A 57,671-nucleotide genomic window follows, 5' to 3' on the forward strand; every position below is an offset into this window, starting at 1 on the left:
ACGACCACCCGAGTTCCGTGCTTGTCTGACTTTCTTTTATTATCTTTGCGAGTTACTTTTGATGGATAAAATTATGCAAGAAGGAGCTGAGTGGACCAACAACGATCCGGTAGAGGAAGCCGGACAAATAGATATATTGGGCGCCCGGGTACACAACCTGAAAAACATAGATTTAAGCATACCGCGACACCGCCTCGTAGTGATTACAGGCCTGAGCGGCAGCGGCAAATCGTCCCTGGCCTTTGACACCATCTATGCCGAGGGACAACGGCGTTACATTGAGACCTTCTCGGCCTACGCCCGGCAATTTCTGGGCGGCATGGAGCGCCCCGATGTCGACAAAATCACCGGCCTGAGTCCCGTCATCTCCATCGAGCAAAAAACCACCGGCAAAAACCCCCGCTCCACCGTAGGCACCATCACAGAGATTTACGACTTTTTGCGCCTCCTCTACGCCCGTGCCGGAGAAGCCTTTTCCTACCTCTCAGGCGAAAAAATGGTCAAGTACACCGACAGTCAAATCATCGATCTGATACTGGACCAATTTGAAGGCAAAAACGTGTACGTACTGGCCCCCATGATTAAGGGACGAAAAGGGCATTACAAAGAACTGTTTGAGCAAATTCGTCGCAAGGGCTTCATTCATGTACGGGTAGACGGACAGGTGCAGGAAATCCGCCACAACATGAAAGTGGACCGCTACAAAAACCACTTTATAGAGGTGGTTGTAGATAAGCTTCGGGTGGAAAGCAAGGACCGGAAACGACTGGAGGAATCGATAAAAGTTGCCATGAAACAGGGGCACAACACCATTATGTTGCTCGAAAAGGACCAGGAAGAACCCCGCTTTTTCAGTCGCCTGTTGATGTGTCCCCAAACCGGCCTTTCGTACAACGAACCGGCCCCCCACTCCTTCTCCTTCAACTCTCCCCAAGGCGCCTGTCCCAAGTGTAAGGGACTGGGAACAGTGGACGTGGCCGATATGGACAAAATCATCCCCGACCGCAAACTGAGTATCTACCGGGGCGGCATTGCCCCCCTGGGCAAATACCGCAATACACTGATTTTCTGGCAACTGGAAGCACTGGCCGAACGCTACGGCTTTACCCTGAAAACCAGCATAGAAAATCTTCCGGAGGAGGCCCTGGAGGCCATCCTCCATGGTACCAGCGAACCACTGACACTCAAAAACACCCCCCTGGGCAGCAACTCCAACTATTTTCTGAGTTTTGGCGGGGTCATCAAATACATTCTTGACCAACAGCAAAACGATACAGGGGCCAAGGCCAAACGCTGGGCCGGCCAATACATCACCGGAAAAACCTGTCCCGATTGTCAGGGCCAGCGCTTAAACAAAGAAGCGCTGCACTTTAAAATTGCCGGTAAAAACATTGCCGAGCTCTCGGCCATGGATCTGAGCGAACTGAGGCAGTGGTTTGAGGGCCTGGAAGAGCGCCTGAGCGAACGCCAAAAGGTCATTGCCACCGAAATTCTGAAAGAAATACGTTCGCGCCTGGGCTTTATGGTAGATGTGGGCCTCGATTACCTGGCACTGGACCGCGGCGCGATGACCCTCTCAGGTGGAGAGAGCCAGCGCATCCGTCTGGCCACCCAAATCGGTTCTCAGTTGGTAAATGTGCTGTACATACTCGACGAGCCTTCTATCGGACTTCACCAACGCGACAACCACCGCCTCATCGACTCTCTGAAACAACTGCGCGATACGGGCAACTCCGTTTTGGTGGTAGAACACGACCGCGATATGATGATGGCTGCCGACCACCTGATTGACATGGGCCCCCATGCCGGTCGCCATGGCGGCAAGGTCGTGAATCAGGGTACCCCCCTGCAGGTACTCAACGGACAGTCGCTGACGGCCGATTACCTGACCGGACGCAAAAGCATTCCTATGTCCGAAAAACGACGCGAAGGCAGCGGAAAGCAACTCAAATTACTGGGTGCTTCGGGCAACAACCTCAAAAACATTGACGTAGCCTTTCCCCTGGGCAAATTCATTTGCGTGACCGGCGTATCGGGCAGCGGCAAGTCCACCCTCATCAACGAAACCCTCTACCCCATTCTTAACCAACATGTTTACAAGGGGGTAAAGGAGCCGCTGGCCTATAAAAAAATAAAGGGCCTGGAACTGGTCGACAAGGTGGTGGATGTGGATCAGTCGCCCCTGGGACGTACGCCCCGCTCCAATCCGGCTACCTACACCAAAATATTCGACGAAATCCGCAAACTATATGCAGAACTGCCCGAATCCAAGATTCGGGCCTATACACCCGGACGCTTCAGCTTTAACGTGGCGGGAGGTCGCTGTGAGACCTGCAAAGGGGGCGGTGCCCAGGTTATAGAAATGAACTTTTTGCCCGATGTGATGGTCGAGTGTCCCGATTGTGGCGGGAAGCGTTACAACCGGGAAACCCTGGAGGTGCGCTTTAAGGGGAAAAACATCAGCGATGTGCTCAACATGACCATCAATCAGGCGGTGGAGTTCTTCGAAAACATCCCCAAACTGCAGCACAAAATCAAGATGTTGCAGTTGGTGGGACTCGGCTACATCAAATTGGGGCAGTCGTCCACAACCCTCTCGGGGGGCGAGTCGCAGCGGGTAAAACTGTCCTCCGAACTGGCCAAGAAAGACACCGGCAAAACCATCTACATTCTGGATGAGCCCACTACGGGTCTGCATTTTGAAGACATCCGGGTCTTGCTGGAGGTGCTCAATAAGTTGGTGGACCGGGGCAACACGGTGATTGTGATTGAGCACAACCTGGATGTCATTAAAGCGGCCGATCACCTCATCGATATTGGTCCCGAAGGGGGCCGCAAAGGGGGCCAGCTGGTTGCTACCGGTACACCGGAAGAAATCCTTAAAGTAAAAAACAGTTACACCGGTCAGTTCCTGATGATGGAGCCGGAGTTTAAGCGGGATTAAGCTTTGGAGGCCACAGCACCAAGCTGTCCGTTAAAGCCAAAAATCAGCTCGGGACTGCCCTTGGGGTAGCGCCGTTTGAGGTAGCGGAAGCCCAGGCGCCCGGCCAGGGCAATGGAGGCCTTGTTTTGGGGGTGACTGACAATGCGCAGACGTGCCTGCTCATCGCTGGTTAAAGTGGAAAGCAGTGCCTGCATCGAGCGCAGGGCATAGCCTTTCCCCTGAAAGTCGGGATGAAAATGGTAACCCAGATAAATGTAGCAGCGCTTCCTGTCGATGGTCAGCACCCCAATCATGCGTCCACAGCTTTTGGACACTACGGCCAATTCCAGGTAGGGACTCTCAGCGCTGTAGGCCGCTATCCTTTCCATATCTATCCGCAACTCGGCCCTGGTCAGCGGCGCAAAATCGTCGTAGCGCGCCACCTCGGGGTGACTGTAAAGCCAAAAGTAATCTTCGGCATCGGCGGCCTCCATACTGCGGAGTACAAAATCGGGAAAGTCGATGAGCATAGCATGATCTTATTGTCGCAAAAGTAAGCGAATATTGCCATGCTGATCCATCCCGACAAAAATAATTATGGCAACATCCATCCCCCGTCTTTATCGCTCCGTCCTCCCCAGTTTGTGTTAATATAAGTTTCTTTGCCTCAGTTGCTAACCAAATTTATGCTTATGCTGTTTCACTACCTGTCCATTGTGCGCCCCAAAAAAAGGGGCAATCTTCTTAATATGGTCCTTTTCTTCAGCCTTTTCATGGTTGGAGTAACGGCACTAGAAGCGCAGGGACCCGTGCACGATCCTTCTGCCATCATCAAAGGTGAGGATGACCGCTACTATGTATTTGCAACCGGAGACGGGGTCTACGCCCTTTCGTCATCGAATCCGCAGTTCAGCGACTTCAGAGAGGAACCCTCCCCACTGAACCCCTCACAATATCCTGCCTGGATCGATCAGTATGTCACTGATTTTGGCGGCAACTTCTGGGCCCCCGGAGTCATATACATGAATGGCTATTACTACCTCTACTACTCGGCCTCTTCTTTTGGCAGCTCACGCTCAGCCATTGGCGTAACACGAACACCCACTCTGGCCAATCCGCAGTGGGAGGACCAAGGGCTGGTTGTCAGCTCCAATGGCAGTATTAGCGACATTAACGCCATCGACCCGGCACTCTTTCGCGACGATGACGATCGCATCTGGATGTCCTACGGCTCCTTTTTTGGGGGAATAGCCGTGGTGGAAATCGACCCCGAAACCGGCAAAACTGTGGGTACGCTCACCAAGATTGCAGGAGGCAACCATCAGGACTATGAAGCCCCCTATATCCTGAAACACGATGGCTATTACTACCTGTTTATTAATCGTGGCAAGTGTTGTCAATTGCTCGAAAGCACCTACTATGTGGAGGTCTCCCGTTCGACCAATATTACCGGTCCCTATACCGGAACCCGTCAGTTTTTAAGTTCACAACAGGGACATGTGGTGGGCCCGGGTCACATTGGATATCGTGAAAACACTCTTACTTATCACTATTACGACGGGTTCAGCAACGGTTATCCGCGTATGCTGACCACCACCCTTTCGTTTGAGAACGGTTGGCCCCTAGCCGGTCCCAATGGTGTGGAACTGGCACAAATCAACGGCACCTATGCCTTGGTGTTTCAGCACAGTCAAAAAGCCATTACCATTGAAAACACCCCGGCAGAAAATGGTTCCAACCTGGCGCAACACCCATTTACCGGGCAGAACACCCAATACTTCGAGATCACCCACCTGGGCAACAACTGGCACAGTATCCGTCCCCAGATGAATCCGGAGCAATCCTTCGATGTGTTTGAAATCTCTGTAGAGAACGGCGCCAACATAAACCTTTGGGAATATTGGGGCGGCAACGGACAGCAGTTTGCCTTAGAACAAGGACCCAATGGGTATTACCTCATTAACCGCAACAGCAATCGCTGTGTGGAAGTAGGCAACGCTTCTCAGGCAGATGGGGCCAATGTTATTCAATGGGGCTGCTTTGAAAACGGAGGGCACCAATTACTGGCGCTGGTTGAACCAACTCCAAGCTCACTCGAAAACAATACACTTGGAGACCTACAACTGCACCCCAACCCCTCCAATGGTTACTTCACACTCAGCGGACACCAAGCCGGAAGCACACTCACCATAAGCAACCTTCAAGGCCAAATACAGGGCGTTTTTCAATTGAATAAAACCCCACAAACCTTAGCCCCCGACCTGGAGCCCGGCCTATATTTGGCACAAATTAGCAGGGGTGCCGAAAACCACACCCTAAAACTGATCATTCAATAAGAGAAGCACAATAACCAAAAGCAATCAGCTGATCATGGCCCAATTGATTTTGGCACGCGCCAGCTTTTTAAGCTGGCGCACCAGCAGCTGATTCTGCTCCTGCTCCAACAAGGGGTCCTGCTCCAGCACTTTCAGCGCAATGTCCCGACCCAGCTGCAAAATCTGCTGATCGCGACCCAGATGAGCAATTTTCAGCTCAAAGGGGAGGCCCGACTGCTGGGTCCCTTCCAAGTCACCGGGGCCGCGCATTTTCATGTCGGCTTCGGCAATCTCGAAACCGTCGTTGGTACGAACCATAATCTCCATACGTTTACGACTCTCCTCGGCCAACTTATAACTGGTCATAAGTATGCAATAGCTTTGCTCGGCTCCCCGTCCCACTCTGCCCCGCAACTGGTGCAACTGGGAGAGCCCAAAACGCTCGGCACTTTCTATAATCATCACCGAGGCATTGGGCACATTAACGCCAACCTCTATCACAGTAGTAGCCACCATAATCTGGGCCTCGCCAGAGGCAAAGACCTGCATGGCGGCATCTTTCTCTGCCGGCTTCATGCGTCCGTGTACCATCACCACCTTGCAATCGGGAAAGGCCTTCTGCATGTATTCGTAGCCCTCCGACAAATTTTTAAAATCCATCTTTTCCGACTCGTCGATGAGGGGATACACCACATAAACCTGTCGTCCACGGGCAATCTCCTGATGCAAAAAACGATTCAACTCGTTGCGCCGGTTGTGGTACTGATGTTGGGTTTGTATGGGTTTACGACCAGGAGGCAGCTCATCAATTACCGAGACCTCCAAATCACCATACACCGTCATAGCCAAGGTTCGGGGAATGGGGGTGGCCGTCATCACCAAAACGTGTGGGGGCTGCTGGTTCTTACGCCAAAGCCGCGCCCGCTGCTCCACCCCAAAGCGGTGTTGCTCGTCGATCACCACCAAACCCAAATGGCCGAAAACCACCGTATCTTCAATCAGGGCGTGCGTCCCAATCAGAATTTGTATGCTGCCCGAACGCAAGGCTGCATCAATTTCCTCGCGCTGCTTCTTGCGGGTAGAGCCAGTAAGTAAGGCCACATTGATCCCCAAAGGAGCCACCTGGGCTGCGATGGTGGCATAGTGTTGCTGAGCCAGAATTTCAGTGGGTGCCATCAGGCAGGCCTGAAACTTATTGTCAAGGGCAATCAACATAACCATCAGCGCCACCAGCGTTTTCCCACTGCCCACGTCGCCCTGCAACAAACGATTCATTTGTCGCCCGCTGCCCATATCCTGACGCATCTCCCGGATGACTCTCTTTTGGGCCTCGGTCAATTCAAAAGTCAGATGGTTTTTATAAAAGGTATTGAGGTAAGCACCAACCTGAGTAAATACATGGCCCCGAATCGTTTTCGAACGCTGGTTCTTCAGGCGCAGGATGTTCAGCTGAATGTAAAACAACTCCTCCAGCTTAAGGCGAAAACGAGCCTTCTCCAGATCCTGGGTTGAGGCTGGAAAATGAATGGTGCGCAAGGCCTCGTTCAAATACATCAGGCGGTGTTGCTGCAGCAAATAAGCCGGCAGCGTCTCCGGTATCATTCCTTTGTAGGTCTGGAACAGACTAAACACCAGCTTCTGCAGGGCCTTGGAGCTGAGAAAACTACTTTTCATCCTTTCCGTAGTGTTGTACTGAGGCTGCAAGCCGGCCTGCAATCGGGCCTTATTCTCTTCGAAACGCTCCAATTCGGGATGTACAATGTTTATGCCCCCGTTAAAGACAGAGGGCTTGCCAAAAACGAGGTAGGTCACCCCTGCTGCCAGACTGCCCCTAACAAATTTGAGGCCCTTGAACCAAACCAATTCTACCTGGCCCGTCCCATCTGTAAAAGCAGCAGTCATCCTCTTGCTGCGGCCTTCACCAACTGTGCGCAAAGAAAGCACCTGTCCCTTCAGCTGAATGTGTTGCATATCTGCGCTGACTTCGGAGATGCTGTAGATGCGGCTGCGGTCGACATAGCGATAGGGAAAATGATAAAGCAAGTCTTCGTAAGAAACCATACGCAGCTCCTGCTTGAGCACCTCTGCCTTCTTGGGCCCTACCCCCGGCAGGTACATGATATTTAAAGTAGCAAGTTCGGACATGATTCGAAGTCCAAAAATAGGAGAAAGGATTGAAGGATACAAGCACTGCCGCTGCACTACAGCGGCAGCTCTGCTTTTTTGTTATCTTTGCCTTAGGATACTAAATTCGGTACTGTGAACTGGCATCTGGCAAAACGAACACTCAACTACTCCCTCAAGTCCAACCATTTTAAAGGTTTCGGCATACAGTCGCCCTTTATTTTTGATTTGGTGAGTCACCTTTTCCGCGAAAAGCAGGTTTATTACGACTTTGAGCGCATCGAAGCATGGCGTCAGGCCCAACTTCGAAGTAAGCAAGTCATGGAAAAAACCGACCTGGGCGCCGGCTCCAAAGTCACCCGACAACAAAATACAACAGTGGGCAAGCTGGTTAAAGACGGCGCCCTGCCAAAGAAATACGGAGAATTGTTGTATCGACTGGCGGTTCGCTTTGAAGCACGAAATGTATTGGAATTGGGCACCTCCACAGGCATCAGCACCCTTTACCTGGCCTTACCGTACAAAAAAGGAAAAACAATAAGTCTGGAAGGCTGCCCCGAGAGCGCCAGGGTAGCCCGTGCTGCCTTTGCCCACTTTGGCGCCGAACACATTCAGGTACTCGAAGGACCCTTTGCCAGCCAATTACCGCGTGCGCTGGAACTTATGCCCCGGCCCGACCTGGTGTTTTTCGACGGCGATCACCGGGAAGAGGCGACCCTAAGTTATTTTGAAGCATGCTTGCCCCGGGCACACAACAACACCCTTTTTGTGTTCGACGACATTCACTGGTCGCCCGGCATGGAACGGGCCTGGGAGAAAATTTGTGCCCACCCAAAAGTCACCGTTTCCCTGGATCTTTTGCGTCTGGGCCTGGTCTTTTTCAGGCGCGAAAACAAAAAAGAACACTTCACGGTACGCTTTTAGCATTAAACCAAAAGCACCTCTGGCTGTCCAAAAAACATTAATAAAACCAAGCGGTAGTCCCCGGTAAAAACACAACAAAGCATGGATAACGTCATTGAAATTGAGCGGATAGAAAAGAATTATGAGGTAGGCACGCAAGTGGTACGGGCTCTCAGGGGGGTAAGCACCACCATTGAACGGGGTGATTACGTGGCCATTATGGGCCCTTCGGGTTCGGGAAAATCTACCCTGATGAACATTATCGGGGCCCTCGACACGCCCTCGGCCGGCACCTATATTCTGAACGGGACCGACGTGAGTCACCTGACCGACGACCGACTGGCGGAGATTCGAAACATGGAAATTGGCTTTGTGTTTCAGACTTTCAATCTTTTACATCAATACTCTGCCCTGGAGAATGTGATTCTGCCCCTGGTATATGCCGGCGTGCCCAAGCACGAACGCATCGAACGCGGCAAGCAGGCGCTCGAGCGGGTGGGACTGGCCGAGAGGATGCTGCATAAACCCAATGAGCTTTCGGGGGGACAGCGTCAGCGCGTGGCGGTAGCCAGGGCCCTCATCAACAATCCGGCCATCATTTTGGCCGACGAACCCACCGGTAACCTCGACACAAAGACCTCCATCGACATTATGCGGCTTTTTGCCGACATACACGCGGGAGGCAACACCATTATATTGGTTACCCACGAAGAAGATATTGCCTTACACGCACACCGGATACTGCGCCTGCGAGATGGCGAAATTGAACGGGACGAACGCAACCAGGACGTAAGCAAAATATAAAAACGACCGGGGGCAAACACTTTTGCCCCCGGTTTGTTAATGAACTTTATACCAAACACTATTTTACGCACTATGAATAAAAGCCTGGTCTATACCAAAACGGGCGATAAGGGAACTACGGGACTCATTGGTGGCACCCGGGTGCCTAAGGACCATTACCGACTGGAAGCCTACGGCACCGTAGACGAACTGAACACCCACCTGGGGATGATTCGCTCCTACCCCATTGATGAGCGCAGTGCACAGACGCTCATTCGCATTCAAAACCAACTCTTCACCATAGGCTCGTACCTGGCCACCGATGCCGAAGTTTCGGATTTGCGGCAAAGGTTAAAAACCGAAGAAAGCGAAATTGAAATTATGGAAAGGGAGATGGACGAACTGGAGGCCGCCCTTCCGCCCCTGCGAAATTTTGTTCTCCCGGGTGGCCATCCGGCTGTAGCACAATGCCACATTTCCCGCACCATTTGCCGGAGAGCCGAGCGCCGAATTGTAGCCATGCAGGCCGAGGTGGAGGTGGACCAATGGGTGGTGCGCTACATCAATCGCCTGTCGGATTACTGCTTTGTATTATCGCGCCATTTGGCGGCTTATTTTGGCATTGAAGAAATTCCATGGAAGCCCGACTTGCAGGATTGATTTTTTTTTATAATTTCGCCGAAAGAACACAAGGAGTATTCACAAATTTTAAGGGTTAAACTAATATTACTATGTACTGGACTCTTGAATTGGCTGCAAAATTAGAAGATGCCCCCTGGCCTGCATCAAAAGAAGAATTAATTGACTTTGCCATTCGCTCCGGAGCCCCTCTGGAAGTAATCGAAAACCTTCAGGAAATTGAAGATGAAGGGGAGATTTATGAAAGCATTGAAGACATCTGGCCGGATTACCCGAGCAAAGACGACTTCTTTTTTAATGAAGACGAATACTAGCGGATGTTGAAAGAGATAAAAAAGGAACTGCAGTCGGACTGCAGTTCCTTTTTTTTATGCGATCACTTACTTAGCGATCAAAATGAAAATCGCTGTAGTTGACTTGTTGTATCGCCTCAGGCTCATGCTCTTCCCGAATAAAAATATCCGCCATTTTTTTGGGACGATATTCTTCCAACCAACGAAAACCCTCCAATCGTTGCGCTTCATCAGACAGCAAATACGGAGGATTCAATCGTCCCGCCGGTTCCTTCCTGAGAATAATTCCGGTCACCTGCTGCTCCTCCAGTAAGATGCTTAAGTTACTCGACTCGGCCTTATTCACCCCAATCACCGCACCGTCCTCCTTAGGATAGTAAATGGTCTGGCCATTTCCTTCCACATCAATTCGGTACAGTTTATTGTCTTTAATGTGCCCGGTCATCGAACGCCCTTTAATCTGGTTAAAAGACGTACTGTCTTCGGGTCCCACCACAAAAGCATTGCTGAGTAACTCAGCCTTGTACAGGGCATTATTCCGGGTATGCAATCGAATGGTTCCGGCCGTCATCTGGTTCTGGTTGGCCCACAATATGGGATCCTTGTAAAAGGTATTAATGGAATCGCGCAAGTCGTACACCATGGAATCACAGCGCCCCTGGAAGTCGGTTCTGAAAAACTTCACATTGTGGTATGCCCTTACGAGTTTGTACTCCGTGCTGTCGATCGGGTCGGCTCGAAGCGTATCGGCATGCAAAAACAAGGTGTCGTTCTGCTGCACCTGCATCAACACAGCACGACGTGTGGCCAGTGCCCGCTGACTCAGCTCGTTGTAGTAACCGTAATCTCCGGTAATAATCAGGTGATTGGCCGAATCCTGCAAGTGCATGGAGGAAAAAACTTCCCCAAAACCATTGTTTCGGTTATAATAAATGGTGTCTCCTTTAAGCAGCTGCGTCTCCCCCTTGATGGAACTGTTTCGCTCCAACTGTGCCACATCGTTTTGCGTGTCGTAAAAACCGGCCTCCGAGTAAATAACGTTTCGCTCGCTGATGATGGTGGTGGGACCAACAATTTTGATGATTTCGGGGATAGTGTAATACAACAAGGTATCCGAATACATCTTGTAATCGGGGTTGGTTACCACCACCTCCTTACGAAAATGCGCCTCCTCTGTTCTGGGGTAGTAGTAGCCCCAATCGCTGACCAGTTCGTTATTGTCGCTGGTAATGGTACCTCCATCGTAATAATACGCCACATCACTTCTGCGGTCATAATCCAGAAACTCCGTTGTCAGAACGACATTCTTGTTGACCAGACGCACATTTTCACGAACCATCGCTTTGTCCTCATTCCCCCGGTAATACAAAACATCTCCATACAAATGAATGCTGTCGTTTTGTATCACATGCACCGATCCGTAGGCATGCACCATATTGGAATCGCGGTAAAAGAAGGCACTGTCGCAATGCATCAGGGTTTGATGATGACGAAAACGCACATTACCAAAAAGCGCTTGTACATTCTTCCCAAAGCGGGCCGCTCCTTCCATGTAATCGGCATGTTCGATGTGCACGGTAGTTCTTCCCTCTTCTCGCTGTTGGGCAGGCAATACGCCCATCCACAACACCACAGCCAACACCCCCAAAAATCGCATACCCACTTTCATTGTCGCGCTCTTTTACTTACGCCAGCCATCGTACTCAAAACTGCAATTGATCCAATTGGGACTGATGGAAATATAAGTATCCCGCTGCTTGCCCACAATCCATTTTTCAAAAGTCTCCTCCCGCTTTTGGTTTTCGAGGATCAACTGCAGCAACTGATAATCGTCTCGTAAATTGGCCCTGTGCGCCTCGGTCTTCGACTTGAGACGTACTACAGAAAAATAATCCTTACCCAGGCGCTCATCCTTCATCATAAAGGCATCCGAAACCTCACCCACCTCCATACTCTCGATCTGACGATTGATGGCGGGTTGTATCTGCGGAATTTCAAATTTGGTGCTCTGATCGTAAGGATTGATCATTAAGCCCCCGTTGATGCGGGTATCTTTATCGGCCGAAAACCGAAGGGCGGCTTCCTCAAAGGACATCTCTTCCTCACGCACCAACCCGGCAATAGAGTCGGCACGCTGCCTTGCCGCTTCCACCGCTTCAGCAGAAGCCTTGGGACGCATCAAAATATGGCGAACATTTACACGGTCGCCCTGACGCTCGACCAGCTGAATAATGTGGAAGCCAAACTCCGATTCCACAATTTTTGAAACCCGACCCGGTTCCTGCATATTAAAGGCCACCTGAGCAAACTCGGGCACCAATTCGGCGCGTGACATAAAACCCAACTCACCGCCCCGTGCGGCTGAGCCCGGATCCTCCGAGTAAAGCACAGCCAGTGTGGCGAAATCTCGTCCTTCGGCCACCTGCCGCTGAAACTCTCTTAAACGCCCTTTAACCCGCTCCGTCTCGTCCACCTCAATGCGGGGAAAAACGGTTATTTGCTGAATTTCAAACTGAGGGTTGACCATGGGCAGACTGTCTTCGGGGGTACGCCGGTAAAAAGCCCGGATTTCGGCGGGCGTAACTTTTACCCCATCGGTAATCTGTCCTTGCATCTGCTGAGTAAGCATTTGGTTACGAACAATGGTACGCTGCTCCATTTTGATTTGGTGCAGGGGTTTGTTCAGCCACTCTTCCAACTTCTCCCTGGAGCCGGCACGATTGATGAACTCGTTGATTTGTCGGTCAACCTGAGAAATAACCATATTTTCACTCACCTCAATACTGTCGAGCTTGGCCTGTTCCAACAACAAATTCTGCAACAACAGTTGTTCAAAAATATGGCATTTGAGATCACCCTGAAAATTGGCCCCCTGCATCATAGCCTGCTGAAACTGAAACTCTACATCAGAACGCAGAATAGGGTTATCGCCCACTACGGCAATCACCTCATCGATGACACTGCCTTCCTGGGCCCAGACTGCCGGAAATCCCATTACCAGTCCCACCAACAGACCGCCCAAACGCTTATTAAATGCAAACATATACTTAATTTAAGGTACTTTTAACGACTAATAGAAATTCACAATTCGTTCACGCAGCCCCTCTTCATACAAATCCTTGCCCAGGGTCTCGATAAATTCAATGCGCTTTTTATTGAGCAATATGGCCCGGATTCTCTCTTCTACAAAAGCAACCGGAGCTGCACTACCCGGAAGCTGAAAATCATGAATGGCCAAATAATAATTGTAATCCTCATCACTGGTCTCGTAGTGTTTGGTCCACCGTAAAAACTGCAGCTCATTGGTCATGGGTTGCGGCAGCATCGAATTGATGCGCCTGAAAGGCACCCAAGTTTCAATAAACTGCTCGTAAGTACGGGCATGCTGAAAACAATAAGCCTCCAAATGAATGAGATCCTCGGATGCGGCAGAACGGTACCAGCGTTGTAAAAAGCTCTGTTCGGGTGCATCTTTCCGCACCTTAATAAACACCCCCTGTATAATACTTTCCTGCAAATTAAAATTGTCTTTCATTTGCGCATAGTACTCTTCTATTTCACGGCTTGTAACCAAGGGAGAGTGCTTCTGTTCCAGCATTTTTTGCTGATACAAATGCACCAAAAGAGAGGTGCGGTATTCATCCAGCAGCTTTTCCACATCTTTTTCCTGGGGACTCAGGTTCATTTCAGCCTGACGCAACATAAGTTGATTCCTGATCCAACGACTGATGTAGTCTTCGGCAATGGCCATGCTGTCCTGTGGCGACAACTGCTCGGGTACGGCAGCCCGCAATTCCTCCTTGGTCAGCACTTCACTGCCCACCGAAACGAGCGGCTCCTGCTCAGGCGTGCCATCTCCCGGCTTACATCCGGGCCAGAACAATACCACCAGCCATAACAAACTCCTCCAACTACTTATTGTCTTTATTGGCATTATTTTCAACTTTTAAAACAGGCTTTGAACCAACAGATTATTTCTTCAACATCGGATAAGAGAATTGAGGTTGATGACGCTCACGCAAGTCCTTAACCCATTTTTCCTCCAGATGCTGCTGATAAGCATTCATTACCTGACCGGCCACCTCCTCATAGGCGGGAACCTCAGCTTTCTCAATACTCCCTTCCCAATACAAAACACTACCCATGTCGCGAAGCCCGCTTTCAACAGGCAGCAGTTCGGCATCCAGAGGAAGCCCGGCATCGTCTACAAAGGCAAACTGCCCGCTTTCGCAATGGTAATCCTTCGGACTACGGGCACTTTCTTTCAATATTTGTACCACTTTTGTTGTACCTGGCTCCTTTCTAAGTTTTTTTTCAACCCGACGCTGCAAAGAACGATTATTTATGGCACAAACCGCCCCGGTCATTTTAGGGGCAGGCGTAAATTCAGCCAGATGTTCGCTGTAATAGGTCCTCAAGGCCAGACTATCACTGGCCCCTTCGTTCCAGATTTCCTGAGAACTGATTTCAAAAATCAACAAACCATCGAAATACTCATTCACCAAATACCGGTAATCCGAATTGTGCTCTGCCAGCTGTTTCTTCTCGGTTTCCAATACCAGCTCGCGCGACAAGTCCTCCAACAGTCCGTCCACCGCAACCTTTCCGGCGCGGGGTGAAAATGCTTCATCCAGTCGCGCCCGCTCCTTAAAAGCAGCCAAAGCAAGCTCCTCCCCCTTGTATCGCACCAACACCTGCTCCTCTGATCCCAGTGCGGCCAAAAACGAAGCTTTATCGGAACGACCCTCAAGGGCCGCATAAATCTGGGCAACAACTGTTTCCTGGGGCCTAAACTCGGCACTCTTAAGGCATTTGTCTATAAAGGCATGCCGCCCCGCATTATTACGGCCATCACGACCCAGCATATTCATTATGTAAGCATACTCTTCCTCCAGGGTACCCACTGGCAACAGCTCCAATCTTTTTATAATGTGCCAACCGAAATCGGTTCTTACCGGTGCCGAAAACGCTGCATCTTCCTCCAAGGCAAAAGCCGCCTCTGCAAATTCAGGAATCATCTCTCCCCAGCCAAAAGCCGGCATCTCACCATCTTGTCCCACACTGTTGCGGTCGTCAGAATGCGCTCGTACCAACTCGTTAAAAGCAGCCCCCTCCTGAAGTCTGCGGTACAAATCGTTAATCTCCGTCTCCAGCTGAGAATCACTGGCTGTGGGTCCGGGCTCAGAAAACATTTTCATAAGGTGGGCCACGCGCACTTTCCCAGGATTAGGGCGACGGTTGTGTACTTTGAGGATATGGTAACCAAAACGGGTACGAAACACCGGGGATATGGAATCAACGGGGGTAGCAAACGCAGCCTCCTCGAAAGGGTAAATCATTCTAAATGCAGTAAAATAACCCAAATACCCTTTATTCTGTTGGGCAGAAGGATCCTCGGAATGACGTGCTGCCAGTTCGTTAAAGTCGCTACCCGAAAGCGCCTGACTGCGAAGCGCGTTGATGCGTTGCCACGCCGCCAGGGTATCTTCAGGGCTTGCATCCTGAGGCACTTGCAGCAAAAGGTGGCTGGCTTCTACCAGCCCCTGCATATTGTTGTGCGCCTGAGCAACTACCTGATCAAGCGCAGCCGAATCCACCAGAAAGGAAGCCTGCAACTCCCGTGCATAGCGCTCAAATTCTCTTTTAAATGAAGGCAGCGTATCTAAGCCCTGCTGCCTGGCCTCCACTACTTTTAATTTGTAATTAATGAATCGCTCTGCAAATTCTTCAGCACTTTCAGAAAACCCGGACAGATGCCTGTTCTTATTGAAAACGTGCCAAAACTCACCCGCTTCAAACGTCTCCTCTCCAATGCGCAAAATCGGTTCTGACTCTCCTGCCTGTGCCAAAAAGCCAAAACAGCTGATAAAAAAAACAAAAGCAAGTCGTTTCATAATCATAATTGGAAGTACTGGTTGAACAAGAATCGGGTCCACTTACCCCATGGACCCAAAAGACTGCGAAAATTAGTTAAAATTTAAGAGTTGTTCCAATAAACTGTCAATAAAAAAGGGAAAACCGACCATCGCAGTTCTCCCTTCTGTAAGTTATTACTCCTATATTTAACGAGAATAGTTGGGCGCTTCACTCGTAATGGTTACATCGTGGGGATGCGACTCGGTCACCCCGGCTGAAGAAACGCGGGTGAAACGGGCATTGTGTAACTTATCAATACTGTTGGCACCACAATACCCCATTCCGGCCCGAAGTCCGCCAATCATCTGATAAATAACTTCATAAAGTGTGCCTTTATAAGGAACTCTTGCAGCAATCCCCTCAGGAACCAATTTCTTAATATCGTCTTCCACATCCTGGAAATATCGGTCTTTTGAGCCCTTCTGCATGGCTTCAATGGAGCCCATTCCGCGGTAGGACTTAAATTTTCGTCCGTTAAAAATGATGGTTTCGCCTGGCGACTCTTCCACACCGGCCAGCAGCGAACCGGCCATTACCGAATGCCCTCCGGCAGCAAGAGCTTTAACTATGTCGCCACTGTAGCGCAATCCTCCGTCGGCAATAATGGGTACGCCAGATCCCTTAAGCGCCTTGCTCACATCGTAAATGGCCGAGAGCTGGGGTACGCCCACTCCGGCAATCACACGGGTAGTACAAATGGAACCGGGACCAATGCCCACTTTTACACCGTCTGCGCCGGCCTTTACCAAATCCAAAGCGGCCTCAGCAGTGGCAATATTCCCTACCACCACTTCAAGGGTAGGGTAGCGACGTTTGGTCTCCTTCAGCGTTTCAATAACGCCCGTAGAGTGCCCATGTGCTGTATCAATAACAATGGCATCCACATTGGCTTTCACCAGCGCATCAATGCGTTCAAAAGTATTAAAGGTTACCCCCACACCGGCAGCTACCCGTAAACGACCTTTCTCATCCTTACAGGCAAAAGGTTTGTCCTTGGCTTTGGTGATATCCTTGTATGTAACCAGGCCTATGAGTTTATTGTCCTTATCCACCACGGGCAACTTCTCAATCTTATGCTGTTGCAAAATGGCTGCGGCCTTTTCGAGGTCCGTAGTCTGGTTGGTGGTAATTAAATTATCACGGGTCATCACTTCATCCACTGAGCGCTTCATATTGACCTCAAAGCGCAGATCCCGATTGGTAACGATACCTACCAGGTACCCTTTACTGTCCACTACCGGAATACCCCCAATTTTATATTCGGCCATAAGATTTAAAGCATCGCCCACAGAACTGCCCTCACGTATGGTTACAGGATTATAAATCATCCCATTCTCTGCACGTTTCACCGTTTCAACCTGACGGGCCTGCTCCTCAACAGTCATGTTTTTGTGAATAACGCCGATGCCGCCTTCGCGGGCAATAGCAATCGCCAGGCGGGCTTCGGTAACCGTATCCATGGCAGCAGACACAATGGGCGTGTTCAGCATAATGTTGCGGGTAAAAGGAGAGGCCAGACTAACATCTCTGGGCAACACTTCCGAGTAGGCCGGAACCAGCAAAACATCATCAAAGGTTAATCCGTCTGATACAATGCGATCTTCAATAAACGACATGGGTGAAGCTTTTTGGAGGTTTGAAATAAATTTGAGCAAAGGTACAAAAAAACCAGGAGTTGCAAGACTACAAGCCGCCCTTAATGCCTTTAATAATGTTAAAAGCAACTAGTGGCAGACAAAAGGGATTTTTTATATATTTGTGCAGCGTAGACTAAAATGTGTGGAAAGATGACGAATACCAGGCTCCTGTATCTCTTAGCGCTTTTATTGTTGATGGGTTGTGGCGCCTCACGTGAGGAGGAGGCCCAAGAGAAGCTTTCTGAAGCTCTTGCCCTAAGAGATGCCGGCAATTTCAACCTGGCCCGAATCAAGCTCGACTCTATACTACTGACCTACAGCGACCTGTCCGAAGAAAGCGCAAAAGCCAGGGATCTGCTGGCCGAAATCAACATCAATGAGCAAGAGCGCAACCTGGCTTTTCTGGACAGCGCTCTGCAGGCCCAGGAGGCCCTGCTGCAGCCCATGCTTAAAAACTTTATCGAATCCGACGAATACGGCAGTGAAACAGTTCTCATTCATCGCAGACAGCGGCCTGAAAACAGTTACAACCGAAGCTTTTTAAGAGCACACCTGAATACAGCGGGCGATTTTTTCATCTCCAGTCGCTACCACGGAACCGAATGGATCAAGCACAATCAAATTCGTGTCTATTACCGCGACCAGTCGGTCAGTTCTTTAGAAGTAGAGGAAGACGGATTCAACAACCGGCGCTTTGAAGATGGCGAGTTTAAATGGGAAATTGTCAATTACAAAGAGGGTAAAGACAATGGCATTGTCGACTTCATTGCCACCAACTACGACCAACCCTTGCGTGTACAATTTCGGGGGAAAAAATACGAGTACATTATTATGGAACGTTTCGACCGCGAAGCCATTCGCGACGCCTATGAAATTTCCTTTCTGTTAAAAGAAATTGCGCATATAAAAGAAGAACAAGCACGGGCCCGGGAAGCCATCAGACAGTTTAAACAATAAACTCACCCCAGCAGCTTTTCGATTCGCGACGAAAAAGCCGGACTTCATCAAAAAACCCCCTTTCCTGTTGTCTTAGGTCGTAACTTTGACCAAAAAGACAGACTATGAAGCACCTTCTATTAAGCATTTTATTGCTGACCTTGATGCTCTTGCCTGTTGGGAACAGCAAGGCCTGTATTCTGTTTACCGAAACAGAAACAGCTCCTTCAGAAGCTTCCCCTGCCGCCTCGCAAGATTCTCTTTCGGCCCTTATTCCAACTACTTTTTCTCCCAACAGGGACGGTGTTAACGATGCCTGGATCATCCCGGGCATCACCGAAGATGCCCAAAACGAAGTATGGATTTACAACCGCTGGGGCATTCTGGTTTTTCATCAGGCCCCTTACGACAACAAATGGACGGGCCGCTCCTCTGAGAGCGGGATGGGTTCAAAAGACCTGCCCGAGGGGACCTACTACTACATTCTGCGTTGGCAAGACCTGCTGCATAAAGGCAGCGTTTATCTGAAGAAATAACCACTCAAGCCCTAAAGCATGATGTCGAATACAACACGATTTTACTATATACTGGGGTTTCTGTCGACGCTCTTTATCCTGCCGGCAAAGGCCCAGCAAGACCCCTTGCTGGGGCACTATATGTACAACACCCTGGCCTTGAATCCTGCCTATGCGGGAACATCTGGTCTCCTGGAAGCCACTTTCAGCTCACGTCATCAATGGCTGGGCTTCGACGATGCCCCCCAGACCCACACGCTTACGGTCCACACCCCCTTCCCCACCAAGTCGTTTGGCCTGGGCGTGTCGGCGGTGCACGACCAGGTGGGACCGGTCAGGCAATCCGGTTTCTGGGTCGATTATGCCTATCATCTGCGTTTGGGTGAAGAGCTCAAACTGGGTATGGGCCTTAAGGCCGGAACCGGGGTGCTGCAAAAAGACTTGACTCGCTACCAACAGGAAGCAGGCTCGGCAGACAAAGCGTACCAGGCTGCGCTCAAGGAGCACTGGACCCCGAATTTTGGCGTCGGACTTTATTTGTGGAGCCCCCGATTTCATGTGGGACTCTCGGTTCCACGACTGCTCGAAAATGAGCTTCAAAACTCGGCCAGTGCCGAACGTTATATGCCGGTCGAAAAGCGGCTATACCTGGTAATGGGAGGCTATGTGTTGCCGCTGAATCAGCAATTGACTTTACTGCCCTCCTTTCTCGTGCGCGGGATGGAAGGAATGCCCGTAGGCTACGAAGCCAATGTGCTGCTGCGCTATGAAGACCGCTTATGGGTGGGGGCACTGTATCGGGCCGAAGAAACGCTGGGGGGACAGCTGCGTGTCCGGATCAGTCCGCAATTGAGTGTAGGCTACATGTACGATCACAGTCTGCACCAAACAGCCTCCTCGTTGGGTGCCTCCCACGAAATTCTTCTGAACTTCAAATTCACCTTTAAAAAAGACCAGGTCTTAAACCCTAGATATTTCTAAAATGCATCCATCTATCTCAAAAAATCGCCGGATCCGCTTCAATCAAAAATGGGGCCACATCCGTCCCTTATTGCTGCTGCTCTTACTGCCGTGCATACAACTGATGGCTCAAACTGATGCATCAAAGCAGAACAGGGAACGCTACACAATATATCCCCTGAGCATTTCCTCGGCCTATTCTGAAATGGGGCCGGCCATAGGGCCCGAAGGTCAGTTGTTGTTCTCGAGCAACAGACCGGTGCGCAGCATCATCCGGCGCTTCAATGCCCGCGACAGACAGGCTTTTTACCAACTCTGGGAAAGTCGGCCCACCGAACTGACCACACTGAGTGCGCCGCAGGCGTTTGCGCCACAGTTGAGCAGTCCCCTAAACAACGGACCGCTGAGTTTTTCGGCCGATGGGCGACAGATGTACCTGACCCGCAACAGCGAAGGGCACAGTGTAGCTGAACTCGACATTGTACTTTTCAGCAGACTGTACGACAAATGGCCACGCGAAGCCAGTTCGCTCCCGCTTAAAATCAGGGGCTACTCCATCATGCATCCGGCCATTGCGCCCGACAATGAACGGCTCTATTTTGCTTCGGATATGCCAGGTGGCTATGGGGGAATGGACTTGTATTACAGCGTAAGACGGGGTGGTTTTTTGTCCCGACCGGTTAATCTGGGCCCGCAAATCAACTCCTCCGGCAACGAGGTGTTTCCCTATGTGGACCCTGAGGGGCGACTCTTTTTTGCTTCAGACGGTCTGCCCGGTGCGGGCGGACTGGATGTTTTTGTCAGCCACATCCTGCAAAACAACTTCAGTCCCCCCTTAAACCTTGGCGCAGGCCTTAATAGTGCGGCCGACGACTTTGGTTTTATTTGGTACCAGAACGAAAAGAGCGGCTACTTTGTATCCAACCGCCCGGGAGGCAAGGGACAGGACGATCTCTATGCCTTTGAAATCCGTCAGGATCTGGGACTTTTTTTGATGGCCGGGAAGGTGCTGAACGCGCAAACCGGGGAACCGATAGGAGAAGTAGACATACAAGTCCTTTTGCCGAATCAAAGCAACTACCAACAAACGATCAGTGCAGAAGACGGCAGTTTCAGTCTTCTGCTTTGGGCCGACGCAAGCTACACCTTTATCTTTAACAAGGAAGGGTTTACGACACTGCGCAAAAGCACCGCTGCAAAGGCTCTTTCACTTCCGGTAGTTCTGCCCCCCTTGGTTACGGAGCAACCAGAGGTTCCCAAAGAAGCGGAGACGCCAAAGGATTCCTTACTGCACCTCAACAACCAATGGTTTTAGCGGACTTCATTTGCCTTGTCTCACGGCCGCAGGCAACATAAAGCGCGCTGTGTAAAAAAAGAGCGTGTTCTGAAATGCTCAGACACGCTCTTATTCGTTGGCTTGCTCTTCATTAAAAAGGCAGGTTGTCGCCGGCATCGGCAGGAGGAATCTCGGTCTCCTCAAATGGAGGAGGCGTTGCAGGTGCGCTGTTGCCACCGGCAGCAGCTTCAATGCGCCAGGCTTCCAGATTGGTGAAATAATTCACGCGTCCGTCCTTTTCCCACTTGCGGCCCTTTAGATTAAAAGAAACTTTAAGCTTATCGCCCAACTGATAAGTATCCAGCAGGGCACACTTATCCTGAATCAACTGAAACTTAACAAAATCATTCCAGTCGGCATTGCGCTCATTAATGACCTCAATAACAAACTCCCGCTTCTGAAAAGAAGCAGAAATCTGCTGAATATCGTCTTTTACTATAAGATTACCTTCAATTTCAAAATTCATGCATTTGGTATTTTTGGGTTACTATTCTGCAGCGTCCGTTACAAGCACTTTTTCGATACGGTCGCCTGCCCGGATTTCGTCAATCACCTCTAAACCTTCGTACACCTTGCCAAAACAAGTGTGTTTGCGATCGAGATGCGCGGTATTGTTTCTGCTGTGACAAATAAAGAACTGGCTGCCCCCGGTATTGCGTCCGGCATGCGCCATACTTAAAACCCCACGGTCGTGGTGCTGGTTGTTGCCATCGAGCTCACAGGGAATCTGGTAACCGGGACCACCGGTCCCTACCTTGGGATTGCCCGGCTCACGAGAATAGGGACAACCACCCTGAATTACAAAATCGGGAATTACCCGATGAAAGGAAAGGCCGTCGTAATAACCCTCTTCGGCCAGTTTTATAAAGTTTGCCACAGTTCCTGGCGCATCTTCATGATAAAAATTAATTTTCATTACTCCCTTGGAAGTATGAATCTCAGCACGCTTCATTCCTTATCTGTTTTAAATTTCTCTTCAATTCGCAGCTAAAATACAACTTCTTTTAAAGCCACGCAAGCCAAAAACAAAGCGGAATATTCCTACCTTTGCTTATCAGCAACCAACACCCAAACACGATGATTAAGGCCCCGGATATATACCAGCTCAAAATTACGCTAAACGACATCACGCCCCCGATTTGGCGGCGTATTCAGGTGCCCGACGACCTGTTTATGCACGATTTACACAAGGTTGTTCAAACGGTAATGGGCTGGGAAAATGCACATTTACACGAATTCCACAAAAGCGGAAGGATCCTGGGCATTACGGAAGAGGATGAAGTGCCTGCTAATTTTTTGGACTACACTTCCATCCGACTGAATGATCTCCTCAAGAAAACCGGTGACCAAATGAGCTACCTCTATGATTTGGGCGACCATTGGACGCACAATCTGGTGCTGGAAAAAATTCTTTTGCCCGACGCACAACGCTATTACCCCTATTGTCTGGAAGGTCGTCGAAATTGTCCCCCAGAGGACTGTGGCGGTCCAGGAGGCTATCAGAATTTATTGAAAGTATATCATATGCCCGGGCATCCCGACCACGATGAGCTGCTCGACTGGTTGGATTTGGAATGGGACCCGGAGGACTTTGACCTGGAACTGACCAACGTTTTGCTTCAGGAAAACGACTTTGGTTGTCTACCTCTTATAACGGAATAAAAAAAGCAGGCCCAAAAGCCTGCTTTTTTTATGTCTTCATCCGGAGTTTTACTCAATACCGAGCAATTCCACCTCAAAGATGAGGGTTTCATTGGGACCAATAGCGTCTCCTGCTCCTTGTGGACCATAGGCCAGGTCCGAAGGCAAATACAAGCGCCACTTGGAGCCTACCGACATCAGCTGCAAGGCCTCGGTCCACCCTTTAATCACCTGACTAACACCAAATACAGCCGGCTCGCCCCGATTCACAGAACTGTCGAAAACAGTACCGTCGATGAGGGTTCCATGGTAATGACAACGAACGCGATCACTGGGTCCGGGTTGTGCTCCATTGCCCTCGGTCAGCACTTCGTACTGCAAACCACTGGGCAAAACAGTCACCTCGGGACGAGTTCCGTTTTCTTCCAAAAAGGCTCGGCCTTTCTCTGCAGCACCTGAACTGTTTTCTGCCGCTTCTTCTTGTTTTACTTTCTGCTGTTTTTCAAACTGGGACTGAAGGAAGGCATTGGCCGAATTGTCGTCAAAAGCCCCTTCCTTACCAGCCAATTGGTTCAGATAAGCAGCCTTAAACACCGCCACATTCAAATCCCCAAACTGATCCTTTCTCCAGGCAACATACTGGGTGTCAATCTCAGCCTGGGCAAAAAGCTTGGCCGCTTCGCTCAAATCAACACCATCAAAGGGCAATTGGTCCATCATGCCGTCCAATTGCTTGGCTTCCATAAATCCCAACGCAGCGCTTACGCTGTCGGTGGCATTGGTCAACTTAACACTGCCCGCACCGGGCAAATTTGAACAAGAAGCCAACAGCGAAAAAACAGCCAAGGCTCCGAAATACAAAACTCTTTTCATAAATTTTTAGTTGTTTGTTTTAGTTACACGGACTATTTAACAATATCCAAAAGTTCCACTTCAAAGATCAGAGTGGCATCGGGACCGATAACCCCTCCGGCTCCCTGAGAACCATAGGCCAAATCAGAAGGAATATACAAACGCCACTTGGCACCCACCTGCATCAGCTGAAGGGCCTCTACCCATCCCTGAATAACGCCGTTTACAGGAAATACGGCCGGCTCACCACGTTGCACCGAACTGTCGAATACAGTCCCATCGGTCAGCATACCATGGTAATGGCACTGAACACGGTCGCTGGCAGCAGGACGCGCACCGGCGCCCTCCTTTATCACCTCGTATTGCAGTCCGCTCTCGAGGGTCACAACGCCCTCCTTTTTGCCGTTCTCCTCGAAAAAAACAGCCGACTCTTTGCGTGAGGCAGCTTGCTTGGCTTCCTGTACTTTCTGAAAATAATCTTGCAAAATTTGATTGGCCTCCTGAACATCCATGGCCGGTATATCTCCCTCAAAAACCACTTTCATTCCCGCTACAAAATCGTCGTAAACCATTTGCTCCATACCTGAAGAATTCAGGTTTTGGGCAATACTCAAACCCAATGCATAACTGATTTTATCCATGCTCTATCGCTTAAAAATTTAAAATTGGCCTAAGTTACAACAAAAAAATCAGCCCACCTTACGTGCACGCAGCATTTGCCTTTTCCCCGGAGGGCCGGCCAAACGTTCCACCTCAAAACCAACTTCCTGCAGACTGCGGCGCACCGAGCCCTTGGCCGAATAGGTCGTTAAGATACCGCCGGGCTTTAAGCAGGCATACAGCACTGCAAAAATTGAAGTTGACCACAACTCCGGCTGTTTGTCGGGCGCAAAGGCATCAAAGTACAACAAATCAAAACGCTGCTCGGTGCTAAAGTCTTCCAAAGCACCCAGTTGCTTGTGCAAAACAAACTCCGCATGCACACCAACATCGGCATTCCATTCCGCATCGTGCATGGCCCTGAACCAGTCCAACACCTCCGGCCCACCCAGCAGCTCGGGATAATTGATTTGCGTACTAAGCGCTTTGGGCACCGGAAATTTTTCGATGGCCCGATAATAAACCCTGGTGCCTTCGGGTTTTTCACAGAGGGTCAGCAAGGCATTGAGTCCGGTACCAAAGCCCACTTCCAAAACAGAAAAATCTCCTTTGGGGGCCAAGGCCTTTAAACCAGCCTCTATAAAAACATGGCGCGACTCCTGAATGGCACCATGAAAAGAGTGATAATGCTCCGCCAGGTCGGCGCGGTACAAAGTACTGCTGCCATCCTCAGACCGACGCAATTCCATGGCGGGGACGTCCTCAAAATTAAATTTTGCTTCCATCTTATATTTTACTGTGAGCTGCTGCTCGAAGGTTTTTTCGCAACACCAGCCAGAACCAAAGGGGCAGTACAGCGCCTTTGAGCAGACTGGTAAAAGAAATGCTTCCCCAAATCCCCAGGAGGCCCCAGGTACTGTAGGCCAACAGTGCCCAGGAAAGGGGGATGCGCAAAGCGGTAAACACAATACCGGTAACCGAAGGGGGAACTGTTTGACCAATGCCGTTAAAAGCCCCGCGGGTAGTTATCTCATAAATCATAAACACCTGCGAAACAGCCAAAATATACAAGTACATTGCCCCCAGTTTCTGCGATTCGGGATCACTAAAGAAAAAAGAAAAGAAACTGCGCCCCCAAAGAAAAAAGGCCAGCGTAACCAGCAATCCCAGCACCGACCCAATGGCCAGGGTGTACAAATAGCCTTTACGTATGCGCTCCCAATTGGCCGCTCCGTAATTCTGTCCGGTAAAACTCCCCAGTGCCGTAGCAAAACCCGTCGAAGTCATCCACGAAATGGCCTCTATTTGTCCCCCCACACTCTGCACCGCTATGGCCACCGCCCCAAAATCGGCCACCAAACGGGCAATAACCATAGCAAAAAAGGCAAAAAGCGCACTTTCGGCAGCCACCGGAGTACCCAACTTAAAAATACGTGCAGATATGGCCGCGTCGAAACGAAAAGCACTCAGGCGCAAGCGCACCATTTCCTGCACCCCCAAAAAACGGTATACAAATACGAGAAAGACAAGCATTTGGGCAAAAAAGGTGGCCCAGGCCGCTCCGACTACACCCAACTCGGGGAAAAACCACCAGCCAAAAATAAGGATCGGATCCAGCACCAGGTTAAGCGCCACGCCCAGGGTCATGTACCAAAAGGGGAGGCGACTGTTGCCCATTCCGTTGTAAATACCTGCAAAAGTTGGGTTGGTAAAGGTGAAGACAAAGCCCAGGGACACAATGCGAAGGTAAGCAGCCCCGTCCTGATTGACCCGCTCCGACGCAATACCGAAGAAATTCATAAGCAGATCGGCGCCAAAAAAGCTCAGCAGAGAATACACAGCACTGATAACCAGTGACCAAAAAAGCGCATGACGGACAAAACGCAGTGCCGTGTCGTTTTGTCGGCTGCCCAGAGATTGAGACACCCCCACTTCGGCACCTACCCGGGTAACCAGCAGCAGCGAGAGTCCAAACCACACATAAAAACCGGCGGCACCAACAGCCGCCACAGCCTCTTCCCCTACCCTTCCCAACCACAGCATATCGGTCAGGTTGTAGGTCATCTGCATAAAAGAGGCCCCAATGGTAGGCAGGGCCAGCCTAAACAAATGACTCAGGATAGGCCCCTGCGTCAAGTCAGTCCCACGATGCTTCATATACCCACAAAAATACTAAAGAAAATCGGAGCACTGCGTCTAAGCCGCTATTTCTTATCGGCAAGGCGATTCACCCTGGGCTGAATCCACCAGAGCCCAATGGGAAAGACCATCAACAAGACAAACTCCATAGAGAAATCCTCAAAATGGGCAGAGCGCTGCAATTCAGCAGTCTTAAGCACCCTGGCAACAAAATACAGACAATAGAATTTACTAACGACAAAGAGTAACTCAAGGGGCACCACAAACAACAGTGCGCCAGTCAGCACATTGGCCATGGAAAACTTACCCATACCCAAAATGGTGGCCCCCCACAACCAAAAAATCAATACCAAAAGAATGATAAAAACCGGAACGGCTACCATCCACCGGAAGGTTTTATTCGAAAAATAGGTCTGAAGGCCCTTTTGACGATACAAGCCTTGCCCGACCGACCAAAGCCAGCCGTACAAAACAACCTGCGACAAAACCACGGCCAGAGGAACGGCAAAAAACAAAGTGGCGCCACTGAAATAATAAGATGGGACCAACAAACCGCCCACCAAAATCAACAAGGGCAAAAACGCAACCAATAAGAACAACTGCCAATTTAAGGCCAACAAAAATCGCTTCATGAACATGGAGTATATATCATCCCGCAAAGCTTATGTAACGAAAAAAGCAGGCTTCGGTTACAATAAGCCAGATAAATATTTTCAAAAAAAGCACGTTAAAAATCGGTCTCTCCATACAAAGTGATTAAAAAAGCCCTATCTTTAACTCACTTATTAATTATTTAAACACCTTAGGATGAACATTTTCGTTGGCAGCTTACCCTTTAGAATGGAAGAAGCTGAATTAAAAGAGCTGTTTGAGGCTTACGGTGAGGTCGCTTCGGCCCGCATCATCACCGACAAATTTTCCGGAAGAAGCCGTGGTTTTGGTTTTGTAGAAATGCCTGACGACGCAGCAGCTCAAAAAGCTATTGAAGAATTGAACAACGCTGAGGTTGACGGACGAACCATCGTAGTTAACCAGTCAGAAGAGCGCAAAGAAGGACGTCGCCCATCCGGTAACAGAAGAGGTGGCGGCGGCTTTGACCGTGGCCCTCGTCGCGAATACTAGAGGATAAGCTGCATCACATATAAAGGGGCCTTCGGGCCCCTTTTGTTTTACCCCGCTTAACAATCCCGCTCCCAGCGACAATCCTCCCCCTCAAACTCAAGCGCAATGGTCGGATGCTGCACGCCAAAACGCCGGGCCACTTCCATGGCCTGCCCGCGAATGGTTTGTTGCTGCTCTTCGCTGGCTCCGGTGCGCACGACCAAATGCACACTCAACACATTGTAAGTCCCGTCGAGCGACCACAAATGCAAATCGTGCAAGTCCCTCACCCCCTCAAGGGCAGTCAATCTGGCTTCCATTTCCGCCCGGTCAATTTCTGCAGGAACGGATTGTAAAAAAACAGAAAGAATTTTACGGATATTGCGTATTACATGAAAGAGAATAAAAAGTGCAATTCCAATCGACATCAGTGGATCGATCCAGTACCACCCGGTATAATGAATAACCAGGCTTCCAATCAGCACCGCCACCCAGCCCAGCACATCTTCCATCAGATGCAGCATTACAGCCCGGTTGTTGAGCGAGGCATTGCCTCCTTGCAGGCGCCAGGCGGCCAAACCATTAAAAATAATGCCCAATACAGCCATCCACAACATCCCAGTGGCCATAACCTCCTGCGGTTCCAGGAGTCGGGGAATGGCCTCCGATAAAATCAAAATGCTTCCGGCAAACAGAATAACACTGGTCAGCAAGGCCCCCAGCGTGGAGAAGCGACGGTAGCCATAGGTATAATTACGGTCGCGCTTTCGTTCGGCCACCTTCTCCAGCCATAGGGCGCTGCCTATGGCGATGGTATCGCCCAGGTCGTGCACCGCATCCGACATAATGGCCATAGAGTTGGTGAGGGCTCCGCCTACAAACTCGATAACAGTAAAGAAAAAATTCAGAAAAAAAGCTACTTTCAGTCGCTTACGTACCGACAAGGCCGATCCGCTTTTGATTTGGTGCGTATGATGATGGTGCATGCTCATAAGGTCTAATAATTATTGACAAATAAAAGCAAAAGGGGCCTATAAAGCAACTACCGGGAAGGCAAAAAACCGCAGATGGACAGCCCCACGGGGGGCTGTCCATCTGCGGTTCCAACCACTTTAAACAAAAAAACTAATTCAGGGCACCTTGCCACTTATCGCTGTCGAGCTTTTGGGCCGACTGCTTCAATACTTCCTGAAAATAATGCGTATTACTGAAACCATTGTCCTGGTACTCCCAGGCAGCAGCAAAGGCATACTCCACCGAAAGGCCCTCTAAGAGCTGAAGTGCAGTCAAATGCGTTTCAATAATGCCCTCACCACTTTTGGGGGCGGCTTTATATTGAACAAAGTGCTGATCAGGAATTATGACTCCCAAGCCCAACACCTCATCCTTATACCCCTGATTGCCATGTGTTCCAAAAATGCGAAAACCTTCAGCATCCACTTCAAATACAGGAAGCTCGTGCATATCAACAATACCGGTATAAAGAAATTCGTCGCCCTGTAAACCTTCTACCCATACCTGGCTGCGGTAAAAATAGTCGCCGGCATAAATGGAGATCCGATGTTTTACATCGTACAAACGATCCCCTGCAGGAACTCCCTCAAAAGTCAGATCGAACACCGCACGAACGGGACCCTCACTAATCAAGTGGTATCCGCCCTTTTCTGCAGGTCCAACCCGGTGCAGCTCATCACCAAAGCCTATAGCCAGAGCACCTGCACCCAGGGAAGCGCCTACCTTAAGCACATCCATCCCCCAATCGTCAAGGGAGTGGTAGTCCTGCCCTTCAATGCCGGCCTTATCCAATACCAGTTCGCTGGTACGCTTACCAAAAACATCCATGCCATTGCGGGCATCATAGTAATTGCGGAAACCCACCACATCGTTTTCCCATGCGGGGCCTTCCATCTGAAAAACAGCTGAAATGGTGGGACTGTCGACCGAATGCAAGCGATCGGCCTCCTTAACTTCCTCATAAGGCGCATCACGACGAGCAAAACGCACATTGGTGCGCTGGGGAAAGTCGAGCTCTGCTGCTTCAACCACCTCAAAAGAAAACTTCAACGTCTCCTCCTGAGCAAAATCGGCCTGAAACACCAATTCGTCCCATTTCTGGTCTCCATTGAGATCGTCAAGCTGAACGGGCAATACCTGTCCCTTGTCACTGGTCACTTTAACCGCCATTTCGGCAGACACTTCGGATTGAACCAGGCGCTCTACCTGGGCCCGATCCAAAACAAAAGCCTTTCCCTTAACAGGCTGAGAATAGGGATTGGTCACTTCAAAAACCGGTCCCGAAGCCGGCGAGCAAGCCGCCAGCAACAGGATCGATACCATACTAAAAACCAAAGTTATCCTTCGCATAAGCATAGCTTTAGGGGTTAATACTAAAGATCGTTTTCACCTTTCACATAGCCAAAATTGGCCAGAATACCACCATCTACATAAAGCACGTGACCATTAACGAAATCACTGGCTTTTGAGGCCAAAAACAAAGCCGCATTACCTACATCTTCCGGTTCACCCCAGCGCCCGGCAGGGGTACGGGTCATAACCAAATCGTTAAAGGGGTGGCCGTTTTCGCGAATGGGGGCCGTTTGCGATGTGGCAATGTAACCGGGACCAATACCATTAATCTGCAGGTTGTACTTGGCCCATTCGCAAGTCATGTTGGCCGTAAGCAACTTCAGTCCACCCTTGGCAGCAGCATAGGCCGAAACAGAGTTGCGTCCGTAAACACTCATCATCGAACACATATTGATGATTTTTCCGGAACGCTGCGCAATCATTTTAGGCGCCACACGCTTGGCCACAATCAGGGGAGCAACCAGATCCACATCAATAACCTGACGAAAATCATCCATGGGCATATCTAAAATAGGAATGCGCTTAATGATACCGGCGTTGTTAACCAGAATATCCACAGTCCCTACTTCTTTTTCAATTTGACTGATGCCACGATCCACATCCGCTTCGTTGGTGACATTGAACACCAGGGTATAAACATCAATGCCGTCTTTAGCGTACTCCGCCTTACAGGCATCCAAACGATCCTGAGCCAAATCATTGACACAAATTTTAGCACCGGCCTTACCCAGAACCTTACCAATGGCCATACCAATTCCGTGTGTTCCACCGGTAATCAAAGCCACTTTTCCTTTCAAATCAAACAATTCTGTAATCATTGCTGTATGTTATTTAGTTAATATATAATTACTTAACGAAGCTCTCCGGGTTGACGAACATCCATATCACCATAATCGAGGTTTTCACCAGCCATTCCCCAGATAAAGGTGTAGTTGGAAGTTCCGGCACCACTGTGAATACTCCAGGTGGGAGAAATCACGGCCTGCTCATTCTTCATCCAGATGTGACGGGTTTCTTCAGGCTGCCCCATAAAGTGGCACACCACCTGGTCCTCAGGCACCTCAAAGTAAAAATAAGCTTCCATTCGACGATTGTGCGTATGTGCGGGCATGGTATTCCACACACTTCCGGGCTTCAATTCAGTCATACCCATTTGCAACTGACAAGTCTCTACCACAGAATTCACCATCAACTTATTAATCTGACGGTGATTGGCGGTTTCAAGACTGCCCAGCACCACCACTTCGGCATCCTTCAAAGTGACTTTTTTATTCGGAAATTTATGATGCGCAGGAGCAGAGTTGATGTACAAGCGTGCAGGTTTAGATGGGTCTACAGAGCTCATTACGACCTCCTTATTACCTTTACCCAGGTACAAAGCCTCTTTAAAACCCAGCTCATAGCTTTCTCCATCGGCAGTAATCTTTGCGGGTCCCCCCACGTTGATGAAACCGATTTCCCTGCGATCAAGATAATGGTCGGCCTTCAACTCCTCAAAAGTTTCGAGCTTCAATGCTTCCTTGGTAGGCACGGCTCCGCCAACAATCAAACGATCGTAAAGCGAATAAACCATTTTCACTTCCCCTGCCTGAAACAGGTCTTCAATCAGAAACTCTTTTCTGAGTCGCTGAGTATCGTAATTTTTAACATCGGCCGGATGGGCCGCATACCTTAATTCCCAATTCATAACTAACTATTTTATAGGATTAAACTTTAAAACAAATTTCCTTTTGATTGCAAGCTGCTTTTAACTACTCAAAATAACGCTTCAAGGCTCTTTTGTCAAGGTCAAAGACCCGAACCGGCTGAGGCGCCAGTTCAACTTCACGTTCACCGCCCTCGCCCTGCCCCACACGCTGTATAAAAAGACTCAGGATCCCTTTTTTACGCCAAAGTTCGGTGTCGTACGAAGGTTCCCACTGGTCCACCACCAGATCCTCCGCTACCCTTGTCGTCCACTGCATACCCGTTCCCGTCTCGGCGCTGGCTAAAACCACCGCATTGCCTACCTCCTCATCACGATAAATCAAATAAAAGCGGGTAGATCCCCCCAAATCTTCGGACAGAAGCTGGGGACGGCTGACAGGAATGCGCCGGGTGCCGCCACCACCAAGGTAAAAAGGGGTGCTGCGCTTCGAGGCACGACTGAGTTGCCAACCCTCCGCTGTTCGATAAACCACATTAAACTGCGGCACCGAGTCTCCACGCGCAGTCCAATACGAAGCTATGGCCGGATTACCCGAGGCGTCGGTCGTCATAGCTGTTTGATTAATGAGACTGCTCTTTTGTGGAATTTCAACAATTACAGTGGGCTGATCATAAGTAATTGGCAGACTGAGGGGCGCGCCATCGGAATTACGCCACGTATAGCCGCCATCGGGCGAATAAGCATAACACAGATTGTGGTTGGTTTCAACATCCCAGGTGGTACGCCATACCCACGACAAATGAACACCTCCTTCGTTGTCCACCGCCATTTGCCAATAAGCATTTCGTTGACCTTCCCCACTCACCAGATTATCGTGTACCCTTACCCAACTGCCTTCGTTTTGTCGGTAACGATTCAGCACAACATTTCCGGCACCCGAAGCACCGTAGCGATAAACAAACAAAATATCGCCATCGGGCAAGGTGTAAAATTCGGGATAAGTAACCCCGTCGTCTTCCAGATGATTGACCATTTTCATTTTGGGCCCAAGCTTCAGACTTTGAGGTGCAAGGGAACGGGCATAATTCAGGGGATGTCCGTGGTGGTCCCACGAGACATGCAAATAACCCTCCCCATCCACCATCAGACTGATGATATTGTGGGCATCCCTGACATTACCGGTGTAAGGCGTTGCTTCGACCTGCCAGTTGCTGCTGCCGTGTTTCCGCTTTCCGAGCATCATGACACCGGTGCTGTCGTAATAGGCTACGTATTGAAAATCCTCATCAGACACCAGGGAATTTTTCCGAAAAATGGTCGCATTTACTGAAGTCCTGGCCCATCCCGCTCCAACTTGAGTGACTACGGGACGGGAATTGCAACTCATCACCAAAAGCAATAAGGCAAGCATCCCCAAAACAAACAAGTTCTTCATTATACATCCTTTAAAATCAATATGCTGTTGTTTCACCACGCATAGAAGAATCTCTGACCAGTAAACGAACCGGCACCACTTCTTCCCAATCGGCTTCCATGGGGGCTTTCCCATTTATGGCACGAATAAGCGCCTTGGCGGTAAGATGCCCCATATCGTGTGCATTCTGTTCAACCGTTGAGAGTCGTGGCGTAATAAAGTCGGAAAAAGGCTCGTTGGCAAAGCCAACAATCCCCATTGCAGAAGGAACACTCAGGCCCTTATCATGCAAGGCCTGCATAGCTCCAATAGCCGCAAAATCGCCGGCGCAAAACACCGCATCAAACCGGGTTTGCTGCAAGAGGCTAAGGGTACTCTCATAACCGGTTTCCCGGGTAATGGAATTTTCCATAACGCCGATATCGATTGGCAGTCCGGCCTCTTCCAGGGCATATTTATAGCCCCGATACCGTTCCTGATATACATTTATATTAAGCGAACCTGTTAAATGAGCAATTCGCTTATAACCACTCTTGATCAAGTGCTTAACGGCCAGATAAGCCCCTGAAAAATTATCATTAGTAATTCTGGGTCCGGCAACTGCCGTGTGCACACGGTCAAACTGAACAACAGGCACCTTCTCCCGGGCGGCGGACTCAAAAACACTAAAATCAATGGTTTCCAAGGCATGCGATAAGATGATGCCGGCCACCCTGTTCTTCAACAAGACCTGAACAGCCAACTTCTCCAACTCGGCCTTTTCGTGACTCTGACAAATGAGCAGATTAAACCCGGCCGGATTCAACACCTCTTCTACGGCACTGATTACATGACTAAAAAAGTGCCGGTTGATCCTTGGCACCACCATGCCTACCGTATCGCTTTTGCCGCGTCGCAGGGCGGCTGCCACCACATTGGGCTGATAACCCATTTCCAAAGCCTTTTCACGCACCTTGTCTCTGGTCAGCTCGCTCACACGGGGATTCCCTGCCAAGGCACGGGAAACCGTAGAGGGGGTGACCCCCAGCGCAGCTGCGATATCTATTATAGTAGTACGTTTCATTGACCAGACTTCAGATAATAGAGCAAAAATACAAACGTTTGCACAAAAAACACAATTTACGGCTGCTTTTTTTCTATTGCTCAACGAGTCTCCCAAAACAACAGGCCAAAGCGCAGTCCCTTAAGCGACTTAAAACCCAAGACCACAAAACCCTCACAACAAACACCTTACCAAATCACAACACCTTTTCAAACAAAAAACCCACAGCGATACCGCCCTTTTTATTTGGAAAAAATTAGAAGCTGCCGTATATTCGTGTTCGTTAACGACAATAAACAATTATGGGAAAATTTATTCATGCCGACTTTGTATTGGAAGGCAAAACAGCACAAAAGCTTTATCACGATTATGCAGAGCAACTGCCCATCGTAGATTTTCACTGCCACCTGTCGCCCCAACTCATTGCCGAAAACCATCGCTTTGAGAGTCTGGGACAGATTTGGTTGGAGGGAGACCATTACAAGTGGCGCGCTATGCGCACCAATGGCGTAGATGAGGAATACTGCACCGGAAGCAAAACCTTTCTTGAAAAATTTCACAAGTGGGCCGAAACTGTTCCCTCTACCATAGGCAACCCCCTGCACCACTGGACGCATTTGGAGCTGGCCCGTCATTTCAATATTTATGACGTACTGGGGCCGGACAATGCCCAGCGCATACACGACCAGGCCACTGAAATGTTGCAGCAGGACGACTTAAGGACCCAAAATCTGCTGAAGAAAATGAATGTGGCCGTGGTGGGTACAACGGATGACCCGGCCGACAATCTGGAACACCACGCTGCCCTTAAGGATTTCAGCGTTAAGGTGCGTCCCACTTTCCGTCCCGATAACGTACTGAAAACCGAGGACCTCGAATTCTTCAACAACTATATTCAGAAACTGGCTTCGGCAGCAGGCCTCAGCATCAACAGTCTCGACGACCTGATTGCTGCACTGGATAAGCGGCATGACTTCTTCGACAAAATGGGTTGCCGTGCTTCGGATCATGGTCTGGACCGTTTGTATTACAGGGAGAACTTCCGTGAAGGCAGCGACAAAACCTTTAAAAAGCTCCTCAACGGCGAAAGCATTTCGGCCGAAGAAACCGAAGGCTACCGTACATATGTCATGTACGAGCTTTGTAAAATGAACCACAAGCGGGGCTGGGTACAGCAATTTCACCTGGGCGCGATGCGCAACAACAATACCCGGATGTTTAAAAAGCTGGGACCCGATGTTGGTTTTGACTCTATTGGTAATCCACAGGACGCTACCAAGATTTCGCGTTTCATGGATTTACTCGACAGTGAGGACAAGCTCACAAAGACCATTCTATATAACCTGAACCCCTCAGACAATGAAATGTTTGTGACCATGCTGGGCAACTTTCAGGACGGCAAAACTCCCGGAAAGATTCAATACGGTGCCGGCTGGTGGTTTCTCGATCAAAAAGTAGGTATGGAAAAGCACCTGCGCGACTTGTCGGTACTGGGACTCCTGGCGCGTTTTGTGGGTATGGTGACCGACTCCCGCAGCTTCCTTTCTTATCCCCGTCACGAATATTTCCGTCGCATTTTGTGCAATCACCTGGGCAACGAGGTGGACAAAGGCATGATTCCCAACGATCAGGAGTTGCTCAAGACTGTTGTGGAAGACATTTGCTGCCACAACCCCATGCGTTATTTCGGTTTTTAATCAATCATACTCAAACAAACTATCGAACAAATGACACCAAGAGTTGTATCTTTCGGAGAGATTATGCTGAGACTCTCCACGCCTGGTTATCAGCGCTTTGCTCAGGCCACTTCTTTCGATGCCTGTTACGGTGGCGGCGAGGCCAACGTAGCGGTTTCCCTGGCCAATTACGGACTGGATTCTTCCTTTGTAACGGCTTTGCCTAAAAACGACATCGGACGCGCCTGTTATATGGAATTGAACAAATACGGCGTGGACACCAGCGACATTGCCTTCGGCGGCGAACGCCTGGGCATCTATTTTTTGGAGACGGGTGCTGTAGCACGTGCCAGCAAGGTGGTGTACGACCGGGCCCATTCTTCGTTTGCCGAAGTTAAGCCTGGCCAGTTCGATTGGGAAAAGATTTTTGAAGGCGCATCGTGGTTCCACTGGACCGGCATTACCCCAGCCGTTTCGCAGGGTGCAGCCGACGTACTGAAGGAAGCCATTGCTGTAGCCAACAAAAAGGGCATTACGGTATCTACCGACCTCAACTACCGCAAAAACTTGTGGAAGTACGGAAAGAGCGCCAGTGAAGTAATGCCCGACCTGGTGGCAGGTTGCGACGTAGTACTGGGCAACGAGGAAGATGCGGAGATGGTTCTGGGCATTAAGCCCGAGGGCGTAGATGTGACCGGTGGTCATGTAGAGGCCGAAGCTTACCGCAGTGTTTCTCAGCAAATCATGGCCCGCTTTCCCCGTGTGAAAAAAGTAATTACCACCCTGCGCGGTTCGGTAAGTGCCAACCACAACTCCTGGTCGGGCGTGCTGTACGACGGTAAAAACCTGTACACTGCACCCACCTATCAGATTACCCACATTGTGGACCGTGTAGGCGGCGGCGACTCCTTTATGGGTGGCCTTATTTATGGCTTGCTGACTTACACCGGCGACGACGAAAAAGCCCTGCGCTTTGCTACTGCCGCCTCTTGTCTCAAGCACACCATCAACGGCGACTTTAACCAGGTTACTGTTGAGGAAGTTGAGAAACTGATGGGCGGAGATGCCTCCGGCCGTGTTTCCCGCTAAGGTATAATCCAAAGGCAGCCTGCCGGGGTCGGCAGGTCTGCTTTTTTATTGCATCAAAAACCTATTCTTAAGAAAATAAAAAAAATGGCAAAATACAGTCGCAGTGAAGTGGTCACAGCTATGAAAGCTACCGGAGTAGTACCCGTTTTCTTTCATGCCGACCTCGAAACCAGTAAGAATGTCCTGAAGGCCTGCTACGACGGCGGCATTCGGGTTTTTGAATTTGTAAACCGGGGCGATTTTGCCCATGAGATTTTTGGGGAACTCAACAAGTACGCGCTCAAGGAATTACCGGGTATGATTTTGGGTGCCGGCTCCATTGTGGAAGCGGCCACTACTGCCCTTTACATTCAGCTGGGTGCCAACTTTATTGTTTCTCCCTTGTTGAACGAAGATATGGCCAAAACATGCAATCGCAGAGGCGTAGCCTGGTCGCCCGGTTGCGGCACCATTTCTGAAATCAACAAGGCCCAGGAACTGGGTGCTGAGGTGGTGAAACTATTCCCTGCCTCAGAAATCGGCGGCCCCTCCTTTGTGAAGGCCGTTAAGGGACCCATGCCCTGGACCAACATCATGCCTACCGGCGGGGTAGATACCTCTGAAGCCAACCTTAAAGGCTGGTTCAGTGCCGGAGTGACTTGTGTGGGTATGGGCTCCAACCTTTTCCCCAAGGAGCTTCTTGAAAAAGGAGATTTTGCCGGACTTACTGCCAAAGTGAAAGAACTGATGGCAACCATTAATAAAGTAAAAAATTAGCATTATGACAGCCGCAATCAAAGAATTGAATCTTAAAGGCAAGGTCGCTGTGGTAACCGGTGGTGGTGGCGTAATTTGCTCCACCATGGCCCGCGCCCTGGCCGCACATGGCGTTAAAACCGCCATTCTCGACCTGAATCTGGAAGCAGCCCAAAAAGTAGCTGCTGAAATCAAAGCCGAATCGGGTGTGGAATCCCTTGGTTTTTCGGCCAACGTGCTCGACCGGGCTTCTCTGGAAGCCGCCAAAAAGGACATCAACCAAAAACTGGGAAAAATCGACTACCTGGTAAATGGTGCCGGAGGCAACGCAGCAACCGCCACCTCCAAGGTGGAGAAAATGAAGGACGGCGACGCTTTGGAAGACACCTTCTTTGGCTTGCAGCTGGAAGGTTTCGACAAGACCTTCGACCTCAACTTTAAGGGCACCCTGCTGCCCACCCTGGTGTTTGCTACGGACATGGTGGAAAACAAATTCGGAGGCATCGTCAACATTTCGTCGATGAACTCTTACCGTCCCCTCACCCGCATTCCGGCCTACTCGGCCTCTAAAGCAGCCATCAACAACTTTACCCAATGGCTGGCCGTGCACTTTGCCAACACCGGCATTCGTGTCAACGCCATTGCTCCCGGCTTTTTGCTCACCAACCAGAACCGCTTTTTGTTGGTAGATGAAAAAACAGGAGAAGCCACGCCTCGCGGACAAAAAATTATGAACGGCACGCCTATGGAGCGTTACGGAACACCAGAGGAACTCTCGGGAACACTGCTGTATTTGTTGTCGGACTGGGCCGAATTCATTACCGGGGTAGTAATTCCGGTTGACGGCGGCTTCAGTGCTTACAGCGGCGTTTAATGCTGCAAAACCTGGTCTTTGCCGCACTTGCGGCAAAGACCCATTATTCACCTTAAAATCAAACAGTCATGAGCATACAACTTAAAGACAACTGCAAGTGGTCCCTGATCGTCCCCACCAGTATGGGGGTACGCATCACCCCGGTAAACGGCCAGCCCGTTCACAGCAGCGATACCTTTCAAATGCAAGCCACCAGTGCGGAGACCAACGTAGCGAGCATAGCTTCCTACCTGGGTCTGCCGGTTAAAGTACTGACCACCTTTGTAAAAGGCAGTCCCGTGGCCCAATTCATCAAGAGCAACCTGCGCAACCGCCACATGGAATACGAAGGCCCCGAGGTGGAGCAGGGCGATCCCTGGGGTTACCGCCACCAGTTCAACATTGCCGACAGCGGCTACGGCTCGCGCGGTCCCCGTGTTCAAAACGACCGTGCTGGCGAAGTGGGACGCACGCTCAACGTGAAGGACTTCGATCTGGACCGCATTTTCGGTCAGGAAGGCGTGCAGATTGTGCACCTTTCGGGACTCATCGCTGCCCTTTCGCCCGACACCGGAAACTTCTGTCTGGAACTGGCCCGGGCTGCCAAAAAGCACGGCACCCGCATTTCCTTCGACCTGAATCACCGCGCCACCTTTTGGAAAGGCCGCGAAAAAGAACTGCGTGAAATCTTTACCGAAATTGCTTCGGTAACCGACATATTGATTGGTAACGAGGAAGACTTCCAGCTCTGCCTGGGCATTCAAGGTCCCGAAGCGGGCGGAAAAGCCATTGGCGACAAAATCGACAGCTTCAAGGAAATGATTCTGCGTGTTAAGAAGTCCTTCCCCAACGCCAGTGTGTTCACCAACACCCTGCGCGAAGTCATCAGCGCCAACGATCACCTCTGGGGTGGCCTCATGCTCGAAGGCGACAACTGGCATGTGGTGGAACCGCGTCCCATCAGGGTACTCGACCGCATTGGCGGTGGCGATGGCTTTGTGGGTGGCCTGCTCTACGGTATTCTCAAAGGCTGGGAAGCGGAGAAATGGATTCAGTTTGGCTGGGCCACCGGCGCCCTGGCTACGACCTTCCTGACCGATTACGCACAGCCTGCCGATGAAGACATGGTATGGAGCGTATGGAGTGGCAACGCACGCGTAAAACGCTAAATAAAACATTATGGTATTTTATCAACGCGGATCAGAAACAGAAGAGCTGTCGTCGAACGACTTGAGGACAGCCCTTCATGAGGCCCTGGATAAGCTGGGCAAGCGCCAAAAGGTGCTGGCCATACCGCCAGACTATACCCGTCTGCACTCCAAGGCCGGAGAAATAACTGCCCACGCCTGGGAATACTACGGCGACAAGCTCACCGATATTTTGCCGGCATTGGGGACTCATGTGGCCATGACGCCGGAAGAAATCAGCGACATGTTTCCAAAGGTGCCGCACGATTTGTTTCGGGTGCACGACTGGCGCAACGATGTAGTTACCCTGGGCGTAGTTCCCGGCGACTACATCGCTGAAATTACCGACGGCCGCATCTCCTACGACTGGCCCGCCCAGGTGAATAAGATGCTGGTGGAAGGTCAGCACGACCTCATCCTGAGCATTGGCCAGGTAGTGCCCCATGAGGTAATTGGCATGGCCAACTACAACAAAAACATCTTTGTAGGCACCGGTGGTGCCGAGGGCATCAACAAGAGTCACTTTATTGGCGCCGCCTACGGCATGGAACGCATTATGGGGCGCGCCAACAATCCGGTGCGCCGGGTGCTGAATTACGCCTCGGAGCACTTTGCCCAGGATTTGCCCATTGTTTATGTGCAAACCGTCATCGGTCGCAACAAAGCCGGCAAGCTGGTTACCCGCGGCATCTTCATCGGCGACGATGAAGAGGTATTTGAAATGGCCGCCGACTTGTCGATCAAGGTCAACTTCGAAATGGTGGCCGAGCCCCTGAAGAAGGTCGTTGTATACCTCGACCCTTCGGAATTCCGCAGCACCTGGTTGGGCAACAAGAGCATCTACCGTACCCGTATGGCCCTGGCCGACGGGGCCGAGTTGATTGTTTTGGCCCCTGCACTTAAAGAATTTGGGGAGGACAAGACCATCGACAAGCTCATTCGTAAGTACGGCTATTGTGGTACGCCCAAAACGCTGGAGTATGTGGAGAACAATGAGGACATGAAAAACAATCTGGGTGCAGCCGCCCACCTCATCCACGGCAGCTCCGAGGGGCGCTTTTCGGTGACTTATTGTCCGGGCCACCTCAGCCGGGAAGAAATTGAGTCGGTACACTTCCAATACGCCGATTTAAACGAGATGCTGAAGCGCTACAATCCCGAAACGCTGAAAGATGGTTTCAACACTTTGCCCGATGGCGAGGAAATTTTCTATATTTCGAACCCTGCGGTGGGCCTTTGGGCGCACAAGGATCGTTTCAACGATTAAAAAAGAGCAATTACCCGTTCGCGTAACCCGAAAAGTGACCGCTCCTCCAAACAAAGCAGAGCAGTAAGACGTTCGGGAAACAACAAACAAATAAAAACAGTTTATTATATGAAAGCATTATCTGACATTGGCCTGGTTGGTCTGGCCGTTATGGGCGAAAATCTGGTGCTGAACATGGAAAGCAAGGGCTTTCAGGTGTCGGTTTTCAACCGTTCTACCGACAAGGTGGACAATTTTGTGAATGGCCGCGCCAAAGGCAAAAACATCAAAGGCACCCACAGCCTCGAGGAGCTGGTACAATCGCTGGAGCGTCCGCGTAAAGTGATGCTGATGATTAAGGCCGGTAAGGCCGTAGATGCCACCATCGACAGCCTTATTCCGCTGTTGGAGGAAGGCGACATCATCATCGACGGCGGCAACACCCACTTCCCCGACACCGATCGCAGGACCGCTTATGTAGAAAGCAAGGGCTTGCTCTACATTGGAACCGGCGTTTCCGGTGGTGAAGAAGGTGCCCTGCTGGGCCCCTCCATCATGCCCGGTGGCTCCACCAAGGCCTGGCCCCTGGTGAAGCCCATTTTCCAAAGCATTGCGGCCCAAGTGGAAGACGGTACGCCCTGTTGCGACTGGGTGGGTGAAAACGGTGCCGGTCACTTCGTTAAAATGGTACACAACGGCATTGAGTACGGCGACATGCAGCTGATCAACGAAGCCTACCACATCATGAAAGATGTATTGGGCATGTCGGCCGACGAAATGCACGAGGTCTTTAAAAAGTGGAATGAGGGTCCCCTCGACTCCTACCTCACCGAAATTACCCGCGACATTCTGGCCTTCAAAGACGAAGACGGTCAGCCCCTGGTCGACAAGATTCTGGATACTGCGGGACAAAAAGGAACGGGTAAATGGACCGCTGTGTCGGCCCTCGACCTGGGTATTCCCTTGACTTTGATCGGCGAAGCGGTGTTCTCACGCTGCCTGTCGGCCATCAAAGAAGAGCGCGTAGCCGCCTCCAAAGTACTCAAAGGTCCCAAGCCCGAATTCAAGGGCGACAAGGAGCAATTGTTGAAGGACCTGGAATCGGCACTTTACGCCTCCAAGGTGGTTTCCTATGCCCAGGGTTATGCCCTGATGGCTGCGGCTGCTCAGGAGTACGGCTGGAAACTGAACTACGGCGGCATTGCGCTGATGTGGCGCGGTGGTTGCATCATCCGTTCGGTCTTCTTAGGCAAAATCAAGGAAGCCTTCGACAAGAACGAAAACCTGACCAACCTCTTGCTCGATCCCTTCTTTAAGGATGTGATGGACAAGGCACAGGACGGCTGGCGCCGCGTAGTGGCTACCGCTGTAATGAACGGCATCCCCGCTCCCGCCATTGCCACCGCCCTCAACTATTTCGATGGCTACCGCAGTGAGCGCCTGCCCGCCAACCTGCTGCAGGCCCAGCGCGATTACTTTGGTGCTCATACCTATGAGCGCATCGACAAACCGCGTGGTGAGTTCTTCCACACCAACTGGACCGGAAGAGGTGGAACTACCGCCTCCACCACCTATAATGTTTAAGTAAAACCTTTTCGGAGTGGGGCCTCGGGCCCCACTCCATTTCCAATCAGCCTTTGGGCTGAGCCCATCCCACATAAACCACAAAACCATGCGGGTCTTTGCAAAATCATACTGCACCAACCTGCACTCATTACTTAAATACAACCATAATGAAAACATCATTCGCGCTAACGTTCCTTTTTACCGCCCTGCTGCTCAGCTCGTGCGGACTAAAAAGTGACGTTAAAGTGTTGAAGCTGGGGCACACCCTCGACACCAAGCACTCGGTTCACATTGCCATGGAATATATGGCTGAAAGGGTGGAGGAAATCTCCGAAGGAAAACTCCGGGTAGAAGTGTATCCGGGCGGGGTTCTCGGCACCGAGCGAGAGAGTCTGGAGCTCCTGCAATTGGGCAGTCTCGACCTTACCAAAGTGTCTGCAGCGGCCATGGAGGGCTTTGTCGAAGAATACAAGGTCTTTGGACTTCCCTACATTTTCACCAGCAAGGAACACGCCTACAGTGTACTCGACGGGCCCATCGGCAAATCCATGCTGGCCAAGGGCGAACAGTTTTGGCTGCGTGGCCTCTGTTTCTACGATGCGGGCGCACGGAGCTTTTACACCGCCAAACCGATACATACGCCAGCTGATTTGGCGGGACTAAAAATAAGGGTCATGCAAAGCATTACTGCGGTGGAAATGATTCGCGCCATGGGTGGTTCGCCCACGCCCATCTCCTGGGGCGAACTCTATACGGCCCTGCAAAGCGGAGTTGTAGACGGAGCGGAGAACAACCCCCCCAGCTTTTACCTCTCACACCACTATGAGGTAAGCGGCAACTACACCCTTAACGAGCACACCATGATTCCGGATGTAATGATCATGAGCACCCATGCCTGGGGCAAACTCAACGATCAGGAAAAAGCCTGGTTGCAACAAGCCGTTGAAGAATCGGTAGGGGTTCAGCGCAAGGAATGGCAAAAATCGGAAGAAGCCTCGCTGGCCGCACTGGCCGAAGAAGGGGTCAACATTATTGTGCCCGACAAGCAACCCTTTATCGATGCGGTTCAAGGGGTGTACAACATTTACCGCGACAACGAAAGGGTGTACGACCTGATTCAGGACATTCGCAATGCCAACCCTCCTCAGGCAGAAGCCCTGGAGACTTCCACCGAAGACCTGGAAAATTTAACGGAACAATAACTCATAATACTACAACTATGACATTCAGAGCACGCATAGATAAAGTTCTCGAAATTGCCCTGGTGGTTTTAATGGGCGCCCTGGTGTTGGACGTGGTATGGCAGGTAGCCAGTCGCTACATTTTCAGCAATCCCAGCTCCTTTACCGATGAGCTGGCCACCTTTTTGCTGATATGGGTGGGCCTGGCTGGTGCGGCCTATGTAAAAGGCAAGCACGAACACCTGGCCATCGACATTTTACATACCAAAATGGGACCTCGCACCCTCAACCACACCATGATCTTCATCAATGTATTGGTCATAATTTTTTGCCTGGCCATTATGGTCGTAGGCGGCAGTTGGCTGGTATACACCCGTTTTGTATTGGGACAGCTTTCGGCAGCCCTGCAAATACCGGTGGGCTACGTTTACGCCATTGTACCCATCAGCGGTTTGCTGATGACCTATTATGCCATCGACGACATTGCGCACCTGGTAAAAAATTACAAAACCCTTAAACAAGCATAACCATGGAATTGGATATATTAGGAATTGTAGTACTGGTCGGCTCCTTCATCTTATTTTTGACCATTGGGGTGCCGGTAGCCTTCAGCATTGGCCTGTCAGCACTGGCCACCATGCTGGTTAGTTTTGACGCCCTCCCTGCCTTTGCCACCATGGCCCAACGCATGGCTACGGGACTCGAAAGCTTTTCGCTTTTGGCCATCCCCTTCTTCATACTGGCGGGACAACTCATGAACTCGGGCGGAATAGCCATGCGACTCATCGAATTTGCCAAAGTGCTGGTAGGTCGCTTCCCGGGAGGACTGGCTTTTGTAAATGTAATGGCCAATATGCTCTTTGGTGCCATTTCTGGCTCAGCAGCCGCATCGGCCTCTGCCATTGGCTCCATTATGGGACCACAAATGAAAAAAGAGGGTTATGAAGAAAACTTCTCAGCAGCCATCAACGTGACTTCGGCCACTACGGGATTGGCCATTCCCCCCAGCAACGTATTGATCGTGTATTCGCTGGCATCGGGGGGCGTTTCTATTGCTGCCCTTTTTATGGCGGGTTACATTCCGGGAATCTTAACCGGTTTGGCCCTGATGCTGGTAGGAGGAGTTTATGCCTACCGCAAAAAGTATCCCCTGGGTGAAGCCATTGGTTTTAAAGCCGGAGTTAAAAAATTCATTGCCGCCATCCCCAGTCTTTTCATGCTCGTTATTGTAATTGGAGGAATTGTGGCCGGTTATTTTACCGCAACCGAAGCCTCAGCCATTGCCGTGGTCTACTGTCTTGCCCTGGCATTTTTCTACAAAGAAGTAAAGATGAAAGATTTACCATCTATTTTGGTAAAAACAGTCAAAACCACAGGCATTGTTATGCTGCTGATTGCCACCTCCATCGGTCTCTCCTGGGTAATGTCTTTTGAGAACATTCCGCAGACCGTGAGCGACGGACTCCTTTCGGTTTCGTCCAATCCCTTCGTTATTCTGCTGATGATCAACCTCATACTTTTGTTTGTGGGCATCTTTATGGATATGACCCCGGCGGTATTGATCTTCACCCCCATTTTTCTGCCTATAGTAACCACACAGCTGGGTCTGGACCCCATTCACTTCGGTATCATTATGATTCTGAACCTGAATATCGGTTTGTGTACCCCACCCGTAGGTTCCGTGTTATTCATCGGTTGCAGTGTGGCCAACCTGAAGATTCAGGATGTGGTAAAACCCTTGATTCCCTTCTTTATCGCCATGATTGCGGTATTGATTATAATCACCTTCTTCCCATCCATTACCATGTTTGTTCCCCGCCTTTTTGGGTTTTAAACTAAGCGAATGAAACAGGTCAGAATTAAAGATATTGCCGAAAAGGCAGGTGTTTCGATAGGCACCGTTGACCGGGTGCTGCACAACCGGGGCGAAGTAGCTGCAGAAACCCGGGAGAAGGTACTGACCATCGCCCGGGAACTGCATTACCAGCCCAACATTGTGGCCCAGGCTCTCACAGCCAAAAAACAATACAATCTGGCTGCACTGATGCCACGTGGGGGCAGCGACAATGTATTTTGGACCCTGCACCCCCAGGGCATCGAAAATGCCATCAAAAGTCTCCGCCCCTTTTATGTTGATGTGCGCTTCTTCTTTTTTGAATTGCACAACGAGGCCGACTTTGTGGAGAAAACCAGGGAGATTTTGGAATATCAGCCCGAAGGGGTCATTTTTGCCCCCATCCTGAAAAAAGAGTCCCTGCAATTTTGCAACGAGCTCGATGCACGCAGTATTCCTTATATCTTCATCGACACCTTTATCGAAAACGCCAACTGCCTTTCCTTTGTAGGGGAAGATGCCTACCAGGGTGGCCGCGTTGCTGCCAGTCTCATCGACTACGGCTTGCTGCCTCAAAAAGACATTTTGATTGTAAATCTGGCCAAGGATTTGGAGAACACGCAACATTTGAATCGCCGCAACCAGGGTTTCATGAGCTACTTTCTGGATACCGGAAAAAACCAGGGCATGAAAATTACAGTGGAGATTCCTGTGTCGGACCCCAAAGAAGTGGAGGAGCGTATGGATGCCATATTCCAGTCGAACCCCAACATTGGGGCCATTTTGGTAAGCAGCGCCAAAACCCACGCCATTGCCAGGTACATCGAGAGTCGCCGGCTTAAGGACCTCATTCTGGTGGGCTACGAGCTCACCCGGAAGAACAAAGAGTTCCTGAAAAAGGGCATCATCCGCTTTCTGATTGGGCAAAAGCCCATGAAACAGTCCGAAAAGGCTGTAAAACGCATGTTTGAATACCTAACGACCGGACAGATAAGCTCCAAAAGAGAATATCAACCGGTCGAAATCATCAATGTAGAAAATGTAGACCTTTTTTAATCAATACGTTATGAAACAATTATCGAAATACTCCATCGGCATGGGCGACCGCTTTGCCCACCAGGCCTCCTACCAGCTGAAAGCAGTAGTTGAAGCCACTCAGAAAGGTTTCGACATTTCCCCCGTGTGGAACAAGTCGAACCGCGAGCACACGACCATTGGCAGCGAACCTGCCGATGCACGCAAGGCAGTGGAAGCCACCATTAAGGAAATGAGCTGGAACAAGCTCTACTTTGTAGACGCCGACCACATCAATCTCGATACCGTTGACCGGTTTATGGACTCGTCGGACTTCTTTACCATCGATGTAGCTTCTTACATTGGTAAGCAGGGCGACTGTGCCAAAAAGGAGGACTTCCTGGCCAAAATGAAGCCCTTCATCGGCAGCTTCAACATCCCGGGCATAGCCAAAGCCATTGAAGTCACCGAAGCCCAGGTCAGCACCATAGCCGACCAATACCTTTATGCCGCTTGCATGGCGGGCGAGACCTACAAAAAAATTGCAGCAGCAAAAGGCAAGGGCAACTTCATCACTGAAGTGTCGATGGATGAAGTTCCGAATCCCCAGACTCCGGTGGAGCTTTTCTTCATCCTGGCCATGCTGGCCCATTACCAGGTACCGGCCCAAACCATTGCGCCCAAATTTACCGGTCGCTTCAACAAGGGAGTGGACTACGTAGGGGATGTTAAAGCCTTCAGCGAGGAATACGAAGCCAACCTGATGGTCATCGACTACGCCGTGGCCCAATTTGGACTGCCTGCCGAATTGAAGCTCAGCATCCATTCGGGTTCGGACAAATTCAGCATTTACGACCCCATTCGGGAATTAAGCAAGAAGCACAACAAAGGTTTCCACCTGAAAACAGCCGGAACCACCTGGCTCGAAGAGGTGATTGGTCTGGCATTAGCCGGCGGAGAAGCCCTCGACTTTGTAAAAGAAATTTACGGCAAGGCCTTGCAGAATGTAGAGAAGCTTTGTGCACCTTACGCAGATGTTATCGACATCGACGAAAGTCAGCTTCCCTCTGCTGAGGAAGTCGCCAAGTGGAGCAACGAAGACTTTGCCAACGCCCTGCGCCACATTCCCGGTCACCCCCAGTACAACCCCAACCTGCGTCAGCTGGTACACGTGGGTTACAAACTGGCGGCCGACCAGATTGAACGCTACAACAGCTTGCTCGAAAAGAATGCCGACATAGTAGGCAACTGCGTTTACGAAAACATCTACGACCGCCACTTAAAGCGCCTCCTGGCCCTTTAAGCAAGGTAGCCATCATAGACAAAAAGCGGCTGTCCCTTATACGGACAGCCGCTTTTTATTCGTGGGCACTTTCACCCCCACCCAACGCCGTGCTGCACTTTGACATTCGTCTGGTGAGCATTTCATAAAAAAGTCCCCCTTTGCAAATGTCTTGCAAAGGGGGAGTCTTTTCTGTATTACAGAGAAACATCCTATTATTGTGCCCAGGTGGGCGGACCTGCTTGTCCCCCAATCGACACGTCTTCAAGAACAATATTTCGTGCGTCCTGCAAGTCAAAAGCGATATCGGCCTTTTCGATGGTCACATTGGTAAAATGTACATCGTGCACCTTTAATTCAGGAAAGCCATGCACCACAATACCCGCAGCTGTGGCTTCGCGACAATACACATTCTCCACAAAAACATCGTGAATGTGGGTAACGTGTCCCTCTCCCTCCTGATGATAAAAGGAGGTGATAAAGAAAGCGTCCTCCACCACATCGAGCTGCACATTATTGAAGTAGATGTTGGATATTTCACCACCCCGGTCGGGATTCGACTTGATGTACAAACCCCGCTTAAGATAACCGCCGGCAACACAATCCTCCACAAACACATTACGTACGCCCGAAGCCATTTCGCTGCCAATGACAATGCCATGCAAGCCCTGAAGTTGACAATCGCGTACAATGATGTTTTCGGTGGGCCGTGCCATGCTGCGCCCCTCGTGATCGCGTCCCGCCTTTATGGCCACATTATCGTCGCCATTATTGAAAACCACCTTTTCGATGAGCACATCGCGCGAATACTCCGGATCAATGCCGTCGTTGTTTTTATTATGGGCATCGAAACGAAGGCCCCGCACGGTAACATTTTCACACATCAAAAGGTGTAGGCACCAAAAAGGCGAATCCTCGATAAGCACATCCTCAACCAGAATGTTGCGACAATCGTAAAACTGAATCAGATGCGGACGTAAATAATGCCCCTCGCCAAAGATGCGTTCCTCTAAAGGAACTGCATCGTTGTTCATTCGACGAGATAACAGCTGACTGTCTTTTTGCTTATCGCGCCACAACTGCCAGGTTTCCGAGGACTCTCCATCAATGCGCCCCTTCCCAGTGATCGCAATATTCTCACATTGATAAGCATAAACAAAGGGACTGTAATTGTGCAAAAGCGTTCCTTCCCAACTGGTTGGCACTACCGGCAGGTAGTGCTGCGGGTCAGAACTAAAAAAGATCCTTGCCCCTTCTTCCAGATGCAACTCAGTATTGCTTACAAAATGAATGGGACCATTGACCAGGTATTCACCGGCAGGAACCACAATACGCCCCCCACCAGCCTCCCGGCTGGCAGTCATTGCCGCAGCAAAAGCCGCCTTATTGTCGCCCAGTCCATCGGCAGATGCACCAAAATCGCTCAACAAAAAGTCCCGCTCAGGAAAGACCGGCGCCACAATGCGGGCCAGAATTTCTTCTTTGGTATCCAGCACTTGGGTTTCGTCCCCGGAGGGAGAATCGCCTTGCTGCATACATGAAGGCAAACACATAAGGGCCAACAGGCCCAGTCCAGTCAATAAATACCTGCTCATAACAGAAAAATTTAGTTTTCCGGGATTTGCCCGGGAAGCTGAAGCGTCTTCAGCGCATCAAACACCAGCTGGGCCACAACCTGGGCACCTGCCATATTAAAATGTGTATTATCAGTACGTCCTTCCGGATAGCCCGCATAAACACCCGGCTCGAGATTCATGAAATATTTAGGCCCCAGGGAATCCGGTCCCACCGGGGTAAAAGCCTTCATCGAAAGCTCATTGAGATCGATCAAAGCCACTTTGAGCTCTTCGGCCAATTCCTTCATCTTAGCAGGATAATCTCCGTGCTGATTGTACATCTGCAAATCCTCATCCCACTTATGATTACCCGTTACGGGCGTCACCAGTATGGGAATACCACCCCTTTCTCGGGTTTGGGTAACGAACAAACGCAGGTATTCCTGGTAAGCATCGGGCGCCGTAAAGCGCTCTGGCTTATTGGCAGAGGCATCGTTGTGGCCAAATTGAATCAACACCAGATCACCTGGCTGAACAGCTTCTACAAGAGCACGCCAGCGTCCCTCCTGAAAGAAGGTCTTGGTGCTCCGACCACCAATGGCGTGGTTATCCACCTTAACCGAATCAGAAGGGAACCATTGACGCACCTGGTCGAGACTATCGGCCACTAAAAACTCAGGCAAACGCTGTCCCCAACCTGTCATCGGGTAACGCTTTTCCATATAATCGGCATACTTGCTGTAATCGGCAACGGTACTGTCGCCTGCCAAAAACACCGTACGCTCTTTTCTTTCCTCATCAGTTCCACAACTCCATGCGAGCAACAAAAACACCAGCAGCAAGAATCCATTTCTTTTTCTCATTGTCTTAAAATTTGTTTAAAAATTGAACCATTGTCCAAAAATACAAAAACAAGACTAAAGGACAGAGAGACTGTTGAGGTACACTTCCAAATTGCTGTAGGTTGAGCACAAATTATACTGCCAGGCATCATCAGCGTCCTCCGGATTCAGACCCCGACTTAACTCCCAGCCATCGGGCATGCCATCCTTGTCGCTGTCGCTCAGGGCAGGGTACTGTTGCAAAGCCGGCCAGGCGCCCACTTCATCCTGACTGTCGAGAATGCCGTTGCGCCCATAGAGGGCCACGCCGTTACGTACCTCATAAACCAATCTCCGGTCCAAGGCATCGCGAACCCCCATCCCCGCCTTTTGCAAAACAGCCGTGTAGGCCTCCCGGGCATCACGCACTTCGTAATCGGACACCACAAAAGGAATGGATACCAACATACTATCAACCGGTCCTTTGCTTTCACTTACACCCAATTTGTTATCGGCTGTAACCGCTGCGCTTCCGTCCATAACATTTCCGGAAACATAAAACCCTCCAAAAGGCGCATAAGGTTCCACAAAACGCTCCCGTTCATCCTTTGCCGTTGCCGGACCGGGTTTAAAGTAATTGCCCACAATATTGTAGTGTCCTTCCTCGCCCGCATAAATGGCTTTCTCTGCATAGTTGTACACCACATTATTAACAAACTCCATCAACTCCTGCTCGTCGCCCTTCAGCGTTCGGCCACCTTGTAAACGGGGATTGCGACTGGTATGGTGCACCAACAGGTTGTGATGAAAGGTCGCTTTATTTCCGCCCCAAATGCCACCATAGCCATGCTCCCCCTTGTGGTGATGCGATTCGTTCAAGGACTCACTAATGATGCACCACTGCACACTGATGTTTTCATTGTTGTAGGCCGACAAAACCTCATCGTTGCCCCAGGAAAAGCTGCAGTGATCAATGATCACATTTTTTTGTCCGATGACCGATACCGCATCCTGCTCCACCTCGTACAAATCGCCGGGCCGAACCTTCAGGTGACGAACAATAACTTCGTTGGCCTTAATTTTCAAACCGTAGCCCTTCAAACAAACCCCATCTCCTGGCGCAGTTTGTCCCGCAATGGTAATGCTGTCGTTGTTGATGTCTAAGGGACGATTTAAAAGAATGTCGCCGGAAACTGCAAAAACAATGGTGCGTGCACCATGCTTTTGAACCCCTTTGCGAAGGCTTCCTTCCCCCTCATCATTCAGATTGGTAACAACATAAACTTCGCCACCACGTCCCCCAACGGTGTATTTCCCGGCGCCCTCGGCACCAGGAAAGGCCAACCGACCTGTAACACAATCACTTTGCCCAAAAACCAAGGCGGGAGTCAATAAGACTCCCAGCCCGATCATCATCAAACTTCTCTTCATCCTCTATAACATTTTAAGTAAATCACCGCTCCAACTCAATGGCGGCCATAATAAACGGGGCCACCCCTTTGGGGTCATTATCGTTCACCTTTTCAGTAATGTAATATTCGTACGACCCGTCTCGATAAGGATTGCCACCCAAACCACAAGCGCCACAGATACTGGTCATGGTAAGCAGTCCGTCTTCCTCCTCTACAATCAGGTGCTCCAGAATATCGTCAAAAACACTGTTGGCCAAATCCAGATAATTCTCGTTCAGATAGCCGTTTTTAGCCCCCTTGGCAAAGGTATAAGCAAACATGGCCGATCCTGAACCTTCAATATAGTTGCCTTCCTCACCCAAATGATCCAGCACCTGATACCACAATCCCGTTTCGGGATCACGTACCTTTAATACGGCCTCTGAAACATTGTTCAGTATCCCAATGATGCTGTCGCGATCGGGATGCGTTTTAGGCAAAAAGTCCAGCACATCCACAATGGCCATCATATACCATCCGGTAGCCCGGCTCCAGAAGTGGGGCGACTGGCCGGTAAGCGGATCGGCCCAGCGCTGCTCGCGACTCTCATCGTAGGCATGGTACAACAAGCCACTTTCTTCGTCCCGTGTAACACGGTAAGCCAGCTTAATCTCGTCGGCAACAACGTCAAACCATTCGGGATCGTTAAACTCCTTGGCGTACTGTGCCAAAAAAGGAGAGGCCATATACAAACCGTCCAACCATATTTGGTTGGGATAAATTTTCTTATGCCAGTAACCGCCCGATTCCGTTTTGGGATGATTGCGCATCTGCTCAACATGTAATTCAATGGCATCGCGATACTTTTGCTCACCGGTACGTTTGTACAGGGTAATCACATTTTTAGCCGGATTGATGCGGTCAATGTTGTAATCGGTCTGCTTATAATGCTTTACCGAACCATCTTCCTGTACAAAGTAGTCGATAAAAGTTTCCATGTACTCCGAATACTTCGGATCCAGGTGGCCCAAACGGTCAATGGCCTGGCCCACATACGAAACATCGTACTGCCAGCGTACCCGGGGGGCATCCATTTTCAATAAGGTATCGTAACGTGCCATAACTGAATTGGCCATACGCACGGACCAAAGTTCACCCGAGGCCTCGTTTTTTTGACCATTGCCGCATCCCGGCAAAACGGCCAAACCAAGAACCAGGGCGCCTGCATAAAGTAGTTTTTTCATCGATTTATCGTATTAAATTTAATATCCAAATCCAATTTTCTCCTTCACCAGCTCGTTGAGATAGACTTCGAGATTGGTGTAAGAGTCACTCAAACCATAGGCAGATCCATCTTCAGGAGCATCAGGATTGAGACCTTTCGTGGATTCCCAGGCGTCGGGCATTCCGTCCCCATCAGAATCAAGAGGAGAATCAACAGCATCATAATCAGGCCATCCGCCTACTGTCTCCTGAGAATCAATAATGCCACTATCTTCTCCATAGGCACCACCATAAGTAGCCGTTCCAGCGCTGACCTCCTCAATAATTCTTGCATCAACGAGATCGCGATAAATACTCATTCCAACATGATCAAGAACTTTTACATAAGCTTCTTCGGCAGACTCAACATTCACTTCAGTGATGGAAAATGGCGTCTCTACACCTAAAGCCGCTTTGTCGCCTCCATCTTTCAAATCAATGCCGGCCCAATTCTCAGCACTCACCGAAGGGTAACCCTCCACATAATTGCCACTAACATAAAAACGGCCATAGTCATTTCCCTTATAGGCCTGAAAAATACGGCTTTTATTACTGGTAGTAGCAGGCCCAGCCTTGTAATAATTATTGATGATGTTGTATTGACCATCCTCTCCCCCATAAGCGGAGTTGTCGCCCCAATTATAAATGACATTATTGACCATTTCTGCACGCTCCCGCGTAATACCATCGCGTACCCCATAAAATCTGGGATTGCGACTTTTATGATGGGCAAGCAAGTTATGGTGAAAACTGGCATTGTAGCCTCCCCATAGGCCACCATACCCGTGAGCTCCCTTGTCGTGCACCGACTCGTTCAAACTCTCGGCGATCAAGCTCCACTGCAACGTAAAATTCTCATTATTGTAGAAAGACGCGCACTCATCGGTACTCCAACTCATTGAACAATGGTCTATGATAATGTTTTTATGACCGCGCCCCCAAACAGCATCATCCTCCGTTGCGCTGACATCGCCCAAGCGGAAACGTAAAAAACGAATAACAACATTGTCGGCTTCCACCACTACAGGCTGATCCCTAAGCGTTATCCCAGCACCGGGAGCCGTTTGTCCGGCAATAGTCAAGTCGCCTCGCGAAATACGTAAGGGGCTGTTCAATCGGATGGTGCCGTTAACAGCAAAAACTATCGTGCGCGCGCCAAACTGACTTACTGCATGTCGCAAGGACCCCTCACGAAAAGTATCCTCAAGGGTAGAAACTACATATACATCCCCACCGGCCCCACCAAGTGTGTACATCCCCCCACCTTCCGCGCCGGGAAAAGAAGGAATTTGCGAACGATCGGGAAGTTCTGTCTCGTCGCCAGGTCCGGGATCCGGTTCCTGTAGATCATCGTCATTGCCGGAGCATCCCATCAAAACAACCAAAGGCAACATCCAACTCCACCGCAATTTTTTCATAGTAATAACAAGTAAAAAGGGAACAGCACAAAGGCTGCCCCTTTAATTAAACAAACTCAGATTACGGTATCCAACGGGCCGCTCCAATGTTATAGAATACAACATCTTCCTGACTTACGGTAAAATCACCTGCCGAAGGATCGGCAAATCCCGGGTCTACAGAAAGGTAGGTCGTGGTATAATCGTAAGCGGTGAAGGCATCACTGGTCAAATTCGGTGAATTAAAATAGTTGTTTCTATCGAATTCAACAATGTTGGTCTCACTCTGCCTAGAGTAGTTACCCACTACATTACTGAAAATATTATTCTTGACAGTAATCTGATTTTCAGCGTGACGCACATACATAATTCTGCGGGTAGTACCCTCTTTATCAATAACGTTGTGAAGGGTATTATTGGTAAACACGACCACGCAAGGCTCACCGGGGAAGCTGCTCGAACCACCTGAATCCATACGAATCAGATCGCGATCAGCCGCACTGTTGTAAATGGTGTTATTTGTAAACTCCAGATGTCTGGTCATTCCACTTCGGAAATCGATGAAATCGCCTCCGTCACAAACTATATTGGAGTAAACGGTATTGGTAATGGTTACCGACTCAATCAAAACAGCGTTGCTGGCATAGAACACACCCTTGGTATAATTGGTAATATAACACCCGTCAATTACAACGGCGCCATAAGCATCGGGCAATGCCTCATCATAAACAACAGTCTGATTACCATCGGAGGTAGCACCATCCATAATCAAATTACGCAGCGTTAAACCGGCCAAACCACTCATGCGAACAATGGCACCCTTTATCACAGGACGATCGTGCGGATACACGCCAACAATAGATAAAGTTTTGTCGATGGTAATATTGCCGTCAACAACATATTCTCCTGGCATTAAGGCTAATCCGGCACCGGGTTCCGCCTCTGCAATCATTGTCAGCAGATCATCTTCAGGGAAGACCTGAATGGCTCCCCCCAGGTCAATAAGCGTTCTGAAAGCCATGGTTCCGCGGGTATCGGTATCGCGACGCATAACCGCCACATAATCGGTTTCACTGTCCAATCCCTCAATAAGTACTTCACCAGCTTCAATTTCAGCAGCACTCAGCTCATGTACAATATCCCCCGGAGTCAACGTAATGGTGCTGGCCGTTTCACCTGCGGGCCAACGCAAAACCACAGAATTATGCGTAACATCCTCTTCTCCCATGGCAAGAAAGATCTGTTCCGTTCCGGTTTGAAAAACACTACCTGACCACAAGGACTCAGAAATACCTGTCCCAACAGCCTTAACACGAACAGCATAGAAAGTCTCACCCCGAAGTCCTAATTCAGAATAGGGAAGGTCCTCCAAAGTCAGTCCTGTTTTTGTACGTATAGGGGTTCCGGAAAAATCACCGGTTTCTGTTTCCTCCTCATTCTCGAAGAATTCAATGGTATAACTATCCGCCTTGCGAACCGGCTTGAAGTTAACCCGTGCTGTAGTTTGGTTCAATACCCGAACCTCAATATCGGTTGGTGAGAACAAACGACTCACCTCCAGTTCGGTCATTTCAGGGTCAATGTCGTCAGAGCAGGCAGAAAAGCCCAACAGACCCACAGCACCGAACAGCATTGCTGAATATTTTAATACTTTATTCATAGGTATACAATTTTGTTTTTCCTCCGGATCTCATTCCGGAACTTATTCATCTACTTTTAGCCAAATGTTTTAGTAACCATATCCATCGTTGGTCAGCTGACCATTACTGGAGTCAACAAAAACCTGCCAAATGGGCCAAAACTGCCGTGAATCGGGATCAGCCTGATACAGACCATCCCAGTACATAACCAAGTCCCCTTCAGAATTAAGCTTCCAGGTTTTTTCTTCGGTAAAGCCTAATGCAGCACCTGCCTCATCCGTATCACCAAAATTCAGTCCATAAATCTCTAAGGTTTCGCCATCCTCAGCTGTTCGATAGTAAATCTTTTCAGGAAGATCAGCATATTTCCCTTCACGATTTTCGAATTGCTGAAGTTTTGTGGCCGATTCAGCTAATTTCTGCCCCAAAAGATTCCAACGAATCAGGTCACGCTTTCTCAGCTTCTCCCCAACAAATTCAAAGGCACGCTCATCAACAACAGCATCAAAGAAAGCCTCCTTACTGGCGGTAGCCTCAGCCATCAATGCATCCACCTTCTCAGGATTATTTGGAAAAGCGCGCTCTCTAATCTCACGCAGATAAGGTGCAGCTGCCGCAGGACCATCCAATTCGTTAATGGCTTCGGCAGCCATTAAAAGAACGTCGGCATAACGCATATAAATAAAATTCAGGCCATCGTCATTGGGTGCATCGACCCGACGTCCACTTTCTTCAAACAACCACTCGTAACGATACTTACCAAAGTAGAACTTATTGGCATTGGTAGGCACCTGAACCCCGTCGGTCCACTCATAGGGCACACAAGAAACATCACGACGAACATCGTCTGCATCGAAATCATAAAAGACAGCAGGATTGGGCCCGTTGCTACCACCTCTGTTTTGGGCGGTGTACTTATCGGCATTGGTATGCTTAACACCCAAATCAAAAATAACCCTTCCACGTCCGGTATCAAAAGGAATCTCCCAAAGGATTTCTTTCCCGGCTACGTAGTCTTCACGGTGCAAAGAACGAAAAACACCTTCAAAAGTCTCTAATTCAGCGGTGCCACTTTCTATAATATCCAGGCACTCTGCCTTGGCAATGGCATACATCTTTTCCGAAGCCAATTCCGGATCGGTACTTTTTCTGATTCCATCGGGGCGCTGTCCATACCCACCTGCAGCCAGCGCCAAACGAGCACGAAGACCTTTAATGAAAGCCTTGTTGATTCGTTCTGTGGATTGGGTGAGACTGTTCTCATTGGGCCAGGGAACCAGGGTTGCAGCCTCATCCAAGTCGGCCAATAACTGCTTGTAAATCACATCCCGATCAGCACGAGGCAGGTACATGGTTTCCGAAGAAATCGGCTCAAAACGAGCAGGCACATCGCCCCAGGCATTCAACAGGTCATTGTAAACCACAGCACGGAGTGTAAGCACTTCGCCCAGCAGTTGAGCCATATAGGCATCGTTCTCCACATTTCCATAGGCACGTAGTCCCCGAATTGCAATATTGGCTCGCTCAATACCTTCATAAAACTTGGCCCAGGCGTTGTTTTCAGAGTTCATCTGGCCATTATTAATATTGGTATTATAGTTGGAAAGACGAGCTTTGTCTTCATTTACATCTCTTAAAGAGTGGGTAACCTCTGTGTCTGTATTCATCCCATAGTACAAAATGAAACGCCCCCGATAAGAGTTGGTCTCACCAAACGAATGAATGATACCAGCCACGGCTCCTTCAGCCAGACTTGGGTTAGAAAAAATTACCGATTCATCAAGCGCAGACTGGGATTCTACCTCTAAGGTATCCTCGCAAGACATAATCACCCCTGAGAGTAAAAATGCCAAAAA

At 49.9% G+C, this 57,671-nt stretch carries 51 protein-coding genes (1 of these 51 running past the window's edge); 24 read left to right on the top strand and 27 right to left on the bottom strand.

Annotated elements, in window-relative coordinates:
• Positions 1–73: 73 nt before the first annotated feature.
• Positions 74–2,944 carry an excinuclease ABC subunit UvrA gene (uvrA, locus tag B4W65_RS05190; RefSeq protein WP_088654266.1) on the top strand — a complete coding sequence of 957 codons (2,871 nt, stop codon included), beginning with the start codon at positions 74–76 and terminating at the stop codon, positions 2,942–2,944.
• On the opposite strand, the gene B4W65_RS05195 is transcribed toward uvrA, so the two are convergent.
• Positions 2,941–3,453, bottom strand: a complete 513-nt coding sequence (locus B4W65_RS05195; protein ID WP_088654071.1) for a GNAT family N-acetyltransferase — start codon at positions 3,451–3,453, stop codon at positions 2,941–2,943. The two genes, uvrA and B4W65_RS05195, sit on opposite strands and share 4 nt — an antisense overlap.
• 162 nt (positions 3,454–3,615) lie before the next feature.
• Here B4W65_RS05195 and B4W65_RS05200 point away from each other — a divergent pair, with 162 nt between their 5' ends.
• The gene (locus B4W65_RS05200; RefSeq protein ID WP_158522779.1) at positions 3,616–5,259 is read left to right on the top strand and encodes a family 43 glycosylhydrolase; all 1,644 of its coding nucleotides are present in this window, start codon (positions 3,616–3,618) and stop codon (positions 5,257–5,259) included.
• 24 nt (positions 5,260–5,283) lie between these two features.
• Here the strand turns inward: B4W65_RS05200 and recG are convergent, their stop codons facing one another.
• Positions 5,284–7,383: an ATP-dependent DNA helicase RecG gene (gene recG / locus B4W65_RS05205; RefSeq protein WP_088654267.1), complete on the bottom strand. Its 2,100-nt coding sequence runs from the start codon at positions 7,381–7,383 to the stop codon at positions 5,284–5,286.
• 114 nt (positions 7,384–7,497) lie between these two features.
• Here recG and B4W65_RS05210 point away from each other — a divergent pair, with 114 nt between their 5' ends.
• From B4W65_RS05210 to B4W65_RS05225, 4 genes are all read left to right on the top strand, one after another.
• Complete coding sequence (locus B4W65_RS05210; RefSeq protein ID WP_088654073.1) at positions 7,498–8,286, top strand: O-methyltransferase; 789 nt, start codon at positions 7,498–7,500, stop codon at positions 8,284–8,286.
• An 81-nt stretch (positions 8,287–8,367) separates the two neighbouring features.
• Positions 8,368–9,069, top strand: a complete 702-nt coding sequence (locus B4W65_RS05215; protein WP_088654074.1) for an ABC transporter ATP-binding protein — start codon at positions 8,368–8,370, stop codon at positions 9,067–9,069.
• Between the two features lie 72 nt (positions 9,070–9,141).
• On the top strand, positions 9,142–9,708 hold the full coding sequence (locus B4W65_RS05220; protein ID WP_088654075.1) for a cob(I)yrinic acid a,c-diamide adenosyltransferase: 567 nt from the start codon (positions 9,142–9,144) through the stop codon (positions 9,706–9,708).
• Between the two features lie 71 nt (positions 9,709–9,779).
• Positions 9,780–10,001 (top strand): DUF2795 domain-containing protein, encoded by a 222-nt coding sequence (locus B4W65_RS05225; RefSeq protein ID WP_088654076.1) that lies wholly within the window; start codon positions 9,780–9,782, stop codon positions 9,999–10,001.
• 70 nt (positions 10,002–10,071) lie between these two features.
• Here the strand turns inward: B4W65_RS05225 and B4W65_RS05230 are convergent, their stop codons facing one another.
• The 5 genes from B4W65_RS05230 to guaB all read right to left on the bottom strand — a co-directional run bounded on the left by B4W65_RS05230 (position 10,072) and on the right by guaB (position 17,512).
• Positions 10,072–11,649 (bottom strand): OstA-like protein, encoded by a 1,578-nt coding sequence (locus B4W65_RS05230; protein ID WP_088654077.1) that lies wholly within the window; start codon positions 11,647–11,649, stop codon positions 10,072–10,074.
• A 12-nt stretch (positions 11,650–11,661) separates the two neighbouring features.
• Complete coding sequence (locus B4W65_RS05235) at positions 11,662–13,023, bottom strand: peptidylprolyl isomerase (protein ID WP_088654078.1); 1,362 nt, start codon at positions 13,021–13,023, stop codon at positions 11,662–11,664.
• 27 nt (positions 13,024–13,050) lie between these two features.
• Positions 13,051–13,914 (bottom strand): hypothetical protein, encoded by an 864-nt coding sequence (locus B4W65_RS05240; RefSeq protein ID WP_240509487.1) that lies wholly within the window; start codon positions 13,912–13,914, stop codon positions 13,051–13,053.
• Positions 13,915–13,951: 37 nt separating this feature from the next.
• Entirely contained in the window at positions 13,952–15,880 is a 1,929-nt protein-coding gene (locus B4W65_RS05245) for a peptidylprolyl isomerase (RefSeq protein ID WP_088654079.1), read from the bottom strand.
• Positions 15,881–16,042: 162 nt separating this feature from the next.
• On the bottom strand, positions 16,043–17,512 hold the full coding sequence (gene guaB / locus B4W65_RS05250; RefSeq protein WP_088654080.1) for an IMP dehydrogenase: 1,470 nt from the start codon (positions 17,510–17,512) through the stop codon (positions 16,043–16,045).
• 171 nt (positions 17,513–17,683) lie between these two features.
• Here guaB and B4W65_RS05255 point away from each other — a divergent pair, with 171 nt between their 5' ends.
• The 4 genes from B4W65_RS05255 (at position 17,684) to B4W65_RS05270 (ending at position 21,259) form a co-directional block, all read left to right on the top strand.
• Positions 17,684–18,490, top strand: a complete 807-nt coding sequence (locus B4W65_RS05255; protein WP_088654269.1) for a hypothetical protein — start codon at positions 17,684–17,686, stop codon at positions 18,488–18,490.
• A 104-nt stretch (positions 18,491–18,594) separates the two neighbouring features.
• Positions 18,595–19,005, top strand: a complete 411-nt coding sequence (locus B4W65_RS05260; RefSeq protein WP_088654081.1) for a gliding motility-associated C-terminal domain-containing protein — start codon at positions 18,595–18,597, stop codon at positions 19,003–19,005.
• A gap of 18 nt (positions 19,006–19,023) precedes the next feature.
• The gene (locus B4W65_RS05265; RefSeq protein WP_088654082.1) at positions 19,024–19,965 is read left to right on the top strand and encodes a PorP/SprF family type IX secretion system membrane protein; all 942 of its coding nucleotides are present in this window, start codon (positions 19,024–19,026) and stop codon (positions 19,963–19,965) included.
• 1 nt (position 19,966) lies between these two features.
• Positions 19,967–21,259 (top strand): carboxypeptidase-like regulatory domain-containing protein, encoded by a 1,293-nt coding sequence (locus B4W65_RS05270; RefSeq protein ID WP_088654083.1) that lies wholly within the window; start codon positions 19,967–19,969, stop codon positions 21,257–21,259.
• A gap of 112 nt (positions 21,260–21,371) precedes the next feature.
• Here B4W65_RS05270 and B4W65_RS05275 read toward each other — a convergent pair whose 3' ends face one another.
• Both B4W65_RS05275 and B4W65_RS05280 read right to left on the bottom strand, forming a co-directional pair.
• Positions 21,372–21,746 carry a DUF3127 domain-containing protein gene (locus B4W65_RS05275; RefSeq protein WP_088654084.1) on the bottom strand — a complete coding sequence of 125 codons (375 nt, stop codon included), beginning with the start codon at positions 21,744–21,746 and terminating at the stop codon, positions 21,372–21,374.
• A gap of 21 nt (positions 21,747–21,767) precedes the next feature.
• Positions 21,768–22,232, bottom strand: a complete 465-nt coding sequence (locus B4W65_RS05280) for a peptidylprolyl isomerase (RefSeq protein ID WP_088654085.1) — start codon at positions 22,230–22,232, stop codon at positions 21,768–21,770.
• A 125-nt stretch (positions 22,233–22,357) separates the two neighbouring features.
• Between B4W65_RS05280 and B4W65_RS05285 the strand changes: the two genes are divergently transcribed.
• Positions 22,358–22,942: a plasmid pRiA4b ORF-3 family protein gene (locus B4W65_RS05285; protein ID WP_088654086.1), complete on the top strand. Its 585-nt coding sequence runs from the start codon at positions 22,358–22,360 to the stop codon at positions 22,940–22,942.
• Between the two features lie 48 nt (positions 22,943–22,990).
• On the opposite strand, the gene B4W65_RS17650 is transcribed toward B4W65_RS05285, so the two are convergent.
• The 5 genes from B4W65_RS17650 to B4W65_RS05310 are packed head-to-tail and all read right to left on the bottom strand — an operon-like array spanning position 22,991 to position 27,144.
• Positions 22,991–23,794: an FKBP-type peptidyl-prolyl cis-trans isomerase gene (locus B4W65_RS17650; protein WP_317043995.1), complete on the bottom strand. Its 804-nt coding sequence runs from the start codon at positions 23,792–23,794 to the stop codon at positions 22,991–22,993.
• 32 nt (positions 23,795–23,826) lie between these two features.
• A complete protein-coding gene (locus B4W65_RS05295; protein ID WP_088654087.1) occupies positions 23,827–24,414 on the bottom strand; it encodes an FKBP-type peptidyl-prolyl cis-trans isomerase in 588 nt (195 codons plus the stop codon).
• Positions 24,415–24,462: 48 nt separating this feature from the next.
• Positions 24,463–25,158, bottom strand: coding sequence for a tRNA (5-methylaminomethyl-2-thiouridine)(34)-methyltransferase MnmD (gene mnmD / locus B4W65_RS05300; RefSeq protein WP_088654088.1), 696 nt, complete (start codon positions 25,156–25,158; stop codon positions 24,463–24,465).
• 1 nt (position 25,159) lies between these two features.
• On the bottom strand, positions 25,160–26,530 hold the full coding sequence (locus B4W65_RS05305; protein WP_088654089.1) for an MATE family efflux transporter: 1,371 nt from the start codon (positions 26,528–26,530) through the stop codon (positions 25,160–25,162).
• 47 nt (positions 26,531–26,577) lie between these two features.
• Positions 26,578–27,144 (bottom strand): hypothetical protein, encoded by a 567-nt coding sequence (locus B4W65_RS05310; RefSeq protein WP_088654090.1) that lies wholly within the window; start codon positions 27,142–27,144, stop codon positions 26,578–26,580.
• Positions 27,145–27,319: 175 nt separating this feature from the next.
• On the opposite strand from B4W65_RS05310, the gene B4W65_RS05315 reads away from it, so the two are divergent.
• Positions 27,320–27,634 (top strand): RNA recognition motif domain-containing protein, encoded by a 315-nt coding sequence (locus B4W65_RS05315; protein WP_088654091.1) that lies wholly within the window; start codon positions 27,320–27,322, stop codon positions 27,632–27,634.
• Positions 27,635–27,690: 56 nt separating this feature from the next.
• Here B4W65_RS05315 and B4W65_RS05320 read toward each other — a convergent pair whose 3' ends face one another.
• The 6 genes from B4W65_RS05320 to B4W65_RS05345 form a co-directional block, all read right to left on the bottom strand.
• Entirely contained in the window at positions 27,691–28,605 is a 915-nt protein-coding gene (locus B4W65_RS05320) for a cation diffusion facilitator family transporter (RefSeq protein ID WP_088654092.1), read from the bottom strand.
• 133 nt (positions 28,606–28,738) lie between these two features.
• Entirely contained in the window at positions 28,739–29,977 is a 1,239-nt protein-coding gene (locus B4W65_RS05325; RefSeq protein WP_240509488.1) for a DUF4861 domain-containing protein, read from the bottom strand.
• Between the two features lie 23 nt (positions 29,978–30,000).
• The gene (locus B4W65_RS05330) at positions 30,001–30,798 is read right to left on the bottom strand and encodes a gluconate 5-dehydrogenase (protein WP_088654093.1); all 798 of its coding nucleotides are present in this window, start codon (positions 30,796–30,798) and stop codon (positions 30,001–30,003) included.
• A 32-nt stretch (positions 30,799–30,830) separates the two neighbouring features.
• Complete coding sequence (gene kduI, locus B4W65_RS05335) at positions 30,831–31,667, bottom strand: 5-dehydro-4-deoxy-D-glucuronate isomerase (protein WP_088654094.1); 837 nt, start codon at positions 31,665–31,667, stop codon at positions 30,831–30,833.
• A gap of 64 nt (positions 31,668–31,731) precedes the next feature.
• On the bottom strand, positions 31,732–33,063 hold the full coding sequence (locus tag B4W65_RS05340; protein ID WP_088654095.1) for a BNR repeat-containing protein: 1,332 nt from the start codon (positions 33,061–33,063) through the stop codon (positions 31,732–31,734).
• A 16-nt stretch (positions 33,064–33,079) separates the two neighbouring features.
• Positions 33,080–34,105: a LacI family DNA-binding transcriptional regulator gene (locus B4W65_RS05345; RefSeq protein WP_088654096.1), complete on the bottom strand. Its 1,026-nt coding sequence runs from the start codon at positions 34,103–34,105 to the stop codon at positions 33,080–33,082.
• A gap of 281 nt (positions 34,106–34,386) precedes the next feature.
• On the opposite strand from B4W65_RS05345, the gene uxaC reads away from it, so the two are divergent.
• The 12 genes from uxaC to B4W65_RS05405 all read left to right on the top strand — a co-directional run bounded on the left by uxaC (position 34,387) and on the right by B4W65_RS05405 (position 47,768).
• Positions 34,387–35,781: a glucuronate isomerase gene (gene uxaC / locus B4W65_RS05350; RefSeq protein ID WP_088654097.1), complete on the top strand. Its 1,395-nt coding sequence runs from the start codon at positions 34,387–34,389 to the stop codon at positions 35,779–35,781.
• A gap of 30 nt (positions 35,782–35,811) precedes the next feature.
• Entirely contained in the window at positions 35,812–36,849 is a 1,038-nt protein-coding gene (locus B4W65_RS05355; RefSeq protein ID WP_088654098.1) for a sugar kinase, read from the top strand.
• Positions 36,850–36,933: 84 nt separating this feature from the next.
• On the top strand, positions 36,934–37,605 hold the full coding sequence (locus B4W65_RS05360) for a bifunctional 4-hydroxy-2-oxoglutarate aldolase/2-dehydro-3-deoxy-phosphogluconate aldolase (RefSeq protein WP_088654099.1): 672 nt from the start codon (positions 36,934–36,936) through the stop codon (positions 37,603–37,605).
• A 4-nt stretch (positions 37,606–37,609) separates the two neighbouring features.
• Positions 37,610–38,458 carry an SDR family oxidoreductase gene (locus B4W65_RS05365; protein WP_088654100.1) on the top strand — a complete coding sequence of 283 codons (849 nt, stop codon included), beginning with the start codon at positions 37,610–37,612 and terminating at the stop codon, positions 38,456–38,458.
• Positions 38,459–38,526: 68 nt separating this feature from the next.
• The gene (locus B4W65_RS05370) at positions 38,527–39,606 is read left to right on the top strand and encodes a sugar kinase (RefSeq protein ID WP_088654101.1); all 1,080 of its coding nucleotides are present in this window, start codon (positions 38,527–38,529) and stop codon (positions 39,604–39,606) included.
• Positions 39,607–39,616: 10 nt separating this feature from the next.
• On the top strand, positions 39,617–40,891 hold the full coding sequence (locus B4W65_RS05375) for a lactate racemase domain-containing protein (RefSeq protein ID WP_088654102.1): 1,275 nt from the start codon (positions 39,617–39,619) through the stop codon (positions 40,889–40,891).
• Positions 40,892–40,999: 108 nt separating this feature from the next.
• Positions 41,000–42,454 (top strand): decarboxylating NADP(+)-dependent phosphogluconate dehydrogenase, encoded by a 1,455-nt coding sequence (gnd, locus tag B4W65_RS05380; RefSeq protein WP_088654103.1) that lies wholly within the window; start codon positions 41,000–41,002, stop codon positions 42,452–42,454.
• Between the two features lie 149 nt (positions 42,455–42,603).
• Positions 42,604–43,638 (top strand): TRAP transporter substrate-binding protein, encoded by a 1,035-nt coding sequence (locus B4W65_RS05385; RefSeq protein ID WP_088654104.1) that lies wholly within the window; start codon positions 42,604–42,606, stop codon positions 43,636–43,638.
• A 17-nt stretch (positions 43,639–43,655) separates the two neighbouring features.
• Positions 43,656–44,144, top strand: coding sequence for a TRAP transporter small permease (locus B4W65_RS05390; protein WP_088654105.1), 489 nt, complete (start codon positions 43,656–43,658; stop codon positions 44,142–44,144).
• A gap of 2 nt (positions 44,145–44,146) precedes the next feature.
• Positions 44,147–45,451, top strand: coding sequence for a TRAP transporter large permease (locus B4W65_RS05395; protein WP_088654106.1), 1,305 nt, complete (start codon positions 44,147–44,149; stop codon positions 45,449–45,451).
• Between the two features lie 9 nt (positions 45,452–45,460).
• On the top strand, positions 45,461–46,507 hold the full coding sequence (locus B4W65_RS05400) for a LacI family DNA-binding transcriptional regulator (protein ID WP_088654107.1): 1,047 nt from the start codon (positions 45,461–45,463) through the stop codon (positions 46,505–46,507).
• Positions 46,508–46,517: 10 nt separating this feature from the next.
• Entirely contained in the window at positions 46,518–47,768 is a 1,251-nt protein-coding gene (locus B4W65_RS05405; protein WP_088654108.1) for a tagaturonate epimerase family protein, read from the top strand.
• Between the two features lie 194 nt (positions 47,769–47,962).
• Here B4W65_RS05405 and B4W65_RS05410 read toward each other — a convergent pair whose 3' ends face one another.
• From B4W65_RS05410 to B4W65_RS05440, 7 genes are all read right to left on the bottom strand, one after another.
• Positions 47,963–49,342, bottom strand: coding sequence for a glycoside hydrolase family 28 protein (locus tag B4W65_RS05410; RefSeq protein WP_088654109.1), 1,380 nt, complete (start codon positions 49,340–49,342; stop codon positions 47,963–47,965).
• 11 nt (positions 49,343–49,353) lie between these two features.
• Positions 49,354–50,166, bottom strand: a complete 813-nt coding sequence (locus B4W65_RS05415; protein ID WP_088654110.1) for a rhamnogalacturonan acetylesterase — start codon at positions 50,164–50,166, stop codon at positions 49,354–49,356.
• A 54-nt stretch (positions 50,167–50,220) separates the two neighbouring features.
• Positions 50,221–51,555 carry a pectate lyase family protein gene (locus B4W65_RS05420; protein ID WP_240509489.1) on the bottom strand — a complete coding sequence of 445 codons (1,335 nt, stop codon included), beginning with the start codon at positions 51,553–51,555 and terminating at the stop codon, positions 50,221–50,223.
• Between the two features lie 22 nt (positions 51,556–51,577).
• Positions 51,578–52,759 carry a glycoside hydrolase family 88/105 protein gene (locus B4W65_RS05425; protein WP_088654111.1) on the bottom strand — a complete coding sequence of 394 codons (1,182 nt, stop codon included), beginning with the start codon at positions 52,757–52,759 and terminating at the stop codon, positions 51,578–51,580.
• An 18-nt stretch (positions 52,760–52,777) separates the two neighbouring features.
• Positions 52,778–54,196: a pectate lyase family protein gene (locus tag B4W65_RS05430; RefSeq protein WP_088654112.1), complete on the bottom strand. Its 1,419-nt coding sequence runs from the start codon at positions 54,194–54,196 to the stop codon at positions 52,778–52,780.
• A 61-nt stretch (positions 54,197–54,257) separates the two neighbouring features.
• On the bottom strand, positions 54,258–55,835 hold the full coding sequence (locus tag B4W65_RS05435) for a DUF4957 domain-containing protein (protein WP_088654113.1): 1,578 nt from the start codon (positions 55,833–55,835) through the stop codon (positions 54,258–54,260).
• Between the two features lie 69 nt (positions 55,836–55,904).
• A protein-coding gene (locus B4W65_RS05440; RefSeq protein ID WP_088654114.1) for a RagB/SusD family nutrient uptake outer membrane protein crosses the window boundary here: on the bottom strand, positions 55,905–57,671 show its 3' portion. The gene runs 24 nt beyond the window's last position; the window shows 1,767 of its 1,791 coding nt (coding positions 25–1,791); its start codon lies off the right edge, out of view — the gene reads right to left on this strand; the stop codon is at positions 55,905–55,907.

The organism is Geofilum rhodophaeum (genome assembly GCF_002210225.1).
GTDB lineage: Bacteria > Bacteroidota > Bacteroidia > Bacteroidales > Marinilabiliaceae > Geofilum > Geofilum rhodophaeum.

What these genes read in the sequence shown, in the direction of transcription:
- B4W65_RS05260 (WP_088654081.1), top strand. Translation starts at nt 18,595, where the DNA reads ATGAAGCACCTTCTATTAAGCATTTTATTGCTGACCTTGATGCTCTTG.
- B4W65_RS05220 (WP_088654075.1), top strand. Translation starts at nt 9,142, where the DNA reads ATGAATAAAAGCCTGGTCTATACCAAAACGGGCGATAAGGGAACTACG.
- B4W65_RS17650 (WP_317043995.1), bottom strand. Translation starts at nt 23,794, where the DNA reads ATGAAAAGAGTTTTGTATTTCGGAGCCTTGGCTGTTTTTTCGCTGTTG.
- uvrA (WP_088654266.1), top strand. Translation starts at nt 74, where the DNA reads ATGCAAGAAGGAGCTGAGTGGACCAACAACGATCCGGTAGAGGAAGCC.
- B4W65_RS05345 (WP_088654096.1), bottom strand. Translation starts at nt 34,105, where the DNA reads ATGAAACGTACTACTATAATAGATATCGCAGCTGCGCTGGGGGTCACC.
- B4W65_RS05410 (WP_088654109.1), bottom strand. Translation starts at nt 49,342, where the DNA reads ATGAGCAGGTATTTATTGACTGGACTGGGCCTGTTGGCCCTTATGTGT.
- B4W65_RS05195 (WP_088654071.1), bottom strand. Translation starts at nt 3,453, where the DNA reads ATGCTCATCGACTTTCCCGATTTTGTACTCCGCAGTATGGAGGCCGCC.
- B4W65_RS05255 (WP_088654269.1), top strand. Translation starts at nt 17,684, where the DNA reads ATGACGAATACCAGGCTCCTGTATCTCTTAGCGCTTTTATTGTTGATG.
- B4W65_RS05295 (WP_088654087.1), bottom strand. Translation starts at nt 24,414, where the DNA reads ATGGATAAAATCAGTTATGCATTGGGTTTGAGTATTGCCCAAAACCTG.
- B4W65_RS05315 (WP_088654091.1), top strand. Translation starts at nt 27,320, where the DNA reads ATGAACATTTTCGTTGGCAGCTTACCCTTTAGAATGGAAGAAGCTGAA.
- B4W65_RS05365 (WP_088654100.1), top strand. Translation starts at nt 37,610, where the DNA reads ATGACAGCCGCAATCAAAGAATTGAATCTTAAAGGCAAGGTCGCTGTG.
- B4W65_RS05230 (WP_088654077.1), bottom strand. Translation starts at nt 11,649, where the DNA reads ATGAAAGTGGGTATGCGATTTTTGGGGGTGTTGGCTGTGGTGTTGTGG.
- B4W65_RS05240 (WP_240509487.1), bottom strand. Translation starts at nt 13,914, where the DNA reads ATGCCAATAAAGACAATAAGTAGTTGGAGGAGTTTGTTATGGCTGGTG.
- B4W65_RS05265 (WP_088654082.1), top strand. Translation starts at nt 19,024, where the DNA reads ATGATGTCGAATACAACACGATTTTACTATATACTGGGGTTTCTGTCG.
- B4W65_RS05400 (WP_088654107.1), top strand. Translation starts at nt 45,461, where the DNA reads ATGAAACAGGTCAGAATTAAAGATATTGCCGAAAAGGCAGGTGTTTCG.
- B4W65_RS05285 (WP_088654086.1), top strand. Translation starts at nt 22,358, where the DNA reads ATGATTAAGGCCCCGGATATATACCAGCTCAAAATTACGCTAAACGAC.
- B4W65_RS05215 (WP_088654074.1), top strand. Translation starts at nt 8,368, where the DNA reads ATGGATAACGTCATTGAAATTGAGCGGATAGAAAAGAATTATGAGGTA.
- B4W65_RS05355 (WP_088654098.1), top strand. Translation starts at nt 35,812, where the DNA reads ATGACACCAAGAGTTGTATCTTTCGGAGAGATTATGCTGAGACTCTCC.
- B4W65_RS05360 (WP_088654099.1), top strand. Translation starts at nt 36,934, where the DNA reads ATGGCAAAATACAGTCGCAGTGAAGTGGTCACAGCTATGAAAGCTACC.
- B4W65_RS05225 (WP_088654076.1), top strand. Translation starts at nt 9,780, where the DNA reads ATGTACTGGACTCTTGAATTGGCTGCAAAATTAGAAGATGCCCCCTGG.
- B4W65_RS05325 (WP_240509488.1), bottom strand. Translation starts at nt 29,977, where the DNA reads ATGCGAAGGATAACTTTGGTTTTTAGTATGGTATCGATCCTGTTGCTG.
- B4W65_RS05370 (WP_088654101.1), top strand. Translation starts at nt 38,527, where the DNA reads ATGAGCATACAACTTAAAGACAACTGCAAGTGGTCCCTGATCGTCCCC.
- B4W65_RS05405 (WP_088654108.1), top strand. Translation starts at nt 46,518, where the DNA reads ATGAAACAATTATCGAAATACTCCATCGGCATGGGCGACCGCTTTGCC.
- mnmD (WP_088654088.1), bottom strand. Translation starts at nt 25,158, where the DNA reads ATGGAAGCAAAATTTAATTTTGAGGACGTCCCCGCCATGGAATTGCGT.
- B4W65_RS05420 (WP_240509489.1), bottom strand. Translation starts at nt 51,555, where the DNA reads ATGAAGAGAAGTTTGATGATGATCGGGCTGGGAGTCTTATTGACTCCC.
- uxaC (WP_088654097.1), top strand. Translation starts at nt 34,387, where the DNA reads ATGGGAAAATTTATTCATGCCGACTTTGTATTGGAAGGCAAAACAGCA.
- B4W65_RS05275 (WP_088654084.1), bottom strand. Translation starts at nt 21,746, where the DNA reads ATGAATTTTGAAATTGAAGGTAATCTTATAGTAAAAGACGATATTCAG.
- B4W65_RS05430 (WP_088654112.1), bottom strand. Translation starts at nt 54,196, where the DNA reads ATGAAAAAATTGCGGTGGAGTTGGATGTTGCCTTTGGTTGTTTTGATG.
- B4W65_RS05330 (WP_088654093.1), bottom strand. Translation starts at nt 30,798, where the DNA reads ATGATTACAGAATTGTTTGATTTGAAAGGAAAAGTGGCTTTGATTACC.
- guaB (WP_088654080.1), bottom strand. Translation starts at nt 17,512, where the DNA reads ATGTCGTTTATTGAAGATCGCATTGTATCAGACGGATTAACCTTTGAT.
- B4W65_RS05425 (WP_088654111.1), bottom strand. Translation starts at nt 52,759, where the DNA reads ATGAAAAAACTACTTTATGCAGGCGCCCTGGTTCTTGGTTTGGCCGTT.
- gnd (WP_088654103.1), top strand. Translation starts at nt 41,000, where the DNA reads ATGAAAGCATTATCTGACATTGGCCTGGTTGGTCTGGCCGTTATGGGC.
- B4W65_RS05385 (WP_088654104.1), top strand. Translation starts at nt 42,604, where the DNA reads ATGAAAACATCATTCGCGCTAACGTTCCTTTTTACCGCCCTGCTGCTC.
- B4W65_RS05305 (WP_088654089.1), bottom strand. Translation starts at nt 26,530, where the DNA reads ATGAAGCATCGTGGGACTGACTTGACGCAGGGGCCTATCCTGAGTCAT.
- B4W65_RS05435 (WP_088654113.1), bottom strand. Translation starts at nt 55,835, where the DNA reads ATGAATAAAGTATTAAAATATTCAGCAATGCTGTTCGGTGCTGTGGGT.
- kduI (WP_088654094.1), bottom strand. Translation starts at nt 31,667, where the DNA reads ATGAATTGGGAATTAAGGTATGCGGCCCATCCGGCCGATGTTAAAAAT.
- B4W65_RS05375 (WP_088654102.1), top strand. Translation starts at nt 39,617, where the DNA reads ATGGTATTTTATCAACGCGGATCAGAAACAGAAGAGCTGTCGTCGAAC.
- B4W65_RS05415 (WP_088654110.1), bottom strand. Translation starts at nt 50,166, where the DNA reads ATGAGAAAAAGAAATGGATTCTTGCTGCTGGTGTTTTTGTTGCTCGCA.
- B4W65_RS05340 (WP_088654095.1), bottom strand. Translation starts at nt 33,063, where the DNA reads ATGAAGAACTTGTTTGTTTTGGGGATGCTTGCCTTATTGCTTTTGGTG.
- B4W65_RS05245 (WP_088654079.1), bottom strand. Translation starts at nt 15,880, where the DNA reads ATGATTATGAAACGACTTGCTTTTGTTTTTTTTATCAGCTGTTTTGGC.
- B4W65_RS05200 (WP_158522779.1), top strand. Translation starts at nt 3,616, where the DNA reads ATGCTGTTTCACTACCTGTCCATTGTGCGCCCCAAAAAAAGGGGCAAT.
- recG (WP_088654267.1), bottom strand. Translation starts at nt 7,383, where the DNA reads ATGTCCGAACTTGCTACTTTAAATATCATGTACCTGCCGGGGGTAGGG.
- B4W65_RS05320 (WP_088654092.1), bottom strand. Translation starts at nt 28,605, where the DNA reads ATGAGCATGCACCATCATCATACGCACCAAATCAAAAGCGGATCGGCC.
- B4W65_RS05235 (WP_088654078.1), bottom strand. Translation starts at nt 13,023, where the DNA reads ATGTTTGCATTTAATAAGCGTTTGGGCGGTCTGTTGGTGGGACTGGTA.
- B4W65_RS05395 (WP_088654106.1), top strand. Translation starts at nt 44,147, where the DNA reads ATGGAATTGGATATATTAGGAATTGTAGTACTGGTCGGCTCCTTCATC.
- B4W65_RS05310 (WP_088654090.1), bottom strand. Translation starts at nt 27,144, where the DNA reads ATGAAGCGATTTTTGTTGGCCTTAAATTGGCAGTTGTTCTTATTGGTT.
- B4W65_RS05270 (WP_088654083.1), top strand. Translation starts at nt 19,967, where the DNA reads ATGCATCCATCTATCTCAAAAAATCGCCGGATCCGCTTCAATCAAAAA.
- B4W65_RS05390 (WP_088654105.1), top strand. Translation starts at nt 43,656, where the DNA reads ATGACATTCAGAGCACGCATAGATAAAGTTCTCGAAATTGCCCTGGTG.
- B4W65_RS05280 (WP_088654085.1), bottom strand. Translation starts at nt 22,232, where the DNA reads ATGAAGCGTGCTGAGATTCATACTTCCAAGGGAGTAATGAAAATTAAT.